Raw genomic sequence first — 57,671 nt, 5'->3', positions numbered from 1 at the left:
CATCGGCGACCGTGGCGCCGCGTCCTGCTGCGCCATCTGCCACATCGTCAGCCGCACAGGCTGCTGCCACCGCGCCCGCTGACGGATCATCGGCATCCACGCCTGAACATCAGCCCGCGCCGCGCGTGCCGGCTGCCGCAACGACATCCGGCGCCGCCGTGTCCGAAGGCGGCAAGGGCGCGGCGATGGCACCGGCCGCCAGTGTGCAGGCATCTGCGGCCTCCGCGCCGGCATCCCCGCCATCCGCTGCATCCCGCCCTTTGTCGCCAGCGATGGCGGCCCTGGCTGCTGCGCGCCAGGGCCGGGAAGGGGCAGGGGGGCGTGACGCCTCGCGTGACAGTAGCCGGTCCCGCCCGCCTGCGGCTGCGCCCGCACCGGCCTCTGCGCCTGCGTCATATTCGGCAACACTTGCTCCCGTGCCGGTCGCGGCCGAGGCATCGACCACGGTGCTTGCGGTACGTGAGAAGGCGCCCGCACCGCATCGGGAGCGAGCTGCCGCGCCGTGGGAGGACGAGCCGGACATGCCGCCCGCACCACCGGACGATCTGCCCTGGCTGGCCCTGGGTGAGACCGAATCCACCCTGCTCGGCGCGGAAAAGAGCGAGGCCGCACCGGGAGCAGTGCCTGCCACTAATCGTCATGACCATCCTGCGCCCGCCGCACCAGCAGAACCCGACGCAGCCATGCCTGGCATAGCCACGCAGCACGCCGCGATCCCTGTTGTGTCCGCCGAACCCGGTAGCGGTATGGCAGCAGCATCCGCCTCGACAGCGGCATCGGCGCCCGCGGCGCCGCTACCGACCATCGCCGCAACGGCTGCGGCAGGCTTGCCCGGCGGCAGCTGGATCGCATTCGCGCGTCAGTTGCCTGCCAAGGGTCTGGCGCAGCAGCTGGCGCACCAGAGCGAGCTGGTGAGCATGGAGGCGGGTGTCTGGACCTTGCGCGTCGCGTTGGCGCACCTGGCGGAAGGTCCGGCGGTGGAGCGCTTCCAGGCCTTGCTGGGTGAACATCTGGAGCAACCGGTACGGCTCGCGTTCGAGATCGGCCCAGTATCGCAGACCGTGGCGATCGCCGATGCAGAAGCGCGTGCTGCCGCCCAGGAGGCCGCAGAAGCTTCCATTCACGGCGATCCGTTTGTCCAGGCGTTGCTGAGGGATTTCGACGCCCGCATCGTGCCGGAATCGATCCAGCCGCGCACTGCGTGAGTGGCTGAACGCCGACAGGTGGATGACAGGCCTGTGTGCCAAAAAACAAGGGCTGCCATGCATGCGTCCCAGCGCATTCGATCCGGCGGCCAGAGCATGAACCGGGGTGTGGCAAAGGCCCGCCCGGATGATTTCAAGAACCAGACAGGAGTACTTCCAATGATGAAAGGCCAGCTGGCAGGGCTGATGAAACAGGCCCAGCAGATGCAGGAAAACATGAAGAAGATGCAGGAGCAGCTTGCCCAGATCGAGGTCGAGGGCCAGTCCGGCGCCGGCCTCGTGAAGGTGGTCATGACCTGCAAGTTCGCCGTTAAGCGCATCACCATCGATCCAAGCCTCGTGGCGGATGGCGAGGACAAGGAGCTGTTGGAGGACCTGGTGGCCGCTGCATTCAACGATGCCGTGCGTCAGGCCGAAGCCACCTCAGCGGAAAAGATGGGCGGTCTGGGGGCTGGCATGGGCCTGCCGCCGGGTTTCAAGCTGCCGTTCTAAAGCATGAAGAATTCTGCGCCGGGAGCGCTGCAGCAACTGATCGACGCCTTGCGTGTGTTGCCGGGCGTTGGCCCCAAATCGGCCCAGCGCATTGCTTACCACCTGCTGCAGCATGACCGGCCGGGGGCGCAACGTTTGGGCGACGCGCTGCTCGGGTCGATCGCCACCGTGCAGCATTGCGAGCGTTGCAACAACTTCACCGAGCAACCGGTGTGCGAGACCTGCCTGGATCCCGAGCGCGATGCTTCGCTGCTGTGCGTGGTCGAGACGCCGGCGGATCAGGTGATGGTCGAGCAAACCATGACCTATCACGGCCAGTATTTCGTGCTGATGGGCAAGCTCTCGCCGCTGGATGGCGTAGGGCCACGCGAAATCCATCTCGACCGGCTGCTGCGCCGGGTGGTCGACCCTGCCTTCGGCGGTGTGAGCGAGGTGATTCTCGCCACCAATTTCACCAACGAAGGCGAGGCGACAGCCCACTACATCGGTGAAATGCTCAAGGCGCGTGGCGTGAAGGTCTCGCGTCTTGCACGCGGCGTGCCGGCGGGCGGCGAACTTGAGTACGTCGATGCCGGCACGATTGCCCGTGCCGTGCTCGATCGCCGTGCGGTGTGACATGAATCTCGCGCGTGTCGATCTGGTCACGCTCGCATTGTTCGTGGCCGTTGCGCGCCATGGGAGTATCTCTGCCGGCGCGCGGCAATCGCATCTCGCCGTGGCCGCCGCCAGCAAGCGCATCTCCGATCTGGAGGCCGCGGTGGGTACGCCGCTGTTGTATCGCCAGGCCACTGGTGTAGAGCTGACGGAAGCGGGGCGAACCTGCTTCAGTCATGCGGTGGGAATTCTCGAAGATGTCGAGCGCATGGCTGGCGTGCTTTCCGATTACGCCTCGGGCACGCGCGGGCAGGTGCGCATCTGGGCCAACACCTCGGCCATCACGCAGTTCCTCGCGGATGATCTGGCCGCTTTCCTGCAGCAGCATCCGACCATTCGTGTCGAGATCGAAGAGCAGAACAGCAACGACATCGTCTCGGCCCTGATGGAAAACCGTGCGGACATCGGCATCTTCGCCGACCGTACGCCATCGTCCATGCTCACCACTTTGCCGTATCGCGAGGATGAACTGGTGGTGGTGGCGCCATCCGAGCACCCGCTGACGGCATTCGATGCGGTGGATTTCGTTGATACGCTCGCCTATGACTTTGTCGGGTTGTCGCGCAATACCTCGCTGGCGGCGCGTTTGCTGGAGGAGAGCAGCCGGATCGAGAAGCCGTTTCCGCTCCGCATCCAGGTGCGCAGCTTCGATGCCATGTGCCGGATGGTGCGGGCAGGGCTGGCGGTGGGCATCTTGCCGCGTATCGCTGCCGAACCCCATGCGCAGGCCATGCAGTTGCGGATTATTCCGTTGCGGGATGCCTGGGCGCGGCGCATGCTGCAAGTAGGCGTGCGCGATGCGAATGCGCTGACCGTATCGTCGCGCATGTTGGTCACGCACTTGTGCGGTCCGCATTCGCCGTTTGCTTAAAATGCAATTAACCGCCATGTTTGGAGTGCACACCGGAAAGTTGCCTGCTGGCAGAGGGCGGGGGCATCCGGATGAAAAGAAAGTGCCGATAAGTGCGTGGAGTGTCTAAGGTACCGGCAAACCATCGCAACCTCGCTCCGCTGGAGACTGTGCAGAGGCTTCGTCCGGAGGGGCGAAGGCGTGCCGCGGAGCGGGTCTGGCAATCGCGTTGTGCTGCCAGGCTGATCGCAGATTCATGCGCCATGCGCGCAAGATTGGAGAGTTGTCGAAATGTTCGATAAGACGTTCTGGAAGCAGTTTCTGATTGCCTCGGTGTTATTCCTGGCTGGATGGCTCACGTTCAACACCGATCTGCTGGGCTGGTAGTCGTCACGACTGGCACGACCGCAATCATGCGGACTTGCCTGTCGTGCAGTCGTGGCTCCCAAGCTGGAGAGAGCGGTCAGGGCACGATCACAAGCTTGCCACTGACCTTGCGGGCCTCCATGTCCTTGAGCGCCTGCGCGGTTTCGTCCAGTCGGTAGCGTGCAGAGACGTGCGGGCGTAGTTTGCCGGCCCGGATCCAAGCATGCATGGCGGCGAAATTGGTGCGATTGGTGTCCGGATGGCGACGCGCGAACTCTCCCCGGAACACGCCGACCAGGGATGCACCTTTGAGTAGTGGAAGATTTAAAGGCAGGCGCGGGATCTCACCATTCGCAAAACCCACGACCAGATAGCGGCCGCCCCAAGCGATCGAGCGGAAAGCGGGTTCAGCATAGTCGCCGCCGACGGGATCGTAAATGACATCGGGGCCGTTTCCGCCCGTCAGCGCCTTGAGTCGTTCTCGCAGATCCTCGTTGCTGTAATTAATGGTTTCGTCAGCGCCGTGTTCGCGGCAGACAGCAAGCTTGGCCTCGGTCGAGGCGGCGGCGATCACGCGTGCACCGAGCGCCTTGCCGATTTCGATGGCGGCGATCCCCACGCCGCCTGCTGCACCGAGGACCAGCAGCGTTTCACTGGCACGTAACTGTCCCCGGTCGACCAAGGCGTGATAGGACGTGCCGTAGGTGAGGGTAAATGCTGCCGCCGTTTCGAAATCGAGTCCCTCGGGTATGGGCATGACAAGCGCACCGGCTGTGCGTACCTGCGTTGCGAATGCGCCCACGCCGACGTAGGCCATGACTGCGTCCCCGGGGGCCACGTGAGTGACGCCAGCGCCAACGGCGCGCACGATGCCCGACACTTCCGCGCCAGGCGTAAACGGCAGCTGGGGTTTGTTCTGGTACTTGTTCTGGATGATCAGGACGTCAGGAAAATTCACGCCGGCGGCCTTCACGTCGATGACGACCTCTCCCGCGTCCGGCGTCAGGTCCGGCAGATCCTCGACGACCAGGGATTCGGGCGGTCCCCATGCTTTGCACACTACGGCTTTCACGGCAACTCCGTCATATCGTTAGATGGAGCAAAAAGTGTAACGTATAAAAAGAACGGTCGTTCTACTCCTTTGCCGCTGTGCCGGCTTTTTTCCCGGTAGCGGTGCGATTCGCCATGGACGGTCGGTTACAATCTCGCCATGCATATCCTCATCGCCAACGACGACGGTTATCTGGCTCCCGGCCTGGCCGCGTTGCATGCCGCGCTTGCGCCGCTGGGGCGCGTGACCGTGATCGCGCCCGAGCAGAATCACAGCGGCGCTTCCAACTCCCTGACCCTGCAACGCCCGCTGTCGATCTTCGAAGCCAGTGGTGGTATCCAGGATGGTTTCCGGTTCGTCAACGGGACACCCACCGATTCGGTGCACATCGCATTGACGGGGCTGCTCGAGACACGTCCCGACCTGGTGGTGTCCGGCATCAACCAGGGGCAGAACATGGGCGAGGACGTGCTCTATTCCGGAACCGTGGCGGCAGCCATCGAAGGTTTCCTGTTCGGGATCCCGTCGTTTGCCTTCTCGCAGGTCGACAAGGGGTGGGCGCATCTCGATACGGCGGCACGTGTGGCACGCGAGATCGTCGAGCGCTACATCGCCGAGCCGCTCGAGGCGCCGTGCCTGATCAACGTCAATATTCCGAGCGTACCGTACGCCGAGCTGCAAGGCTGGCGTGCCACGCGGCTTGGCAAGCGCCATCCGTCACAGCCGGTAATTCGCCAGGCTAACCCCCGTGGTGAGCCGATCTACTGGATCGGTCCGGCAGGGGATGCGCGCGATGCGTCCGAAGGGACAGATTTTCATGCGACGGCGAATGGTTTCGTATCGATGACGCCATTGCAGCTCGATTTGACACACACCCAGCAAATGGCCGATGTCGCCAGGTGGACCCGGTGACGTGCTTCGCGATGACGGCCGCATGGCTTGACACCGTGGCGGGAGCCACACAGTGACAGCGACCAAGCGCAAATTCCCGCTGCCGCTGGATGCGGTGGTCACGCCACGGCCCAAGACCGTCGAGAAGCCGCGTGTCTCGGCCGGCGTGCATGCGGCAGGCAGCCGCCCGGCGGCAGCAACCGCCACGCCGGCACGCCCGGCCAGTCCGGCACGTACGCCGGTCGCCCGTGCGCCCGCACCGGTACGTCCGCCGGCGCCCGAGAGCGCGGTGAACCAGCAGACACGCAACGCGAGCGTGGCGGGCGGCGGCATGGCTTCCGATCGCGCGCGCCAGGCGCTCGTTGGCCGGCTGCGCAAGAGTCAGATCCGGGATGAACTGGTGCTGGCAGCCGTGGGTACGGTCCCGCGCCACCTGTTCATCGATGGCGGCCTGGCCTCCCAGGCGTATGAAGACGCGGCATTGCCGATTGGCCATCAGCAGACCATTTCCAAGCCTTCGGTGGTCGCGCGCATGATCGAGTTGCTGCGCCAGGGACGCACGTCTGGCAGCCGTCTTGGCAAGGTTCTGGAGATCGGGACGGGCTGCGGCTACCAGGCTGCGGTGCTGAGCCTTGTTGCTGACGAGGTGTATTCGATCGAGCGGATTCGACCATTGCACGAGAAAGCAAAATCGAACCTTCGGCCGCTACGGCTGCCCAACGTTCGATTGCACTATGGCGACGGCATGGTCGGATTGCCGCAGGCTGCGCCGTTCGACGCAATTATCCTGGCTGCGGCGGGCATGGAGATTCCCCAGGCGCTGCTGGACCAGCTATCGGTCGGTGGCCGGTTGATTGCGCCGGTCGTGGCGGCGGGCGGCGGTGATAGTGGCCGGGATGGCGGGGTGCGGCAGCAACTGCTGCTGATCGAGCGCCGGAGCCGTTACCAGTTTCACCGGACCGCGCTTGAAGCGGTATTTTTTGTTCCGTTAAAATCGGGAATAGTTTAGGAATGCCCCCAGCCGGCAGATCCTGAGTGCAGTACCGTGTCCGGTCATGGATGGCAGTCGATACAGCGTCGTGGCGGCTCCACCGGACAACCGTGTCACCAGATTCACCTGCATACAAGAAGATATGACGACATCGATCCGTTCCTCCCGAGGTGGGCTGCTTGCCCTGACTGCACTGCTCAGTGCTCTTCTCGCCGCTTGCGCATCGTCCCCCATGCCGGCTCCGGTGGTCGACCGTACAGGGCGCGGCACCACCATCACCGGTGCGCCGCTCGCACCGGTCCAGCCTGGGTTCTATCGCGTCAAGCGTGGCGATACGCTGTATCGCATTGCGCTCGAGCATGGACAGTCCTATCGGGATGTCGCCGCCTGGAACAACATCACCAATCCCGCGCAGATCGAGGTGGATCAGGTATTGCGCGTCGCCCCGCCGGGCGCCAGTGTCGCCAGCAGCGGTGTCTCGTCAATGCCGGTGACGCCAGGCACCGTCGAGGCCCGGCCAATCGACGCGCCGCCGGCGGCTTCCGTGGAGCCTGCAGCCGGTAGCGCAGCAGCCAGTACGGGCCTCTCGCTGTCGTGGCCGGTCAAGGGGCCGATGCTCGCGCGTTTTGACGACAAGGCGAATAAAGGTATCGATATCGGTGGCACGCGCGGTACGCCCATCCTGGCCGCCGCGGATGGCCGTGTCATTCATGTCGGCCCCTTGCGCGGTTACGGTAATCTTGTCATCATCAAACATGACGACACCTATCTGACGGCATACGGCAACAACGATCAGGTTCTGGTTACCGAGCAAGCCACCGTCAGAAAGGGACAGAAAATCGCCGAAATGGGCAGCAGCGATTCCGATCGCGTCAAGCTCCATTTCGAGGTCCGACAAAACGGGAAACCTATCGACCCGATGCGGTTCCTGCCACCACAGTGAGCGGCTATGCCCCGTCAGAAAGCCAATCGCCCTTCCAGCCCCGGTTCCGAGGGTGTCGCGGCCGAACCGGCGCTGACGCGTGCCCGCAGCAAGACGCGCACCAACAAGCGCGCGGACACGCAGGACGAGGTCCTGGTGGCTGTCGGGGAGCACGAAGACGGCGTGGTGACGGCGGATGGGCTTGTGGAGGGTGCTGATCTGCACGAGCATGTCCTGGAAGATCACGCCGAAGACCATGGCGAGGATCACGACGATGGCGATGACGCCGAAGACGCGCGTGCCGACGACGAGGAAGAAGAGAGCGGCGATGCCGATACGCCGGCCCGTGCCGAGGATGACTTCCGCTCGACGCTGCATACCGAACTCGCTGCCGATACGGTGCAGCATTACCTGAATCGCATCAGCATCAAGCCGCTGCTGTCGGCACCCGAGGAACTCCACTTCTCCACGCTCGCGCGCCAGGGTGATTTCCATGCGCGCCAGACGATGATCGAGCGCAACCTGCGTCTCGTCGTCAGCATTGCCAAGGGCTACCTGAACCGCGGCGTGCCGCTGCTCGACCTGATCGAGGAGGGCAACCTCGGCCTGATGCACGCCATCGAAAAATTCGACCCGGAGCGCGGCTTCCGTTTTTCCACTTACGCGACGTGGTGGATCCGCCAGAGCATCGAGCGCGCCATCATGAATCAGGCGCGGACGGTGCGCCTGCCCGTACACGTCATTCGCGAACTGAACCAGGTCTTGCGTGCCAAGCGCCATCTTGAGAAAAGTGGTGGCGATGGCCGCGATGCCAGTCATGAGGATATCGCGCACCTGCTCGGCAAGACTGCCGACGAAGTGCAGGACATCCTCGGGCTCAACGAACACACGACTTCGCTCGATACACCGTTCGATCTCGATCCCGGCTCCAGCCTGCTTGATTTCCTGTCCGACGAGCATGGCGCCGCCCCTGACCAGGAAGTCGCACATCGCGAACTCGAGCACCTGATGAAGGCGTGGCTCGGTAAGCTGACCGACAAGCACCGCTATGTCATCGAGCGGCGCTTCGGACTCAACCATATTGAACCTGCAACGCTTGAAGAACTGGCCGACGAGATGGGTCTGACCCGCGAACGCGTGCGGCAGATCCAGCAGGAAGCGCTGGTCAAGCTCAAGCGCCATTTTGCATCCCAGGGCGTGCGCAAGGACGCCGTACTATGACCCCTGTTCTGGTTTTTGACATCGAGACAATTCCCGATGTAGCTGGCTTGCGCCGCTTGCACGGCCATGCGGCGACACTCAGCGACGCGGAGATCGCGGATCTGGCCTTTGCGGCGCGCCGTGAAAAGACCGGTAGTGATTTCATGCCGCATTACCTGCAGCGAATCGCTGCCATTTCCTGTGTCATGCGTCGCAACCAGCGCGATGGCACACCCGTCTTCCATGTGGGCTCGCTAGGCCGTCCCGAAGACGACGAAGCCACGCTGATCCAGAAATTCTTCGAGCTGATCGAGAAATACACGCCGCAACTGGTTTCCTGGAATGGCGGCGGTTTCGACCTGCCGGTCCTGCATTATCGCGCCATGGTGCATGGCGTGACCGCGCCGCGTTACTGGGAGATGGGCGACGGCGGCGATGTCGACAGCCGTGATTTCAAGTGGAACAACTACATCAGCCGGTACCACATGCGGCACCTGGATTTGATGGACTTGCTGGCCATGTACCAGCCGCGCGCGAGCGCACCGCTGGATGAGCTCGCACGCCTGTGCGGCTTTCCGGGAAAACTCGGTATGGACGGCAGCAAGGTCTGGGAAGCCTACCAGCAAGGCGAGCTGCCGGCGATTCGGGCATACTGCGAGACCGACGTTGTCAACACGTACCTGGTCTACTGCCGTTTCCAGCTGATGCGCGGCGGCTTCACGCAGGCCGAGTTTCTCAAGGAGGTTGCCTTCGTGCAGGAGACGCTGGCAGCCGAAGCCGGCGAACATTGGGGCGAGTACCTCGACGGTTTCGATCCCACCTTGCAGGCCCAGCTCGAGCAGCTTCTCGAAAGCGAATCGTAAGCTCTCCGGCTGCTTCGTCGTGCATGTTGGACCAGAAGGCGCTTCGCTGCGCCTTCCCACGCTCTCATCGAGGCGCATCGCCATGTGACATCGTTGTCGCGGCGTCACAACCCATATTCTGATAGTGCTGTATGTTCAAATTTATTGATTCACCCGAGGCGGCCGACCCCGTAGCTGCCTTGCCAGTGGCACCTTCCCCTGATTTGCCCGATGGACAGATGGATATCGAGTCGTGCGATATCGAGGGACGTGGCGTCGGGCGGCTGGCCAATCCGGACGGCACGCCGGGCAAGGTCGTATTCGTCGAGGGCGCGCTGCCGGGCGAGCGGGTGCGCTACCGTACCTACCGCAGCAAAAGGCGCTTTGAATTGGCCGAACTGGAGGAGGTCGTCCGCCCGACGACCATCCGCGTTACGCCCAAATGCGAATTCTTCGGTACCTGCGGCGGTTGTTCGATGCAACACGCGGATGCCGTGGCGCAGGTTGCCTTCAAGCAGCGGGTGCTCGAAGACAATCTCGTGCATCTGTCACGCCTGCGCCCGGACCGCATCATGCGGCCGATCGCAGGCCCGAGCTGGGGCTACCGCTACCGCGCCCGGCTGTCGGTACGCTACGTGCCCGGCAAGGGCGGCGTGCTGATCGGCTTCCACCAGAAAAAGAGTAGCTACATCGTCAACATGACGCAGTGCGAGATCCTGCCGCCGCATGTCTCCGCGCTGCTGATGCCGCTGCGCAAGCTGATTGAAAACCTGTCGGTACGCGAGCGGATGCCACAAATCGAACTGGCGGTCGGGGAAGAAGTGACTGCGCTGGTGCTGCGCATCCTGCAGCCACTCACATCAACGGACGAGGACGTGCTGCGCGCGTTTGCCGATACGCACGGCATCCAGTTCTGGTTGCAGCCCGACGGGCCGGCGAGCGCGCGTCCGTTCCACCCGCTGGGGCCGGCGCTCACGTACACACTGCCGGAATTCGGTATCGTCATGCCGTTCCGTCCTACCGACTTCACGCAGGTCAACCACCAGATCAATCGTGTACTGGTGAGCAAGGCGCTGCGCCTGCTGCAGATCGAATCCTCGGACCGGCTGCTAGACCTGTTTTGCGGCATCGGCAATTTCACGTTGCCGATGGCGCGGCGTGGGGCTTTCGTCATGGGGATCGAGGGCAGCGAGGCCCTGACCACGCGGGCCATGGACAACGCGCGTCACAACGGACTGGCGGAGAAGACGCAATTTGCTTCGCGGAATCTGTTCGACATCACCCCGGAGACGGTCGAGGCACTGGGTGCGTTCGATAAGTGGCTGATCGATCCGCCGCGGGAGGGGGCGGTAGAGGTCGTCACAGCCTTGGCGGCCCTGCATCAGCGCGGCAGCAACGTGTTGCCGGAGCGGATCGTCTATGTGTCCTGTAATCCGGCCACGCTGGCACGCGATGCGTCGCTGTTGGTGCACGAGGCGGGGTATGCGTTGCAGCAGACCGGCGTGGTCAACATGTTCCCGCACACCTCGCATGTCGAATCCATTGCTGTCTTCGAGCGTATCCGGGAAGGGAGCGGTAGCAAGCCGGCTGGGGCATGAGCAGGGCGGAGCCGCCTGCACGAAGCTGGAGAGACTGATTGCCTCAAAGCGGTTTTCCGTTCCAGCACCCAAACAAAAAGCCGGCTTCAGCCGGCTTTTTGTTGATCTGCTGCAGGAGGGTTATTCGCGGTTGCCGCCGAATACGCCCAGCAAGGCCAGCAGGTTGGTGAAGATATTGTACACGTTCAGGTAGATGGCGAGCGTGGCCGTGATGTAGTTGGTTTCGCCGCCATTCACGATGCGCTGCACGTCATACAGGATGAATGCCGAGAAAATGCCGATCGCCAGCACCGAGATCGTCAGCATCAGCGCCGGCAGCTGCAGCCAGATGTTGGCGACGGCCGCCACGATGATCAGCAGCACACCCATCATCAGCCATTTGCCCAGGCCCGAGAAATCACGCTTGGTTGTGGTGGCAATCGATGCCATGACGGTGAGGATTGCCGCGGTGCCGCCAAATGCCGTCATGATCAGCGTACCGCCGTTCGTGAAACTGCCCAGCGTGTAGCCGATCAGGCGCGACAGCATCAGGCCCATGAAGAACGTAAAGCCCAACAGGAGCACCACGCCCATGCTGCTATTCTTGAATTTCTCGATGGCGAAGAAGAACCCGAAGGCGACCGCCATGAAGACAATGAAGCCAATGAACGGGCTACCCGTGAAGAACGAGAACCCCATCTGTACGCCTAGCCAGGCGCCCAGCACGGTCGGCACCATGGAAATGGCGAGCAGCCAGTAGGTGTTGCGCAACACGCGGTTGCGGACTTCCCCAACGCTGGTGCTCGTGGAACCAGCATGGCCGAAACCATAGGGATTCACTTTGTTGTCCATCAGTCGACTCCTGTTGTGCACCGCCGGGCGGCGCGATTACCCCGAATGTGGCGCCGGATTGGTGATGTTGCAAGACCTGTACCGGTTTTTTTGAGACGTATCCGCCTCATTCCAACGCCGTGCGCGTCATGATGCCATAAACGCATGGCTGCAGATTAGAACGGAATGACATGTCGCAGTTCAGTTTTTTTCAGTGCGGTTCGGCATGCCGCAAAAGTGCGGGCAAAACCGGCCCAAAGCGCGGTCTGACGCTGATTTGTTGCGGCGTTCATGCTAGAATCACGAGCTTGATTTAAACCTAACCCATTCATTTTTTGGAGTTTTTTATGGCTATCGAACGTACCCTGTCGATCATTAAGCCGGACGCAGTGGCAAAGAACGTGATCGGCCAGATCTACAGCCGTTTCGAAAGCGCCGGTCTGAAGGTGATCGCCGCCAAGATGGTTCACCTGTCGCGCGGCGAAGCCGAACAGTTCTATGCTGTGCACAAGGAGCGTCCGTTCTTCAAGGATCTGGTCGACTTCATGGTTTCCGGCCCGGTGATGATCCAGGCGCTGGAAGGCGAGAACGCCATCGCCAAGAACCGCGAACTGATGGGCGCCACCGATCCGAAGAAGGCCGAGAAAGGCACGATCCGCGCTGATTTCGCCGACAGCATCGACGCCAACGCCGTGCACGGCTCGGACGCCGCTGAAACCGCTGCCGTGGAAGTTGCTTTCTTCTTCCCCGGAATGAACGTTTACAGCCGCTGATCGTCCATTTCCTAACGGAAAAACGCTCACTGAAGTGCCCACGGACATGTCTTCTCTCGTCAACCTGCTCGACTTCGATGCGGACGGTCTGGCTGCGTATTGCGGCCAGCTCGGGGAGAAGCCGTTCCGGGCGCGTCAGCTGCAGCGCTGGATCCACCAGTCCGGTGCCGATAACTTCGATGGCATGACCGATCTGGCCCGCTCGCTGCGCGAGAAGCTGGCGACGCGTGCCGAAATCCGGACGCCGCAGGCGATCACCGACCATATCTCATCCGACGGCACACGCAAGTGGCTGATCGATGTCGGCGGTGGCAATGCGGTCGAGACGGTCTATATTCCCGAGGAAACGCGCGGCACGCTGTGCGTGTCCTCGCAAGCCGGCTGCGCGGTGAATTGCCGCTTCTGCTCCACGGGCAAGCAGGGCTTCAGCCGTAACCTGACGGCCGGCGAGATCATCGGCCAGCTGTGGATGGCCGAGTTTGCCATGCGTGCCCGGCTCGGGCGCGGGCCGAAGGATCCGCGCGTGATCACCAATGTGGTCATGATGGGCATGGGCGAGCCGCTGCTCAATTACGAGCCGGTCGTCACGGCCATGCGGCTGATGCTTGACGACAATGCCTATGGGCTGTCGCGGCGCCGCGTGACGTTGTCCACTTCCGGCGTGGTGCCAATGATCGACCGCCTGGCGCGCGACCTGCCGGTAGCGCTCGCGGTCTCGCTGCACGCCTCGAACGATGCACTACGCGACGTGCTGGTGCCGCTCAACAAGAAGTATCCGCTGGCCGAGCTGATGGCCGCCTGCCGGCGCTATCTTGCCTTTGCGCCGCGCGATTTCATCACTTTCGAATACTGCATGCTCGATGGCGTGAACGACTCCATCGCACATGCGCGCGAGCTGGTGGCACTCGTGGCCGATGTGCCATGCAAGTTCAACCTGATTCCGTTCAATCCGTTCCCCGAGTCCGGGCTGAAGCGCTCGAACAATGAGCAGATCCGCCGCTTCGGGCAGGTGCTGATCGATGCCGGCATCGTGACCACCATCCGCAAGACACGCGGGGACGATATCGACGCGGCCTGCGGTCAGTTGGCTGGCGACGTCAAGGATCGCACGCGCCTCGCGGAGCGCGGCAAGTTCGGTCCGATCACGCCGATCGTGCCTGTGGCCGCAGCTGTGGCAGACACGGACGGACAACCATCACACGAGGTGCGGCCCGCATGAATCGTGCAGGGGTAATGGCTTTCCTGGCAGCAGCGCTGCTGTCCGCATGTGGTGCCACCGGGCCGCAAACCACGGCACAAGGTCAGGATTCCCTGTCACCGCAAACCGATGTCGCGCGCCGCGCCGCCATCCGCCTGCAGCTGGCGGCGACGTATCTCGAGGCGAGCCAGTTCTCGGTGGCGCTCGACGAAGTCAACAAGGCGTTGGCGCTCGATTCCTCGTTGCCCGACGCATACCACATCCGCGCGCTGGCCTACATGAACCTGCGCGAGCCGCAGCTGGCCGAGGACAATTTCCGGCGCGCCCTGTCCGCCAAGCCCACTGATGGCGACCTGCTGAGTAACTACGGCTGGTTCCTGTGCGGGACCAACCGCTACCAGGAAGCGGTGGCGATGCTGGACAAGGCGATCGGTTCGCCGTCGGCTGGCGGGGTCACCAAGCCGATGATCAATCTGGGCTTGTGCCATCTGCGCAATGGCGATGTCGCCAATGCCGAGCGCGCCTTGCTGCGTGCACATTATCTGGATGAACGCAATCCGGTCGCCAATACCAATCTGGCGGCCCTGTATTACAAGCGAGGCGATGCCGGTACGGCTCGCCCATTCATCATGCGGGTCAATCAGGATCCTCGTTTTGCGAATGCCGAATCGCTCTGGCTGGGCGCGCGCATCGCACATCGCCTGGACGATCGACGCCTGCAGGATGCTTTGACGGAACAATTGCGCCGCAGCTTCCCGGATTCGCGGGAGCTGGCGGCTTTCGAGCGAGGGGCATGGGATGAGTGAACAGGGGCCGGACAAGGCAGGACTGACAGGCGAAACAGCCGGCACAGTATCCTCCGCGTCTGCGCAGGCCGGATCGGCGGCGGATATCGCTAAGACCATCGGTGCGATGTTGCAGGAAGCGCGCCTCGCGCAGCAACTGCCGCTGGACGAGATCAGTGTGCGCCTCAAGGTTCCCGTGGCACGACTGGCCCTGGTGGAAAAAGGCGATCTCGATGGCCTGCTTGACGTAACGTTCGCGCAAGGCCTCATGCGCGCCTATGGGCGCGTCCTCGATGTCGATCTGGGCGATTTGCCGGCACGGCTGAAAAGCCCGACTGCGCAGGCCACACTCGGACTGCGTCCGGAAACAGGACTTGGCCAGAAATTCAGCGGCCGCAGTTCCATGGATCGTCCGGCATTCCGGCTGCGCTGGCTGTGGATTGCCCTGGCGTTGATCGCTGTGTGCGCCGTGCTGCTGTTCAGTCTCGATCGCATGCGCGGCTGGCTTGCCGGACAGAGCGATGTGCTCGATACCGTCGCCGTGACGGCCACGCCAGTGCCTGAAGCTGCACCCCCTGGAGCGAATGGAGCGAATGAGCAGGGCACCGTCGCGACGCTGCTTCCTGCGGCGGCTCTGCAGCAGGGCGCATCCGCACCGGTCGCGGCATCCGCATCCGATGCCAGCGCGGTGCCGGTCGCCGCGGCAACGCCGACGACAGCTGTGACAGCGGCCGGTGATATTGTCATGCAGTTTTCCGAACCCGTATGGTACGAAGTGCGTGACCATGGCGGCAAGGTCATTGCCTCCGGTACCGCGCGTGCCGGCGAAGAACAGGTATTGTCCGGTACAGCGCCGTACAGCTTCGTATTCGGCAATGCACGTGGCGTGGCAGCCTTGAAGGTGGGAGGCCAGTCTGTCGACATCAGCCAGTTTGCCCGCAACAACGTCGCGCGCATGAAATTGCCGCAGTAAGCATTGCAGAGTTGTACCGCACGCACCACCAGATAACGATCGAGTCGATGATGAAGCAGGACACCTCCCGCCCGAACCAGTGCCAGCCGACCTTGCCAGGTCCGCTGCCACGCCGCCGTTCGCGCATGGCCGAGGTGCGTTGGGGAGAGCGGCTGGTCACGATCGGCGGCGATGCACCGGTGCGTGTGCAGTCGATGACCAACACCGATACGGTTGACGTGATTGGCACGGCGATCCAGGTGAAGGACCTGGCGCGTGCCGGCTCCGAACTCGTGCGCCTGACCGTGAATACGCCCGAGGCAGCGGCGGCGGTGCCCGCAATCCGTGAGCAGCTTGACCGCATGGGCATCGACGTACCGCTGGTCGGCGATTTTCACTACAACGGTCATACGTTGCTGAAGGATTTTCCGGCCTGTGCACAGGCGCTGTCCAAATACCGCATCAATCCGGGCAACGTGGGCAAGGGCGCCAAGCGTGATCTGCAATTCAGCCAGATGATCGAGATCGCCTGCCGCTACGACAAGCCGGTGCGTATTGGTGTCAATTGGGGTAGCCTCGACCAGGACCTGCTGGCGCGTGTGATGGACGAGAATGCCGCGCGTGCCACGCCGTGGCCGGCACAAAGCGTGATGATCGAGGCATTGATCACTTCGGCCATCGAGTCGGCGCGCCGCGCTGAAGACATAGGCTTGCCGGGCGGACAGATCATCCTGTCATGCAAGGTTTCGTCCGTGCAAGACCTGATCGCGGTCTACCGTGAACTGGCCCAGCGCTGCGACTATGCGCTCCATCTCGGCCTGACCGAAGCCGGCATGGGCAGCAAAGGCATCGTGGCGTCGACCGCTGCGCTCTCCGTGCTGCTGCAGGAAGGCATCGGCGATACCATCCGGATCTCGCTGACGCCGGAACCCGGGGCGCCGCGCGAAAACGAGGTGATTGTCGGGCAGGAGATCCTGCAGACCATGGGCCTGCGCAACTTCACGCCCATGGTCATTGCCTGTCCCGGCTGCGGACGGACCACCAGCACGGTGTTCCAGGAGCTGGCGGCGAGTATCCAGAGTTATCTGCGCCAGCAGATGCCGCAATGGAAAACACTGTATCCCGGTGTCGAGGAAATGGATGTGGCCGTGATGGGCTGCATTGTCAACGGCCCCGGTGAAAGCAAGCACGCGAATATCGGCATCTCGCTGCCGGGTTCGGGCGAGTCGCCGGCCGCTCCCGTGTTTGTCGATGGCGTCAAGGTCAAGACCTTGCGCGGTGAACGTATCGCCGAGGAATTCCAGGCGATCGTCGATGACTATGTGAAACGCCGCTACGGGCAGCATGATGCAGCCGGCAGCGATGCTGCGGCGTAGCCGGCCCGCGTAGACGTTTCGCTCAACTGAATAATCAATAGAACCTGCAAATCATGACAGAGCCAGTCCAGGCGCGTGCGCAAAAGCTTTCCGGCGTCAAAGGCATGAACGACATGCTGCCCGCCGATGCACCGCTGTGGGAACACTTCGAAAGCGCCGTGCGTAGCATGCTGCGGGCGTACGGTTACCAGCAGATCCGCACCCCGATCGTCGAGCATACCCAGCTGTTCGTGCGAGGCATCGGCGAAGTGACCGACATCGTTGAAAAAGAGATGTATTCCTTTACCGATGCGCTCAATGGCGAACACCTGACGCTGCGCCCTGAAGGAACCGCAGCGGCAGTCCGTGCCACTATCGAACACAACTTGCTGTACGACGGCCCCAAGCGGCTGTGGTATACCGGCCCGATGTTCCGGCACGAGCGCCCGCAGCGCGGCCGCTACCGCCAGTTCCATCAGGTTGGCGCCGAAGCGCTCGGATTCGCGGGTCCGGACATCGATGCCGAAATCATCATGATGTGCCAGCGCCTCTGGGACGACCTGGGCCTCGTCGGCGTGCAGCTCCAGCTCAACTCGCTGGGCCAGTCGGAAGAACGTGCTGCGCACCGGCGTGACCTGATCGCCTATCTGGAAAAATTCCAGGACATTCTCGATGAGGATGGCAAGCGCCGCCTGTATTCGAATCCGCTGCGTGTGCTCGATACCAAGAATCCGGCCTTGCAGGAGATGGCGGCTGGCGCGCCGAAGTTGATCGACTATCTCGGCTCGGAATCGCTGCGCCATTTCGAGCGCGTGCAGGAATTGCTCAAGGCCAACAATATTCCGTTCACCATCAATCCCCGCCTGGTGCGCGGCCTCGATTACTACAACCTTACGGTGTTCGAGTGGGTGACCGACAAACTTGGCGCACAGGGCACCATTGCCGGTGGCGGCCGCTATGATCCGCTGGTCGAGATGATTGGCGGCAAGCCGGCGCCGGCCTGTGGCTGGGCCATGGGCGTGGAGCGCATCATCGAACTGATGCGCGAAGAAAACCTGGTGCCGGATGCGCCCGGGTGCGATGTCTACGTCGTGCACCAGGGCGAAGAAGCGCAGCGCGAGGCCATGCTGGCCGGCGAGCGGCTGCGTGACGCCGGCCTCGACGTCATCCTGCATTGCACTGCAGATGGCACGAGCGGCAGTTTCAAGTCACAGATGAAGCGCGCCGATGCCAGTGGCGCGGCCTATGCGGTTATCATTGGCGGCGATGAAATCGCGGCTGGCGTCGTCCAGGTGAAGGACCTGCGGGCTGCCACGCAAGCGACGGTGCCGATGCCTGCCTTGGTCGACCATATCATCGACGCAATGGTCGGCGCCGACGAATAAATTCCGCAGCGTGGGGGGCTGGCCGGCGACGAAGCCGGCGGCATACGGAAGTCTGATTGATCAAACTAGCACGGTAATATGGCCTACGATCTCGAAGAACAGGAAAAGCTGGATAGCGTCAAGGCATGGTGGCAGAAGAACGGTGGCTGGATCACCTCCGTGCTGCTCGTGGTCATGCTGGCACTGGCCGGCTGGAATGGCTGGAACTGGTGGCAGCGCAAGCAGGCCACCGACGCTGCACTGCTGTATGAGCAGGTGCAGAAAGCAGTCGAGGCACGCGATGCCGAGCGCATCAAGCGATCCGCCGCCGACATGCAGGAAAAGTATGGCAAGACCGCCTATGGCGAAATGACCGCCTTGCTGGCGGCCCGCGCGCTGTATGACGCCGGTGACCTGGCGACGGCAAAAAGCCATCTGAAGTGGGCCGCGGAACATGCCAAGCGTGAGGAGTACCGAGTGCTGGCGCGCGTGCGCCTGGCCGGTGTGCTGCTCGATGAGAAAGCCTATGACGAAGGGCTGGCCCTGCTGCAAGACAAACCTCCGGCGGCCTTTGCCGGCGTGGTGGCCGACCGCCGCGGCGATCTGTACGCGGCGCAGGGCAAGGCCGCGGAGGCCCGTACCGCCTACCGTGAGGCCCTCGAAGCCGCCGGCAAGGACCAGGGAACGGCCCGCCAGCTGATCCAGTTCAAGCTGGATGCCCTGGGCGACGCCTGATAGTGTGGCGATGCCTGACGTACAGTTCAATCCTGATAGGGAACGATTCATGAAGCGAGCTTTTGCGGTGCCGGCAATGCGTGTGACCCTTTCCGCCGTGATGGTGGCGGCGGCTGTTTCAGGGTGTTCGCTGTGGAGCAAGAACGACAAGCGCCAGCCGGCCGAGTTGAAGCCGATCGACGCGACGCTGGCGGTTCGCCAGGTGTGGAGCGCGAGTGTGGGCAAGATGGGTCGCTTCACGCTCCAGCCCGCCGTCGTGGGTAACGCGGTGTACGCATCGTCCGCCAGCGGCAACGTGGCCGCATTCGATGCGGCGAGCGGCAAGGCGATCTGGCAGGCCAAGACGGACGTGGACCTGACCTCGGGTCCTGGTAGCGACGGCAAGGTCACAGCCGTGGCTGGTGAGAAGGGCCTCGTTTTCGCGTTCGATGCGTCCGGTAAGCAGATCTGGAAGGCCTCAGTGAATGGCGAGGTGCTGTCGTCCCCGCTGGTGGGGCACGGCCTCGTGGTCGTGCGCACGACCGATACCCGCATCATCGGGCTCGATGCCGCCAGCGGCGAGCGCCGCTGGATCAACCAGCGCACCCAGTCGGCCCTGAACCTGCGTTCTCCGATGGGTATGGTGTTCGCCGGTGAGGGGATCGTCACCGGCTTCCCGGGTGGCAAGCTGGGCTACCTCGGCCTGAACAACGGCTCGCTGCGCTGGGAAACGACGGTATCGTATCCGAAGGGCGTGTCGGAGATCGAGCGCTTGAACGATGTGACCGGCATGCCGGTGGTGAGCGGCCAGGAAGTCTGTGCCGTGGCCTTTCAGGGGCGGGTCGGCTGTTTTGACCTGGCGACCGGCGCACCGCGCTGGACCCGTGATTTCTCGTCCCCGACAGGGGTGAGCGCGGAAGCTGGCATGCTGTTCGCAAGCACCGAGCAGTCCGTCATGACTGGTATGAGCCAGGCCGATGGCAAGGAAGCATGGAAGAACGATGCGCTGCTGTGGCGTCGCCTGGGAGCGCCGCTGGCCATTGGTAATGTGGTCATCGCCGGCGACTACCAGGGACAGGTGCATTTCTTTGCCCGCCAGGATGGCAAATTCGTGGCGCGGATGAAGACCGATGGCAGTGCCATCGCCTCGGCCCCCGTGGTGAGCGGCCAGTCCGTGGTGGTCCAGACCAAGGACGGCAACCTGTACGCGTTCGTACCCAACTGACATTCCGCCATATGTCCGCCGTCTGCCTGGCCGAGGCCGGGTAAGATGGCGACATCAACGATTTATAAGGAACAATGGGGGCGGTGACCAAGCCGCCCCCATTGCCGTTTTTGCATGAAACCAGTTATCGCACTCGTCGGTCGGCCGAACGTTGGCAAATCGACCCTGTTCAATCGCTTGACCCGCTCGCGGGACGCGCTCGTGGCCGACCTGCCCGGGCTGACCCGCGATCGCCATTATGGCGAGGGCCGGATCGGTGAGCGTCCGTTCATTGTGATCGACACCGGCGGTTTCGAGCCGGTCGCCAAGGACGGCATCATGGCCGAGATGGCCAAGCAGACGCGCCAGGCCGTGGTGGAAGCCGATACGGTGGTGTTCATCGTGGACGGGCGGCTCGGGCTCGCCCCGCAGGACCGCGTGATCGCCGACTACCTGCGCAAGACGGGGCGGCAGGTCATGCTGGTCGTGAACAAGGCCGAGGGCATGAAATATTCCTCGGTCACGGCGGATTTCTACGAACTCGGCCTGGGCGATCCACTCGTGATTTCCGCTGCACATGGCGATGGTGTTGCCGAACTTGTCGACGAAGCCATCGATCTGGCCATCCAGCAGAAACCCGAACTGGCGGAAGAGCCGGACGACGGCACGCAGGGTATCAAGATCGCCATCGTGGGCCGCCCCAACGTTGGCAAGTCGACCCTTGTCAATGCACTCATCGGCGAAGACCGCGTGATTGCCTTCGACATGCCCGGTACCACGCGTGACGCCATCTACGTGCCATTCGAGCGCGGCGGCAAGCCGTATACGCTGATCGATACGGCCGGCCTGCGCAAGCGCGGCAAGGTATTCGAGGCCATCGAGAAGTTTTCCGTGGTCAAGACGCTGCAGTCGATTGCCGACGCCAATGTCGTCGTCCTGCTGCTCGATGCCCGCCAGGATGTCTCGGAGCAGGATGCGCACATTGCAGGCTTCATTGTCGAATCCGGACGGGCACTGGTGGTCGGCGTCAACAAGTGGGATGGCCTGGATGGCCATACCCGTGACCGGATCAAGGCCGACATGGAGCGCAAGCTCAAATTTTTGAGCTTTGCCAATTTTCATTTCATTTCCGCCGTCGAGCGGACCGGCATCGGCCCCCTGATGAAGTCGATTGATGCGGCTTACGCGGCCGCCATGGTCAAGCTGTCCACGCCGCGCCTCACGCGCGTCATGATGGAGGCCGTGGAGTTCCAACAGCCGCGCCGCGCCGGGGTCAGCCGCCCCAAGCTGCGCTATGCGCACCAGGGCGGCTCCAATCCACCCATCATCATCATTCACGGCAACGCGCTGTCGGCGATCCCCGATACCTACAAGCGCTACCTGGAAGGACGGTTCCGTGCGGCCTTCCAACTCAAGGGCACGCCGTTGAGAATTGAATTTCGTACGAACAAAAACCCGTATTCCGACTCGAAGGACTAGGACTGCAGCACAGCGTGGTTTCGTCAGGCGAAAACAGCGGTACAGCCGAGGTTTTTGTTTGCGTTCGCCTGCGACTGAGGCTAAATTGCCACAACGGGGCAATTTTTGGCGAGCGGCTGTGTGTCCCGTCGGCGTGGCAATTTTTTCGGGCGTATTTGCGCTGCCACGCTTGAGAAGGGGGTATCAGCCCCCACAAAGGGAGTGCGAGCTCCCACAAGAGGGCGGAAGTCCTCGACCATCAACATTACATATAGAAAATGGAGTATGCCATGAGCAACAAAGGGCAATTGCTACAAGACCCGTTCCTGAACGCGCTGCGCAAGGAGCACGTTCCGGTGTCCATCTATCTCGTGAATGGCATCAAGCTGCAGGGCAATATCGAATCGTTCGACCAGTATGTTGTGCTGCTGCGCAATACGGTCACCCAGATGGTCTACAAGCACGCCATTTCTACCGTGGTTCCCGCCCGTGCGGTGAGCTTCCGTGTGGATGAGGCAGACAGCTGATCATCCAGTCCGGTGTGCCCCGCTGACGCGGGCACACCGCCGCCATTTCCGACCCTTCCGGACCCCATTCCCGATTGCAATCCCAATCCACCTCCCAGACGGAGCCTATCCGCGCCATTCTTGTCGGCGTCGATTTCGGCAAGCACGATTTCCAGGAAAGCCTGAATGAGCTTGCATTGCTGGCGACCACGGCGGGTTCGCTGCCCGTGTATACGCTGACCGGCAAGCGCCAGCGGCCCGATCCCGCGCTGTATATCGGCAGCGGCAAGGCTGAGGAGCTGCGTACCGCAGCGGATGCCTACGACGCCGAGATCATTATTTTCAATCATGCGTTGAGTCCTGCCCAGCAGCGGAATCTGGAGCGCTTCACCGGCCGCTACGTGCTCGACCGTACCGGGCTGATTCTCGATATTTTCGGCCAGCGCGCCCAGAGCCATGTGGGCAAGGTGCAGGTCGAGCTCGCCCAGGTGCAGTACCGTGCTTCGCGTCTGGTACGCGCCTGGAGCCACCTGGAGCGGCAGAAGGGCGGTATCGGCATGCGCGGCGGCCCTGGCGAGCGGCAGATCGAACTGGATCGCCGGATGCTCGACGAGCGCGCCAAGCGCCTGAAATCCGACCTGACCCGCCTGCAACGCCAGCACGATACGCAGCGCCGTGCGCGTACCCGCAATGAGGCTTTCAATGTCTCCCTGGTGGGCTATACCAACGCCGGCAAGTCGACGCTGTTCAACAGCCTGACCAAGGCGCGCGCCTATGCCGCTGACCAGCTGTTCGCGACACTCGATACGACGTCCCGCCGCCTGTATCTGGAGGGGCTGGGCAATGTCGTGCTGTCGGATACGGTCGGCTTTATCCGCGATCTGCCCACCCAGCTCGTCGCCGCGTTCCGTGCCACCCTGGAGGAAACGGTACATGCCGATCTCCTGCTGCACGTCGTCGATGGATCGAGTCCCGTGCGGCACGAGCAGATCCAGCAGGTCAACCGCGTACTGGAGGAAATCGATGCGCTCGGCATCCCCCAGATCGTGGTGATCAACAAGATTGATGCAGCGCCCGAGTTGCTGGTCCAGGGGCCGCATCTTGAGCGCGATGAAACCGGTTTTCCCGCGCGCGTGTTCGTCAGCGCGCGCGAGGGGCTGGGGCTGGAACTGTTGCGCGATGCCATTGTCAAGGCTGCTACGCGCTTGAGGGAGGAGGCTGCGGCCGGCCGGCCGCCAGCTGAGCCCGATCCGCGATTTATGCAGCAATCTCCGCTTTCCAACCACGCAATCCCCGCTATTCCCGGCGAGGACTGATAGAATCGACCCGTTTCACACTCCGGACACGCGCTTTTCATGCCCCAGTTTCTACGGAACATCCCCAGTTTGTCTGCCCGGCGCCCTCGTGCACCCCGCACCAATCGCTTGTGGACCGGACTGCGCGCGATCCTGTCGCTGAACGATCCCCGCTGGGGGCGTGGCGACAATCGCAGTGACAATGACGCGCAAGACGACAACGAACCGCTGCGCCAGAACCAGCGCCCCGGCAACAATGGCGGGCCGCCGGATCTCGACGAGCTCTGGAAGGATTTCAACCGCCGCCTGAATGGCCTGATCGGTCGCAAGGACAATAACGGCGGCGGTAATAATAATGACAGCGGGAACGACCGCGGACCTTCGGGCTTCCGCCCGAGCGGACGCGGGACCGGCCTGGGTGCGGGTGCGCTGCTGATCGGTGCGGGCGCCGTCTGGCTGGCCAGCGGCTTCTTCATGGTGCAGGAAGGGCAGACCGGCGTGGTGCTGGAGTTTGGCCGCTTCAAGTACTCCACGGGTGCCGGTATCAACTGGCGCATGCCGTGGCCGATCCAGAGCCATGAGGTGGTCAACCTGTCGGCCGTGCGGACCATCGAAGTGGGTTCGAGCACGCTGATCAAGGCCACCAACCAGAAAGACTCCTCGATGCTGACGCAGGACGAGAATATCGTCGATGTACGGTTTACCGTGCAGTACAACATCGAGAACGCCACCGATTTCCTGTTCTTCAACAAGACGGACCGGAACGGCGATCAGGAGCTAGTGGCGCAAGCCGCGGAAACGTCGGTGCGCGAGATCGTCGGCAAGAACACGATGAACTCGGTGCTGTACGAGGGACGCGACCAGGTAGGTATCGACCTGGCGCAATCGATCCAGCGGATTCTCGCCAGCTACAAGAGCGGCATTCGCATTCTCAGTGTCAACGTGCAGAGCGTGCAGCCGCCCGAGCAGGTACAGGCAGCCTTTGCCGACGTGACCAAGGCTGGCCAGGATCGCGAGCGTGCCATCAGCGAAGGGCAGGCCTATGCCAACGACATCATCCCGCGTGCACGCGGTACCGCTGCGCGGTTGCTGCAGGAAGCCGAGGGCTACAAGTCGCGCATCGTCTCGCAAGCCGAGGGCGATGCCGCACGCTTCCGCGCCGTGCAGGCCGAATACGCCAAGGCGCCGCAGGTCACGCGCGACCGGATTTATCTGGAAACCATGCAACAGGTCTACAGCAATACCACCAAGGTGCTGGTGGATTCCCGGCAGGGCAACAACCTCCTGTACCTCCCGCTCGACAAGCTGATTGCGCAGTCGCAGGGCGAGGGCCGTGCGGCCACGCCGGCGGCACCGAGCGAACCCGCGGCCGAACCGCCGGCCCAGTCTGATCCACGGTCACGCGAAGCGCTGCGTAACCGCGATCGTGAAACACGTTAAGGAGGGCGCGACATGAATCGTCTGGTGTCTCTTGTCGTCGGCCTCTTCATTGCCCTGGCCGTGTTGTCGTCTGTCGTGTTCGTGGTGGATCAGCGTCAGTACGCCGTGGTGTTCGCCTTTGGTGAGATCAAGCAGGTGGTGCGCGAGCCCGGCCTGCATTTCAAGCTGCCGCCGCCGTTCCAGAACGTGATGTTCATGGATCGCCGCCTGCAGACCATCGATGTCTCGGGTGCCGACCGTTTCATTACGGCGGAAAAGAAGAACCTGCTGGTCGACTGGTTCGTCAAATGGCGCATCGTCGAACCGCAAACCTTCTATGTCAGCTTCAAGGGCGACATGCGGACCAGCCAGGAAAGCATGACGCAGAAAATCAACTCCATTGCTCGCGATGAGTTTGCCAAGCGTACCGTGTCCGATGTGGTGGCCGGCGAGCGCGAGGAAGTCATGAAGAAGATCCGCGATGGCATGCGCGACTACGCCAAGTCCATCGGTGTCGAGATCATCGACGTACGCCTCAAGCGTGTGGACCTGCTGGCGGAAATCAGTGAGTCCGTGTATCGCCGAATGGAGGCGGAGCGCAAGCGCGTCGCCAACGAACTGCGTTCCACTGGCGCAGCTGAAGGTGAAAAGATCCGTGCCGACGCCGACCGCCAGCGTGAGGTCATTCTGGCCGAAGCCTACCGCGATGCGCAGAAACTCAAGGGCGAGGGCGATAGTCGGGCAACTGCCATCTACGGCGAGTCGTTCGGCCGCGATCCGCAGTTCGCGCAGTTCTGGCGCAGCATGGAAGCCTATCGCGGTAGCTTCCGCGACAAGAAAGACTTGATCGTGGTCGATCCGTCCTCGGAGTTCTTCAAGAACATGAGAAGCCCGGGCACCGGCGGCCGCTGATCCTGCCCAGTGAGGGAGCGGCGGCAACGCCGCTTTCTGCTTCCGCTTTCCGTTTTACTCTGCTCCCGCTCGATGGCGGGAGCTTTTGATTTGATCTGGTTTCGACATGCCTACCAATTGGCTCCTTCCCGAAAACATTGCTGACGTCCTGCCGTCGGAGGCGCGCAAGATCGAAGAGTTGCGCCGGCGCATGCTCGACCTTTTTCGCACCTATGGCTACGAGCTGGTCATGCCACCGATGCTTGAGTACCTCGAATCCCTGCTGACGGGGACGGGGCACGACCTCGACCTGCGCACATTCAAGCTGGTCGACCAGTTGTCCGGCCGCACCATGGGCCTGCGTGCCGACATCACGCCGCAGGTTGCGCGCATCGATGCGCATCTGCTCAACCGTGCCGGCGTGACGCGGCTGTGCTATGCCGGCAATGTGCTGCATACCCGTCCGGCCGGCTTTCGTGCGACGCGCGAGCTGATCCAGGTTGGCACCGAGATCTACGGCCATGCCGGGCTCGAAGCGGATCTGGAAATCCAGGAGCTGATGCTGGCCGCGCTGGCCGCAGCAGGCATCGATAATGTGCGCCTGGACCTGTGCCACGCTGGTGTGCTCGAAGCCCTGATGGAGCAGGCCACCAGCCTGCGGGGGGCTGAAGAGGCGGTGTTTGCCGCGCTCGAATCCAAGGATCTGCCCGAGCTGCGCGACTTGACCGCCGCGCTCGATGCGCCGCTGCGCGAGGCATTCCTGGCCTTGCCGACGCTGTATGGCGACGTTTCCGTGATCGCCCGCGCGCGTCAGGCCTTGCCGGCCAACCCCGCGATCCAGCGTGCCCTTGATGACCTGGAAGCGCTGGCGCGCCAGCTTCAGGGCACCGAGATCAATGTCGATCTGGCCGACCTGCGTGGCTATCACTATCACAGCGGTGTGATGTTCGCCGCCTATGTACCGGGCCTGCCCAACGCCGTGGCGCGCGGCGGGCGGTACGACAAGGTGGGCGAGGCCTTTGGCCGCGCACGGCCGGCGACGGGTTTTTCGCTCGACCTGCGTGAAGTGGCCGCCATTTCGCCGGTTGAGGTGCGCGCCCACGCGATCCGCGCACCGTGGGAAACCGATCCAACCCTGCGCGATGCGATCGCCGCCTTGCGGGCCAAGGGGGAAATCGTGATCCAGGCACTGCCTGGTCATCCGGGCGACCAGGATGAGTTCGCTTGCGATCGCCAACTGGTACGGGTCAATGGCGTATGGCAGGTCGAGCCCTGCTCGCAGGGTGCCTGACCCACGCAACACAGTTTTTTTCGTATTTCTTGTATTCGCTAGCGCGCCTAGACGCGTCACTGTCCTGCACCTGTTACCGCGCCTGTCGTTCCTCCGGTCGCCGTGGCTGATACTTGCTTTCGGCCACGTTATCCCTTGGTCTGCAACGGGGTGGCCGGCAACCGGATGCCCCTTGACCGACAATCGGCTGGCGCCGTCCCGGACACGCTCCGGACGGATCCGGTCGAATTTCGCCTGTAACAGGGTAGAATACGTTTTTAACCCAGCCGTGAATTGAACATGTCCGCACAAGCAGTTAGCCAAGGGCGCAACGTCGTCGTGATCGGCACCCAGTGGGGTGACGAAGGAAAAGGTAAGATCGTCGACTGGCTTACCGACCACGCACAGGGCGTCGTGCGTTTCCAGGGCGGTCACAACGCCGGGCATACGCTGATCATTGGTGGCAAGAAGACCATCCTGCGCCTGATTCCCTCGGGCATCATGCGCGCCGGCGTGGCCTGCTACATCGGCAATGGCGTGGTCCTGTCCCCGGAAGCGCTGTTCAAGGAAATCGACGAGCTCGAGGCGGCTGGCGTGGAAGTCTGCAATCGCCTGCGCATCTCTGAAGCTACCACGCTGATCCTGCCGTACCACGTCGCCATCGACAAGGCGCGCGAAGTGCGCCGCGGTGCCGACAAGATCGGTACGACCGGACGCGGCATCGGCCCGGCCTACGAAGACAAGGTGGCGCGCCGCGCGCTGCGCGTGCAGGATCTCTTCTTCCCCGAACAGTTCGCCGAGCGCCTGCGCGAGAACCTTGACCTGCACAACTTCATGCTGACGGGCTATCTCGGTGCGGAACCCATCGATTTCCAGGAAACGCTCGATCACATGCTGTCGTACGCCGAACGCCTGCGTCCGATGGTGACCGATGTCTCGGCCGAACTGTTTGCCATCAACGCCGCCGGCAAGAACCTGATGTTCGAAGGCGCGCAGGGCACGCTGCTGGACATCGACCACGGCACGTATCCGTTCGTCACCTCGAGCAACTGCGTTGCCGGCAATGCGGCTGCGGGTGCGGGCGTGGGGCCGGGCAAGCTGCACTACATCCTCGGCATCACCAAGGCATACTGCACGCGCGTGGGTTCCGGTCCGTTCCCGAGCGAGCTGTACGACCACGACAACCCCAAGCGCCAGGATCCCATCGGTGTGCAGCTGGCCAATGTCGGCAAGGAATTCGGCTCAGTCACCGGCCGTCCGCGCCGTACCGGCTGGCTCGATGCGGCAGCGCTCAAGCGCTCGATCCAGATCAATGGCGTGTCCGGCCTGTGCATGACCAAGCTTGATGTGCTTGATGGCCTCAAGACGCTCAAGTTGTGCGTGGGCTACAAGCTCGATGGCAAGGTGGTGGATGTTCTCCCGCGCGGCTCAGAAGCCGTGGCGCGTTGCGAGCCGATCTACGAGGAATTCCCCGGCTGGAATGCCTCGACCTTCGGCATCAAGTCGTGGGACGCGTTGCCGGAAGCTGCGCGCAATTATCTGAAGCGTGTCGAGGAAGTGGCCGGCATTCCGATCGCCATGATTTCGACCGGTCCGGACCGCGACGAAACCATTCTGCTGCAGCATCCCTACACCTGCTGATATTTCTATCCAGTACGGCTCACGGGAACAGGCATGCCGCATGCGGACGCATCCGCAACGGCATGCCGGCGTTTCTGCCGCAGCTGAATTGCCGACTGCAGACCGCTGCATACCCGGTAAGGAGGACCACGATGGTTGATCCCCGTAACGATGATGCCAACCTGTGGGTGTCCTGGGAGACATATCACCGTTTGATCGAACGGCTCGCATTGGTAGTGTACGAGTCCGGCTGGCAGTTCGATCAGATTCTCTGCCTGGCGCGCGGTGGCTTGCGCGTCGGCGACCAGCTTGCACGCATTTTCGATGTGCCGCTTGCCATTCTCGCAACCAGTAGTTATCGCGCCGCAGCCGGCACGGTGCAGGGTCGGCTCGATATCGGTCAGCACATCACCATGGCCGATGGCCGGCCAGCTGGCCGGATCCTGCTGGTGGACGACCTGGTCGATTCCGGACTGACGCTCGAGCGGGTTGGTCAGCATCTGGCCGAAAGCTGCCCCGAGGTGACCGAGATTCGTACTGCGGTGCTGTGGGCCAAGGCGTGCTCACGCGTCACGCCCGATTTCCATGTCGAATTTCTGCCGACCAACCCGTGGATTCACCAGCCGTTCGAAACCTACGACACTTTGCGTCCGCATCGCCTTGCAGCCTGGTTGCATCGCGGGCAAGCGGATCCGGATGCGACCGAATGAGTCGGGTGCGGAGTCCTCATAGGCATGCGGCCCGGTCAGCGGGTTGGAACGTTGGTTTACCGGCCGGCGGCAAGGTGCGACGGCTGAGTGGCGAGGTGGCGTGAAAGGCGGGCGGGAAGGCGATTTTCTGCGGCGTTACGGTTGCGCGTTGCCCGGCCGTTCGGTAACCTGAGGAGCATATGCCACGCACTTGCTTGCCATTGAATCCACCGCTGGATTTTCCACTGGAGAATCTGCAACCGATTTCACCGCTGCTTCCATCGCCGTGTTTGCGCGGCGGGCTTGCCAGTCACGTGCTGCCGCTTGCCATATGTGGATCATGCAGAGTATCGGCAGCAGTCTGCTTGCGGCATGGCCGACCAGGTCATGTGGGGTGTGTCAGGCAGGGAAGGTGGTCGCGAAGGTTGCCGCCTATGAAGTACAACGTGTGCACGCCGCAAGCGGGCACGCAGCAAGAACCGACAATCCAAAAGAAAAGCGGCGCAACCGTGAAGTTGCGCCGCTTTGATCTTGGTGCCCAGGAGAGGACTCGAACCTCCACAGTGTTGCCACCGCTAGGACCTGAACCTAGTGCGTCTACCAATTCCGCCACCTGGGCTAGGTGTGAAACCTGAAGCCGTGATTATAGCGAATCCGGAATACTTGTCAAACGTTTAGAAGAAAAAAATTGAGTCAAAACACATATCCCATTCCGAGCCGTGAAGAAATCCTCGGAGTCCTCCGTACCTCGGGCACGCCGCTGGCCGCGAACGATATCGCCAAGGCGCTGGCCGTGACCCGCAAGGAGCACGATGGATTTCTCAAGCGCCTCGGCGCGATGGAGCGGGATGGCCAGATCGAGTTGAACCGCAAGGGTCTGTTCGAACTGACGCATCAACCGAATTTCATCGAAGGCCGTGTCCAGGGACACCGGGACGGCTTTGGCTTTGTGATCCGCGAAGACGGCGAGGGCGATATCTTCCTCTCCGAGCGCGAGATGCAGAAAGTCATGCACAACGACCGTGTGCAAGTGCGGGTGACCGGCCTGGACAGGCGCGGTCGTTCCGAGGGCCAGATCGTTGAGGTGGTTGCACGTGCCAACAAGATCGTCATTGGCCGCCTGCTCAACGAGAATGGCGTGCTGGTGGTTGCACCCGAAGACAAGCGCATCAGCCAGGACATCCTTATCCCGCCGAAGTCGCAGGGCAAGGCCAAGGTCGGGCAGATTGTCAGCGTCGAAATCATCGAGTATCCGGACCGCTATGTGCAGCCGGTCGGCCGCGTGGTCGAAGTGCTCGGTGAGATTGACGACCCTGGCATGGAGATCGAAATCGCCGTACGCAAGTACGGGGTGCCGCATCTGTTCAGCCCCGCTGCGTTGGAGGAAGCCGATGCCTTGCCCAACGAGGTACGCGAGGCCGATCTGAAACAGCGCATCGACCTGCGCGACGTGCCGCTGGTCACCATCGACGGCGAGGACTCGCGGGATTTCGACGATGCGGTCTATTGCGAGCCAGTGAAGATCGGCCGCACCAAGGCATATCGCTTGATCGTGGCGATTGCCGATGTCTCGCATTATGTGCAGACCGGGAGCGCGCTCGACCGCGATGCGCTGGACCGGGCCACGTCCGTCTACTTCCCGCGGCGCGTGATTCCAATGCTGCCGGAAAAGCTCTCCAATGGACTGTGCTCGCTCAACCCCGGCGTCGACCGCCTGTGCATGGTGTGCGATGCCGTCGTCACCGCCAAGGGCGAGATCAAGGCCTACCAGTTCTACCCGGCAGTGATGCACTCCGCCGCCCGGCTCACCTATAACGAGGTGTGGGCCGTGCTGTCGAACACCAAGGGGCCGGAAGCCGCGCGGCTGGAAGCACTGGTGCCCCATCTACAGAACCTCTACGAGCTGTTCCAGGTGCTGCTCAAGGCGCGGCATGGACGTGGCGCGATCGACTTCGATACCACCGAAACCTATATCGTCTGCAATGCGCAAGGCAAGATCGAGCAGATCCTGCCACGCACGCGCAACGATGCGCATCGGCTGATCGAAGAGTGCATGCTGACCGCCAACGTATGCGCGGCGGATCTGCTGATGCGCCACAAGCAGCCGGCGCTGTACCGCATCCACGCCGGACCGACCGAGGAAAAGCTCGAGAACCTGCGCGCCTTCCTCAAGACTGTCGGCCTCACGCTGGGTGGCGGCAACACGCCGCAGGCTGCCGACTACGCCGAACTGATGAACCGCATCAAGCCGCGGCCAGATGCCGAACTGCTGCAGACCATGATGCTGCGCTCGATGCAGCAGGCGGTCTACAGCCCGGACAATATCGGTCACTTCGGTTTGTCCTACGAGGCCTACGCGCACTTCACCAGCCCGATCCGCCGCTATCCCGACCTGCTGATCCACCGTGCCATCAAGGCGGCGCTGCACGGCAAAAAGTATGTGCCGGTATTCAATGCCGATGTCACGCTCAACACGGCCATTTCGCCAAAGGCGCGCAAGCTGCATGCCGCCAACGAGGCGGCAGCACGGTCCGCCGGCCGCATGCCCGCCAAGAAGCAGGAAGGCATCTGGGAAGAACTCGGTCTGCATTGCTCGGCCAACGAGCGCCGCGCCGACGAGGCTTCGCGTGATGTCGAGTCTTGGCTCAAGTGCTACTTCATGCGCGACAAGCTCGGCAACGAATACGCCGGCACGGTCAGCGCGGTGACCTCGTTTGGCATCTTTGTGCAGCTCGATGAACTGTATGTCGAAGGACTGGTGCACGTGACCGAGCTGGGCACCGATTATTTCCAGTACGACGAAGCGCGCAACGAACTGCGCGGCGAACGTACCGGTATCCGCTTCCGCTTGACCGACCGGGTGCGCGTACAACTGCTGCGCGTCGATCTCGATGCGCGCAAGATGGATTTCCGCCTGGTGCCCGAAGTCTCGCTGCGCCCCACCGGCAAGGGCAGCGGAGCGGCTGCCCCCGCGGCCGCCAAGCCGGTGCGTGAAACGCAGGAAGCTACCGCCGCTCCCGCGTCCGCCTCGCGCAAGAAGCCACGCCAGTTGGCGGCGCTGTTGGGCGGTCGGCCGCAGCATGATGCCGAACCGGAGGCCGCATCCGGTATGCCGGCAAAGGGTGCGCACTATGCAGATAGCCGACCGGCGAAGGGCGGCGCCAAAGGGAGTGCCAAGAGCAGCGCCAAACAGGCTACCGCAAAGGGCGCGAAGAGCGCGGGATCGGCGGGTGCGACGAAAGCCAAGTCGGCGACAAAGCCTCGCAGTCCCGGCAAGGCGGCACGTGGTAACGCCGGACGTGGGGCACGCAAGGGACGTTGAGCGTGATATACCGCCTGCTACCGATGGGCAGGCGATCCGGGTCCGCGGGCCATAGCCAGGCAGATGCATTGGCGCACCGGTATACGTCCTGTGCGGACTCCGGGGCCAACGTTTCCGGCACACAATTGCGAGCAAGGCCGCCAGGCCCGCGAGGTACAATACGGCATGTCGAAATCCAAACTTCTCGTCGGCTTTCATGCCGTGACCGCGAGGCTGCGTCAGGACGCCGCCTCGATTTCCGAAATCTATGTCGAAGCCAGCCGCAAGGACCGGCGCATGCAGGACTTCATCAAGGCGGTGGAAGCCGCCGGCGTGCGTCTGATTCCGGCCGATGTGGCGCGCCTCAACGGCCTGTGCGGCACTGACCGCCATCAGGGCGTGGTCGCCAAGGCCGAACATGTATCGCTGGCCCGTACGCTCGATGAACTGCTGGACGCCATTGAGGGCCCGCCGCTGCTGCTGGTGCTCGATGGTGTCACCGACCCGCATAACCTTGGCGCCTGCCTGCGCGTGGCCGATGGCGCTGGCGCGCATGCCGTGATCGCGCCCAAGGACCGCAGTGTCGGCATCAATGCCACGGTTGCCAAGGTCGCCAGCGGCGCGGCGGAAACCGTTCCCTACATTACCGTCACCAACCTGGCGCGCACGCTGCGCGAGTTACAGGAGCGCGGCGTCTGGGTGATCGGCACAGCTGATGAAGCAGACAAGTCGATCTACCAGGCCGACCTGAAAGGCCCGATGGCGCTCGTCATGGGCGCGGAAGGCGAGGGCATGCGCCGCCTCACGCGCGATACCTGCGATGCGCTGGTGCGCATTCCCATGGCCGGTGGCGTCGAAAGCCTGAATGTCTCGGTGGCCAGCGGCGTCTGCCTCTACGAGGCGGTGCGCCAGCGCAGCGCCTGAGTTTTCGGGCGTCCCGCCGGTCGTGCCGGTCGGTGAGGCGTGGATGATTACTGATTCCCGGCCATAAACGACCGGCCACGACGCCTACCTCGCGCGTTTTCCGTTCCACTGGCGTCGTGCTGTTTTGCTGTTCCTTTCCACCTCCCCATCCTGCCGATCCTGATGGATGCCTCCACCGAATCACTCGCCCGCCAATGGCTCCGTGCCGCGCGGCATACCCTCATTCTCACGGGGGCGGGCGTCTCGGCAGAGTCAGGGGTGCCAACCTTTCGCGACGCCTTGACCGGCCTGTGGGCCCGCTTCGATCCTGAAGACCTGGCCACCGAGGCCGCATATCGCGAGCATCCGGGGCTCGTATGGGACTGGTATGAAATGCGGCGCGGCATGGTGCGCGCCGTGGCCCCCAATCCCGCTCACCTGGCCATCGCACGATGGGCGGCGGCTCATCCTGGCACGGTGACACTGGTCACGCAAAACGTCGATGGCCTGCATCAACAGGCGGGCAGCGAGCATGTGATTGAACTGCATGGCAACCTGTTCCGCAACAGTTGGCTCCACGGTTGCGGCCGATGCGATGCGCACCGTACGGATACCACGCATCCTCCGTCGTGCACGGCCTGCGGCGCTCTGCTGCGGCCGGCGGTGGTGTGGTTCGGAGAAGACCTGCCGCGCGTGGCGCTGTATCGCGCCCAACATGCGGCCGAGATCGCAGACGTGTGCCTCGTGGTCGGCACATCAGGGCTAGTCTATCCCGCGGCTGGTTTGCCGGGGCAGGCCAAGGCTGCGGGCGCCAAGGTCATCGTCGTGAATCCGCAACCAAGCGCGCTCGATGCGACGGCTGATGCCGTCCTGCAGATGTCGGCCGGGGACTGCCTGCCGCGCTTGCTGGCGATGTAATCCCGCTGTGCCTCGGTGCGGGCAGCGTCTCGTGACCGCGACGGTCACCGCCGGGATGGTGCGTGGAGCCTGGGTTTAGATCCGCTGCTGGCGCTTGCTGCGGGAGAGCGTGGTGGTCCACGGTCGCGGAGTGCCCGATGACCCTGTCGGGCTCTCCGCGACGCTGCTTCCTCCTGCTTTGGTCAGGCAGTGCGCAGCGTTCCAATCAGTGTTTCCAGCTTGATCGCATCAGCGGCGAACAGGCGGATACCTTCAGCCAGTTTCTCGGTTGCCATCGCATCTTCGTTCAGTTGCCAGCGGAAAGCCGGTTCGTTGGTGTCGAGCCGCACGACATTGGCCGCATCGCCCGTGGCTTGCGACAGCTTGCGCTCCAGCGGGGCGTCGCTGGCATGCAGCGCCTGCAGTAGTTCCGGACTGATGGTCAGCAGGTCGCAGCCGGCCAGCTCGCAGATCTGCGAGGTATTGCGGAAGCTTGCGCCCATCACCTCGGTGTTGTAGCCGAACTTCTTGTAGTAGGTGTAGATCGTGCGCACCGACTGCACGCCCGGATCGTTGGCGCCGCCGTTCTTGGCCTCATCCCACGCGCTGCCGGCGTGCTTCTTGTACCAGTCGTAGATGCGGCCGACGAACGGCGAGATCAGCTGCACGCCGGCTTCGGCGCAGGCCACGGCCTGCACCAGCGAGAACAGCAGCGTCATATTGCAGCGGATGCCATCTTTCTGCAGTACCTCGGCGGCGCGGATGCCTTCCCACGTGGAGGCGATCTTGATCAGGATACGTTCGCGCGGTACGCCGCAGCGTTCGTACAGGTCGATCAGGTGGCGGGCCTTGGCGATCGTCGCGTCGGTATCGAAGGACAGGCGGGCATCGACTTCGGTCGAGACGCGCCCAGGCACGATTTTGAGAATTTCCTGGCCAAAAGCGATCAGCAGCGCATCGACCACGGCATCGACTGAGCCGTCGCGCTGATCGCGCACGGCCTGTTCCAGCAGTGGACGGTACTCGTCCTTCTGCACGGCCTTGAAGATCAGCGAGGGATTGGTGGTGGCGTCGCGCGGCGTGTATTGCCGCATGGTCTGGAAGTCGCCTGTATCGGCGACTACGGTGGTGAATTGCTTCAGTTGCTCGAGCTGGTTCATGGCATTCCAGAGAGGTAGGCACGAAGGGATAGGTCCCATTGTACTCAAGGCGGAGCGCGGGAATGCAGGCTGATCCGGTACACTATGATGTTTTCGACCAGCAGGGCGCAAGACCATGACACAGGATGAACTGAAAGCGCTGGTGGCACGAGCCGCCGCGGACTACGTGCTCGAGCATGTCCAGCCAGGCGCGGTGCTTGGCGTGGGAACGGGCTCGACCGCCAATCTGTTCATCGATGCTATTGCTGCCGAACGCAGCCGTTTCGCCGGTGCGGTCTCCAGTTCCGAGGCGTCGACGCGGCGTCTGCAATCGCACGGCTTCGAGGTGCTCGATCTCAACGACGTCGACGTAATCCCCGTCTATGTCGACGGCGCCGACGAGATCAATGCCAAAGGTCACATGATCAAGGGTGGCGGCGGTGCGCTGACGCGCGAGAAGATCGTGGCGTCGGTGGCGACGACCTTCGTGTGCATTGCCGACGGCAGCAAGCTTGTGCCGGTGCTTGGCGCATTCCCGCTGCCGGTGGAAGTGATTCCGATGGGGCGCGCCGCGGTGGCGCGTGCACTGGCTGCGCTGGGCGGCCAGCCGCGCCTGCGCATGAACAAGGAAGGCGGGATTGCATTGACCGACAACGGCAATGTGATTCTCGACGTTGCCGGGCTGCAGCTGCAGGATCCGGTGGCATTCGAGCAGGCCGTCAACCAGATTCCCGGCGTCGTGACAGTCGGCCTGTTCGCCGGGCGCGGTGCGGATGTGCTGTTGCTCGGCACGGAAAACGGCGTCGAGCAGACGCGCTTCTGATCTGCTGGATCTGCCCAGTGCCGACCTCTTTTGCCGGCATCGCGGATTTTGTGCAAGCCGGCCAGCCGCTCAGGGGGTTGGCCGGAAGATCGAATCGTCGCGAGCGTGTTTCTCAGTCGAGCAGCGCGGCGTAGGTCATGTTGCGTGTCAGCGCCCAGTAGGCGTAGCGCTGGTTGGGCGCCTGCATCATCCACAGGCCGATCAGCCGTCGGGCAGGGTCGCACCATGCATAGGTGCCCGCCAGCCCGCACCAGTAGTAATCCCCTGCGCTGCCGCAGACAGCCGCGCCGCCATCCGCCAGCCGTACGGCAAATCCCAGGCCGAAACCATAGCCGTCGCCGGGCAGGTAATGCGGGCCGTGCGCGATAGTGCCGAGGTGGTCGGCAGTCATCCAGCGTACCGTGTGCGGCGACAGCAGGCGTACGTCACCGAGTGCGCCGCCGTTGGCCAGCATCTGCATGAAGCGCAGATAGTCGTGCGCCGTCGAGACCAGGCCACTGCCGCCGGCTTCGAACGTAGGCGGCGTGCGTGCGTCGGCGATCTTGATGGGTTCCCCAGTGTCCGGATCGTTGGCAAACGGTTCGGCGATGCGATGGCATTGAGCGGCCGGCACATGAAAACCCGTGTCGACCATGCCCAGCGGGGTAAAAATCTCTTCTTGCAGGAACGTGCCCAGCGTGCGCCCGGTCACCTGTTCGATCAGCGCGCCGAGCACGTCGGTGGCACGGCTGTATTCCCATGTTTCTCCAGGCTGGCAGGCCAGCGGCACCTTGGCGAGCCGTTCCAGCAATTGCTGGTTGGTCTGGCGGCGGCTGTCCACCCCAGCGGCGAGATAGGCGGCCTTGACCAGTGATGTCTCGAAGATGCCGTAGGTTAGCCCAGCCGTATGGCGCAACAGGTCGTGCAGCGTCATGTCGCGCCGTGCCGGTTCCAGCATCAGCCGACGACCATCGGGAGCGCCAGGGTCCGGAACTTCCACGCCGACCTGCAGGCCGGCAAAGGCTGGCACATAGGCATGCACCGACTCATCGAGCGACCAGACGCCGCGCTCCACGAGCATCATGGTCGCCACCGAGGTGATGGGCTTGCTCATCGAATACAGCCGGAACACACTGTCGCTCGACATGGGCGTGCCGTCGGCGGGATTCCGATAGCCCCAGGCGCGCTCGAAAGCGATTTCACCATCGCGTGCCAGGAGCATGACCGCGCCCGGAATGTGCCGGGCCTCGACGGCGTGGCCGACTCGTTCCGCGAGCCATGCCAGCCGGGTGGGGCAGAAGCCGAGGTCGAGGGGCGAGCGCATCACGCCGGGTCAGGGAAGAAGAGTGGGGCGGTACTCAGGCGTCTTTCGATTCGGCCGGGGGCACGTAGCCGGCAGCACTGTCCGCGCCTTCGCCGAAGAAGTACTTCTCGGTCTGCTTGACCAGGTACTGGCGTGCGCGCGTATCCGCCATGTTCAGACGGTTTTCATTGATCAGCATGGTCTGGTGCTTGAGCCAGCCTTGCCAGGCTTCCTTGGATACCGATTGCCAGATTTTCTTGCCGAGTTCGCCGGGCAGGGGCGGAAAATCGAGGCCCTCGGCTTCCTTGTTCAGTTTGACGCAGTGGATCATGCGAGCCATGGTGTATTTCCTTCTGGACATGCCGCCCGGGGAGACGCTCCGGCAGGCGGCAGGTTGGGCATGTGGGGTGAATGCGTATTGTACGCAGAGTCGCATGGCGGACGGGGATAACCCCGCATGCCATGCGGCATGGCCGCACTCAGAGCTTCTTCATGAGCACCATCGAGCGGCGCTGCCAGTTATAGAGCTTGCGCTTGTCTTGCGGCAGGTCATCGACCGTGGCGTGCACGAAGCCGCGCTTCAGGAACCAGTGCTCGGTGCGTGTCGTCAGCACGAACAGGCGCTCCAGCCCGGCTGCGCGGGCGCGCCGTTCGATGCGCTTGAGGATACGGTCGCCGTCGCCCGAGCCCTGGGCTTCCGGGCTCACGCTGAGGCAGGCCATTTCGCCTAGGCCTTCGCGTGGGTAAGGGTACAGGGCAGCGCAGCCGAAGATCACGCCGTCGTGCTCGATCACCGAAAAATTGTCGATGTCGCGCTCCAGCAGGTGGCGGCTGCGCGGCACGAGGGTGCCGTCCTGCTCGAGCGGCTCGATCAGCTGCAGGATGCCGCCGATATCGTCGAGCGTCGCCTCGCGCAAGCTTTCCAGATCGGTGTCGGACACCATGGTGCCCACGCCATCATGCAGGAACAGTTCGAGCAGGATGCTGCCGTCCAGCGCGAACGGAATCAGGTGTGCCCGTGGCACGCCGGCCTTGCTGGCGCGGATCATGTATTCCAGATAGAACGCCATCTCCGGCTTGATATTCGGGTCCTGCAGGCGCTCCGCTGCCGTGCGCAGCGACAGATCCTGCATGACCGCGCCGCTGGCATCCGTGATGCCGGACAGTTCCGAAATGAAGATCAGCTTGTCCGCCTTCAACGCTGTGGCCACGGAGGTAGCGACATCTTCCATCGCCAGGTTGAAAGCCTGCCCGGTCGGCGAAAAGCCGAGCGGGGAGACCAGCACGATCTTGTTGTTCGAGAGCGAGTGGCGGATCGAATCGGCATCGATCTTGCGCACCAGACCGGTCTGCTGGAGGTCGACGCCATCGACGATACCGACTGGCCGCGCTGTTACGAAATTGCCGGAGACCACCGAGACGTGCGCGCCGGCCATGGGCGTATTGGGCAAGCCCTGGCTGAACGCCGCTTCGATATCGAGGCGCAGCTCGCCCGAGGCTTCCTTGGCGCATTCGAGCGCGGCGTTGTCCGTGATGCGCATGCCTTCATGGAACTGCGATTGCACATTGCGCAGCGCCAGCTGCTCCTCCACCTGCGGCCGCGAGCCATGCACCAGCACCAGGTTCATTCCCATGGCCTGCAGCAGCGCGACGTCGGTGACCAGCGCATTGAGCATGCCGGCCTTGACCAGTTCGCCACCGAAGCCGATCACGAAGGTCTTGCCTCGGAAGGCATGGATATACGGCGCGACGGTGCGCAGCCAGTCGACGAACAGTTGCGGGCTGACACCTTCAGGCGTGGAGACCGTGGCGGGCATCGTCGCAGTAGCGATCGTCGAGGCTGACGGAGACGTGGGGGCAGGGGCGGGCGCGTCGGGTGGCGCTTGGTCGGGTGCGTTCATTCGCAGATTATAATCGCGGGCGATGTCAGAACAACGTTCTTCCGGGCGCAGACCCGCACCTTCTTCCACCGCGCCGGCCCCTGCCGCGACGCGTTCTCCGGGGCCATCCGCCAAGCCGCGCCCGCCGTCCGGTCGCAGGGACCGCCCGCGTGCCGCGGCAGCCCTGCGACGTCCGGCCAATCCGGTGCCGCCGCTGACCTTTCCGGAAGCCTTGCCGGTGTCGTCGCGGCGCGACGATATCGCCGCCGCGATCCGGGATCACCAGGTCGTTATCGTGGCCGGCGAAACTGGCTCCGGCAAGACCACGCAACTGCCCAAGATCTGCCTGTCGCTTGGGCGCGGCCTGGGCGCGGGCGGGAGCGGGCTGATCGGCCATACCCAGCCACGCCGCATCGCCGCCACCTCGACCGCCAAGCGGATCGCCCAGGAGATCGGCTCACCGGTAGGCGAGCATGTGGGCTACCAGGTCCGTTTCCACGATGCACTGTCGGCCGGCGCCTCGGTCAAGCTGATGACCGACGGCATTCTGCTGGCGGAAACGCAGAGCGATCCGCTGTTGCGGGCATACGACACAATCATCATCGACGAGGCGCATGAGCGCAGCCTCAATATCGATTTTCTGCTCGGCTATCTCAAGCAGTTGCTGCCGAAGCGGCCGGATTTGAAGGTCATCATTACCTCGGCCACGATCGACGCCGAGCGGTTTGCCAGCCATTTCGCCTCGGCCAGCGGTCCCGCGCCGGTGATCGAGGTCAGCGGGCGGCTGTATCCGGTGGAAATCCGCTACCGGCCGGTGCAGGCCGATGCTGCCGACAAGGACAAGGATCGCGATCTGTACGATGCCATCGTCGAAGCCGTCGAGGAACTGAGCCGCGCTGGCGACGGCGACGTGCTGGTGTTCCTGCCAGGTGAGCGCGAAATTCGCGAAACCGCCGAGGCGCTGCGCAAGCATGCGTTTGGCGACGCTCGGGTGCATCCGGAAATCCTGCCGCTGTTCGCGCGCCTGTCGGTGCAGGAGCAGGAGCGCGTGTTCAAGCCGTCCAACGCGCGCCGTGTCGTGCTGGCAACCAACGTCGCCGAAACCTCGCTGACCGTGCCGGGTATCCGCTACGTGGTCGATACCGGGCTCGCGCGCGTCAAGCGCTACTCCTACCGCAACAAGGTCGAGCAGCTGCAGATCGAGGCCATCGCCCAGTCGGCCGCCAACCAGCGCGCCGGACGTTGCGGCCGGGTGACCAACGGCATTTGTATCCGGCTGTACGAGGAAAGCGACTTCCAGGCGCGGCCGCGCTTTGCCGATCCCGAGATTCTGAGGTCCTCTCTGGGGTCGGTGATCCTGCGCATGAAGGCGCTGCGGCTTGGCGATGTCGAGCACTTCCCGTTCCTCGAACCGCCGCCGGGCCGGGCGATTGCCGACGGCTACCACCTGTTGCAGGAACTCGGCGCAGTGGACGACGCCAACCAGCTCACGCCGATCGGGCGCCAGCTTGCCCGGCTGCCACTCGATCCGCGTATCGGCCGGATGATTCTGGCAGCGCGCGATCATCACTGCCTGCGTGAGGTGCTGGTAGTAGCCAGTGCGCTGTCGGTGCAGGATCCCCGCGAGCGCCCGCTGGAAGCGCAGGCCGCCGCCGATCAGGCGCATCGCCAGTTCGTTGACGAGAAATCCGAATTCCTCGGCTGGCTCAAGCTGTGGAAATGGTTCGAGGATGCCGTCGCGCACAAGAAATCCAACCGGCAACTGCTCGACACCTGCAAGGCGGCCTTTGTCTCGCAGGTGCGCATGCGCGAATGGCGCGATGTGCACTCGCAGTTGCTGACGACCGTGACGGAGCAGGGCTGGAAACTGAACGACAGCGCGCCCACCTACGAGCAGCTGCATCTGGCGCTATTGACCGGCTTGCTCGGCAATATCGGTTGCAAGAGCGAGGACCCGGCCAGCCGCGAATACGTCGGGGCGCGGGGCATCAAATTCCATCTGTGGCCGGGCTCGGCCATCGCCCGCAAGATGGGACGCTGGACCATGGCGGCGGAACTCGTGGAAACCAGTCGTCTGTTCGGCCGCACCCTGGCGCGCATCGAGCCGGAATGGGTCGAGAAGGTTGGCGGCCACCTGCTGCGCCGCAGCTGGAGTGATCCGCACTGGGAAAAGAAGGCCGGGCAGGTCATGGCCTTCGAGCGCGGTGCGCTGTACGGGCTGATGGTGTACCAGCGGCGGCGCATCCACTATGGCCCGATGAATCCCGTCGAGGCGCGCGAGATCTTCATTCGCCAGGCGCTGGTCGAAGGCGAGTTCGACACGCGCCTGCCATTTTTCGCGCACAACCAGCGCTTGCGCCGCGAGATCGAGAACCTTGAGCACAAGTCGCGGCGTCAGGACGTGCTGGTGGACGACGAGCTGATCTTCGCCTTCTACGACCAGCATGTGCCCAGGGACGTGCACCAGCAGGCGACGTTCGAACAGTGGGTGAAGACCGCCTCGCGTGAACAGCCGAAATTGCTGTACCTGGATCGCGACGATCTGATGCGGCACGAAGCTGCCGGCATCACCACCGACTTGTTCCCCAAGCTGTTGAGGGTGGGGGCGACAGAGATGGCGCTGTCCTATCACTTCGAGCCAGGCAGCCCGCGCGATGGCGTGACGCTGACCGTGCCCCTGTATGCGCTCAACCAGGTGAACCCACAGCGGGCCGACTGGCTCGTGCCCGGCATGCTCAAGGAAAAGGTGCACCTGCTGCTCAAATCGCTGCCGCAGAAACTACGGCGGCATTGCGTGCCGCTGCCGGATTATGCCGCCGGCTTCGTCGAGCGCGCGCCGTTCGGGCAGGGCGACCTGCTCGATCTACTGATCGCCGACGTGCGCGCACAGACCGGCGTGATGACCAAGCGTGGCGATTTCAAGCCCGAGACGCTGCCGGCGCATCATTTCATGAACTTCAAGGTGATCGACGAGCACGGTCGCCAGCTCGACATGGGCCGTAATCTGGCGCAACTGCGCGCCGAATTGGGCGGTCAGGCGCAGCAGACGTTCCAGAACATTGCCGCCCGGGATGCCAAGGTGGTCGATGCCGCGTTGTACGAGGGACTGACCACCTGGAGTTTCGGCGAACTGCCCGAACTGCTGGAGATCCGCAAGGGCAACCAGACGCTCTACGGCTATCCCGCGCTCGTCGACCGCGGCACGCATGCCGACGTCGAGGTTTACGACGATCCGCAGGAAGCCGCCCGCGTGCATCGGCTCGGGCTGACACGGCTGTTCGCGGTGCAACTGAAAGAGCAGCTCAAGTACCTGGAAAAGAACATCCCCGGCATGCAGCAGATGGCGATGCAGTTCATGCCACTGGGCACGCTTGAAGAACTGCGCGAGCAGATCATCACGGCGGCGCTCGACCGGGCTTGCCTGCAAGAGCCACTGCCGCACGACCAGGCCAGCTTCACGGTCCGCAAGGATGAGGGCCGCAGCCGCCTGAACCTACTCGCCCAGGAAATCGCCCGCGTCGTTGGCGCAGTGCTGACCGAATACGCCGGCCTGACCCGCAAGCTGCAGCAGGCCAAGCCGTTCGCCACCGCCCATGTCGACCTGGAGGCACAACTGCGCCAGTTGGTCGGCAAGCGTTTCGTGGCCGACACACCCTATGCCCAGCTCGTGCACGTGCCGCGTTACCTCAAGGGCATGGCCATGCGCATCGACAAGCTGAAGGCCGATGCGGCGCGCGATACCCAGCGGTATCAGGAATTCCTGCCATTGCTGCAGCAATGGCAGCGGGCCGACCGCCAGCAGCGGGCGGGAGGAGGCGGCACGGATCCGCGCCTTGATGAGTTCCGCTGGCTGCTCGAGGAACTGCGCATCGCGCTGTTTGCGCAGGAGCTGAGGACGCCGGCACCGGTCTCCGTCAAGCGCCTGCAGAAGGTCTGGGAAGCCCTGCAACGTTGAGGTTTTGCGGCCGACCGTAGGGCCGCCGCCACACGTCATCCAAATTCGTCGGCGAAACGTTTATAGTGAGCGGCGCCAATCCCACGGCGCCTGATCTCGAACGGTGGTTTTTCCATGATTTTCAAGCTTTTCGCCCGGCGCCTCTGGATGGCCCTCGGTTTGGCTGCCTGTGCCGTCGCCACGCCGGTGCTGGCGGCCCCGCCGACGCCCCCGGCTGCCGAGGTGGTGGTCGTGCTCAATTCGGGCGATGCCTCCGTCACTTTGATCGACAAGGCGACGCAACTGCCCATCGGCAGTTACCCGGTGGGCAAGGAACCGCATCACCTGATGGCGACGCCCGACGCGCGCTCGCTGATTGTGGCGAATGCGGTCGGCAACGATCTGGTGCTGATCGATCCCCTGACGGGTAAGATGCAGCAGCGCATGCCGCAGATCGACGATCCGTACCAGATCGGCTTTTCGCCGGACCAGAAGTGGTTCGTCTCGAACGCGCTGCGCCTGGACCGCGTGGATATCTACCGTGCGACCTTCGACGACAAGACACGCAGCCTCAAGCTGACCGCCCAGGTCCCCCTGCCCAAAACACCCAGCCACATGGCCTTCAGCGCCGATAGCCGGTTGGTCTTCATCACCCTGCAGGATTCCAACGAAATCGCGGCCATCGACCTTGCAACCCACGCCGTGCTGTGGAGGATGCCGGTCGGCAATGCGCCCGCCGGTATCTGGATGACACCGGATGACAAATACCTGCTGGTCGGCATGACGGGCGACGACTACGTCGAGGTGATCGACTGGCGTCAGCGTAAATCGGTCAAGCGCATTCCGAGCGGGAAGGGCACGCACAATTTCCGTCCGCTTGGTGATCGACGCCATGTGTTCGTGACGAACCGCGTTTCCTCGACCATCTCGATCATCGACCAGGTCAAGCTGGAAAAGGTCGGGGAGATCGCCGGCCTGCCACCCGGTCCAGACTGCATGGAACTGACGGCCGACGGTAAGCAGCTGTGGGTCACGTTCCGCTGGGCGCGCAAGGTCGGCATCATCGATGTGGCCAGCCGCAAGCTGATCAAGACAATTCCGGTGGGGCGCTCGCCGCATGGCATCTATTTCCATACGCGCGCGCCGCTCATCTGACTGGCGTGTTGAACGAACGCATTCATGGATGTGCAAGGGGGGGGCGTGCTTTTGTCCCTCGTTGGCGGGCAGCCTCTGCCATACTGCCGGCATACGGGTGTGCCGTGGTGAGATGTATCCGTGATGCGTGCCTGACTTTGCCCTGATGAAACGCTGCAGATCGTTGCCCACTTTCTTATGCTCCCGATTCGCCCGATTCGCCCATTACGCCTGAAAAGGCTGTTCGCGGTCTGCCTGACCGGCTGGCTGGCGGCAGGCATGCTGCTGGCCGGCAGTGCCAGCGCGGCCGACGCCTGCCGCGGCACGCTGTACTTGACGTTCGATACGGGCAGCATGAGTCAGGCACAGCTGATCGCGGACACGCTGCGGCGGCACCATATCCGCGCCACGTTCTTTGTCGCCAGCGAGCCGACCGTGCATGGCGACCGCTCGCTGGACGACGGCTGGAAAACGTACTGGAAGTCGCTGGCGGCAGACGGGCACGCGTTCGGCACGCATACCTTCGATCACGTTTACCTGGTCGGCGACGATGGCGCCGACGGGATCCGCGTGCGGCCGCAGTTTGGGCCAGCAGCCGGGCAGGTGCAGCGCTGGGACCAGTCCGCGTTCTGCGCTGAACTGAAACGTACCGCCACGCGCTTTGCCGCGTTGACCGGCCGGCCGCTTGATCACCTGTGGCGTGCGCCCGGCGGCCGCACTTCGCCGCGCACGCTGGCCTGGGCCGAGCAGTGCGGCTTCCGCCATGTCGGCTGGGATCCGGCCGGGTTTCTGGGCGACGAACTGTCTTCCGAACGCTACCCGAATGCACGCCTGCTGACGCAGGCGCTGGAGCGCCTGAAGGATGGCGACATCGCCATGGCGCATCTGGGCATCTGGTCGCGGCGCGATCCGTGGGCGCCGGCGGTGCTCGAACCCTTGCTGACCGGCCTGCAGGCGCGCGGCTTCTGTTTTGCCACGATTCCGGAGCATCCGCGCTACCGTCAGGCGTCCGCGAACCGGAGTCCGCGATGATCGATACGCTCATCGACCTGTTCGCCACGGCTCAGGGATGGCTGTTCCAGAACGCGATCCTCCCGGTGGTCTATGCGCTGGGTTTTGGCGGCTATGCGGAAGAGGCCTTCCTGGGGACGGAATGGCTGATGCTCGGGCTGCTGCAGATCGCCATCATGGCCTGCCTCATCCAGCCGCTGGAGCGGTGCTTTCCCGTGGAGCCGCTGACCGATCGCGCCGCCGTGCGTACCGATATGTTCTATACCATGATCCATCGGCTCGGCCTGTTCCGCCTGGCGATGTTTTTCGTGCTGGTACCGGTGTTCGATCTCATTGAAGGGCACCTGCGCCTCGCCGGCTGGCAGCGTACCAATCTGGAGGACTGGCTGCCGGACGGCATGGTGTCGCCCGTGCTGGCATTCTGCGTCTACCTGATCCTGTTCGATCTGCTCGACTATGCCTATCACCGGTTTTCGCACCGCATCCGCTGGTGGTGGGCCCTGCATGCCGTGCATCACAGCCAGCAGCAGATGACAGTGTGGAGCGACAACCGCAATCACTTGCTGGACGATATGCTGCGCGATGCGGTGTTCGCCACCGTGGCCCTGGCGGTGGGCGTGGAGCCGGCGCAGTTCATCCTGCTGGTCGCCATCTCGCAGTTGCTGCAGAGCTTCCAGCACGCCAACCTGCGGCTCGGCTTTGGCGGCGTGGGCGAGCGCCTGCTGGTGTCGCCACGATTCCATCGTCTGCATCACGCGGTCGGCGTCGGCCACGAGAGCGGTGGCAGGCTGGGCGGCTGCAATTTTGGCGTGCTGTTCCCGTGGTGGGACATGCTGTTTGGCACGGCCAATTTCGAAGCCATCTACCTGCCCACCGGCATCCGCGACCAGGTGACCGTGCAGCGCGACTACGGGCGTACCTTTCTCGCCCAGCAGCGTCTCGGGGTAAGGCGCTTGTTCGGGCGGCGCTGAACCCGGGATACGTCGTGCCGGCCCTCATGCCGGCCATCGCCTTGTGTTAGTCTTTTTCATCTCTTCATCACCGTGCCGCGGCCCGGCGTACCCCTTTGGGTTTTTCCATGTGGGGCGCTCCTGCCACGCACCCATTTACCCATGACCGACCTGTTTCCTTCCCTTGGCCGTGCCGTCCTGAGCCAGTTGCATCCGCGCATGCTGTGGATGACGGTCTTGCCGTTTCTGCTGGCGTCAGTGGTGTGGGGCGGGATCCTGTATTTCAGCTGGGATGCCGTCATGGCGGGCGCGCGCGGGTTCCTCGAAACTTCGATGCTGACGTCGTGGATCTACCGCGCGCTCGACGCCCTGGGCATGGCCTCGCTGCGGGCGCTGGTGGCGCCACTGATCGTGGTGGCGCTGACGGTGCCGTTGGTGGTGATTTCGCTGCTGGTGTTCATCGGCGTGTTCTCCGTGCCGAGTGTCATCAGCTTTCTCGATCGTTCGTATCCACATCTGGAGCAAAAGCGCGGCGCGTCATTCACGGCCAGCGCCCTGAACTCCATCGGATGTACGCTCGCCGTGCTGTTCGTCGGCCTGATCACCATTCCGCTCTGGCTGATTCCACCGTTCTTCGCGTTGATTCCGCCACTGCTGTGGGGCTGGCTGACCTACCGGGTGATGAGCTACGATGCGCTCGCCCTGCATGCCTCGGCCGAGGAGCGCAAGCTGCTGATGCGCCGCCATCGCCTGCCGATGATCATCATGGGCATCGCCATGGGCGTGCTGGGATCGGCGCCGACGCTGCTGTGGGTATCGTCGGTTGCGGTCATTTTCCTGTTTCCGTTCGTGCTGCTGGCATCGGTGTGGATGTACGTGCTGATTTTCATATTCTCGGCCCTGTGGTTCGGGCATTATTGCCTGCGCGCGCTCACGCGGTTGCGCGCCGAGCAGGGCGGACCGGCGCAGGATGAGGCGATGGTGATCGAGATGGAGCGCCCGCCAGCCTTGCCGCCGCAGGGCTAAACAACACGCCGGCTGGCGGGTACCGGCCGTATCGACAAGCAAACTAGGAAGACGTAGTAAACATGGGATTCGGATTAATCATCATCGGCGACGAGATCCTCTCCGGGCGCCGCGAGGACAAGCATCTGCGCAAGGCCATCGAACTGCTGTCCGTGCGCGGGCTGGCCCTGGACTGGTGCGAGTATGTCGGGGACTCCCGCCCGCGCATCACCGCCACGCTGGAGCGGACGCTGGCCTCGGGCGACGTGGTGTTTTCTACTGGCGGGATCGGTGCGACCCCGGACGATCACACACGCCAGTGCGTGGCGGCCGCGCTGGGCGTGCCGCTGGTGCTGCATCCGGAGGCACGGGAGCTGATCAAGCAGCGTATTCTTGAAACTGCGGGCGATGATCCGGTCAAGGCGGACCTCACCACGGCGGACAACCGTCACCGCTTCCATATGGGCGAATTCCCGGAGGGTGCGCGCATCATTCCCAATTCGTACAACCGCATCCCGGGCTTTTCGGTGCGCGACCACCATTTCATGCCAGGCTTTCCGGTCATGGCGTGGCCCATGATGGAGTGGGTGCTGGACCACTACTACAGTGACATGTTTCATCAGAACGCACAGATGGAGCGTTCCTTCCTCGTATTCGAGGCGCCAGAGTCCGCCCTGACACCGCTGATGGAAGCGGTCGAAGCCCGTTTTGCCGGGGTGCGCGTGTTCAGCCTGCCGTCGGTCGGAGACAGCCAGCGTGGCGATTTGTATGCGCGCCGCCATATCGACCTGGGCGTCAAGGGCGACCCCGAGCAGGTCGATGCCGCATTCGCAATGCTGCGCGATGGTGTAAGCCAGCTCGGATATTTGCCTGTCGACCCGCCCGCGGCATGATGCACTATTTGAGTGCAATTCATTAGAATACGATCTTTTCTTGTGCGTGAGCCCTAAAATGGTGCGTTTTCGGTGCGGCAGCAAGGCGAGCGCCCTGCCATTGGCCGGGAAGCACACGCGCGAAAACCGGACGGGCGGCCGTCCATGCCCATAAAAATGTCTGAAAGATCAAGGAGGCAGCACGCCTGCACGCTTTACGGGAATGTTGCACGATTCCAGGCGGGCGCTGGCATGGAACCTGCTAAATAACCTCGTACAGATTCAAGCGGGACGTTGGAAACGTTCTGCCACACCCCTCAATTACTGATTGAACGCCGATTTACCCAGGAGAAAGGCATGGCCAAGAGCATTGCAGACGTGATGAAGCTGGTGTCGGAAAACGACGTCAAGTTCGTCGATTTCCGCTTTACCGACACCAAAGGCAAAGAGCAGCACGTCTCGGTTCCCGTCTCGCAGTTCGATGAAGACAAGATGGAATCCGGTCAGGCTTTCGACGGTTCGTCGATCGCCGGCTGGAAGGGCATCGAAGCGTCTGACATGCTGCTGATGCCGGATGCCGATACCGCCTACATCGACCCGTTCTATGAAGAGCCGACCCTGGTCCTGACCTGCGACGTGATCGAGCCGTCGGACGGCAAGGGTTACGACCGTGACCCGCGTTCCATTGCCCGTCGCGCCGAAGCCTATCTGAAGAGCACCGGCCTGGGCGATACCGCCTACTTCGGTCCGGAACCCGAATTCTTCATCTTCGACGGCGTGACCTGGAACGTGGACATGTCCGGCTGCTTCGTCAAGATCGATTCCGAAGAAGCGCCGTGGTCGTCGGGCACCAAGTTCGAACACGGCAACAGCGGCCATCGCCCGGGTACCAAGGGCGGTTATTTCCCGGTTGCCCCGGTTGATACCTTCCAGGATATGCGTTCGGAGATGTGCCTGATCCTCGAGTCGCTCGGCATCCCCGTGGAAGTGCACCACCACGAAGTGGCCGGCCAGGGTCAGAACGAGATCGGTACCAAGTTCAGCACGCTGGTGCAGCGCGCCGACTGGACGCAGATGCTCAAGTACGTGGTCCACAACGTGGCCCACACCTACGGCAAGACCGCGACCTTCATGCCGAAGCCCATCGTTGGCGATAACGGTTCGGGCATGCACATCCACCAGTCGGTGTGGAAAGACGGCCAGAACATGTTCGCGGGCAACGGTTACGCCGGCCTGTCGGACTTCGCGCTGTATTACATTGGCGGTATTATCAAGCACGCCAAGGCGCTGAACGCCATCGTCAACCCGACGACCAACTCGTACAAGCGTCTCGTCCCGCACTTCGAAGCACCGGTCAAGCTGGCCTACTCGGCACGCAACCGTTCTGCCTCGATCCGCATCCCGTACGTTGCCAATCCCAAGGGCCGCCGTATCGAAGCGCGTTTCCCGGACCCGATGGCCAACCCGTACCTGGCCTTCTCGGCCATGCTGATGGCCGGTCTGGATGGCGTGCAGAACAAGATCCATCCGGGCGAAGCCGCGGACAAGAACCTGTACGATCTGCCGCCCGAAGAAGACGCAAAGATCCCGACCGTGTGCCACAGCCTCGACCAGGCGCTGGAAGCGCTCGACAACGATCGCGAATTCCTCACGCGCGGTGGCGTATTCTCGAACGCCATGCTCGATGCCTACATCGCGCTGAAGATGGAAGAAGTCACGCGTTTCCGCATGACGACTCATCCGATCGAGTTCGACATGTATTACTCGCTGTAATCTGGCCGGCCATGCCGGTGCGCCACGGGATCGCGGCGCACCGGACAAAACAAGCAAGGGCGGCTTCGGTCGCCCTTGCTTGTTTTGTCGCTAGAATAAGGGTCCAACCTCACTGTCGGGACCGCTCTATGCTGGCTTTTCGTCTGACTCCCGCCGCCGTTGCCGCGGCCATTGCCACCACTGTCGCCACCGTGGTTGCCGGGGTAGGCCTCGTGCTGCCGGCCACGGCCCAGGCGCAGTCGGAAGTGTTCCTGTGTCCGGGCGCGAACGGCGTGCCGGAATACAAAAACAATGGCAATACCAAGGGCTGCCGGAAGCTGACGCTGCAGGAGTCCGTGACCATTCCCGCGCCGCGACAGCCGGCGGCGCGCAGCGGTTCGGCTCCGGTCAGCCCCGGGGCTGCGGGCGGCGGCGCTTTCCCGCGCATCGACAGCGCGACCCAGCGCACGCGTGACAGCGAGCGGCGGGGCGTTCTGGAACGTGAGCTGAGCGACGAGGAAGGCAAGCTGGCGGCTCTCAAGCGCGAATACAACAACGGTGAACCCGAGCGTCTCGGCAACGAGCGCAACTACCAGAAATACCTGGACCGGGTTGCTGGACTCAAGGAAGACATTGCCCGCAGCGAGGCGAACATCTCCGCCATCCGCCGCGAGCTGTCGGCATTGAAGGAATAGCGGCCACGCGGATGCACCGCTCGGCCGCCGTGCCATCGGGCACACGATGACGAACGCGACGAGAGGCTACATGCATAAGGTTGTTCCCGGCGTCCATGCCGGGCTCGATGTGATTTCCAATCCGGTGTTTCTCGTGCGTCTGCCGGACTGGAAGATCGAATACGCGAACCCGGCAGCCGAAGCGCTGACAGCTACGTCGCGCAAGGTGCTGGTGCAGCAGGCGCTGACTGATGTGTTTCCGTCGATCGACAGCCTGCGCGACCTGACGGCCGGTGTCCTGCTCGGCGAAGTCGATGCACGTCGCCAGGATATTCTCCTTGAGCGCCCCGGGCAGGAATCGCTACACGTGCACGCCGTGATCGCCGCGCTGGAAGGTAGCGACGATACCGTCCTGCTCGAACTGCTGCCCAACGACCAGAAGATCCGCAGCGACCGCGAGGAGCGCATCCTCGACCTGACGGCCGCCAACAAAGAACTGATCCGCAATCTCGCGCACGAGATCAAGAACCCGCTCGGCGGCATTCGCGGCGCCGCGCAGTTGCTGGAGTTCGAGTTGCCCGAGCGTGCGCTACGCGAGTACACGCAAGTCATCATCAAGGAGGCAGACCGGCTGCAGACGCTGGTCGACCGCCTGCTTGAGCCGCATCGCCATCCGCATATCGTTTCCAGCGTGAATATCCATGAGGTGCTCGAACGCGTGCGCTCGGTTGTGCTGGCGGAATTTCCGAACGGCCTGCGCGTGATCCGCGATTACGATGCGAGCCTTCCCGAGCTGCTCGGCGATAAGGAGCAACTGATCCAGGCCGTACTGAACATCGTCCACAACGCCGCGCAGGCGCTGGCCGAGCAGATGCGGCAGGGCAGTGCGCAGATCATCCTGCGCACGCGTATCGCGCGCAAGGTGACCATCGCCAAGAAACTGCACAAGCTGGCATTGGACTTGCATGTCATCGACAACGGGCCGGGCATACCGGAAGACATCCGCGAGCGCATCTTCTATCCGCTGGTATCGGGCAGGGATGGTGGCAGCGGACTCGGACTGACGCTTGCGCAGACCTTCGTGCAGCAGCATGAAGGCTTGATCGAATGCGACAGCCGGCCCGGACAGACCGATTTCCGCATCCTGTTGCCGCTGCATTGAGCGGCGGCTGCGGGTGCCAACCATCACACGCAGACGACCACGCATATGAAACCGATCTGGATAGTAGATGACGACCAGTCGATCCGATGGGTCCTCGAAAAGGCCCTCGCCCGTGAAAGCCTGCTGAGCCGCAGCTTTACCAATGTCCGCGACGCGCTGCTCGCGCTTGAGGATGAAACCCCGCAAGTCCTGGTGTCCGATATCCGCATGCCTGGCGGTTCGGGCCTCGATCTACTGCAGGCCATCAAGGCGCGTCACCCCGGTTTGCCGGTGATCGTCATGACCGCCTACTCGGATCTGGACAGCGCCGTCGCCGCGTTCCAGGGCGGGGCGTTTGAGTATCTCGCCAAGCCGTTCGACATTGACCGCGCCGTGGAACTGATCCGCCGCGCGCTCGACGAAAGCCTGCGCGAGGAAGAGTTTGACGACCGCAGCGCCGAAGCGCCGGAGATCCTCGGCCAGGCGCCGGCCATGCAGGATGTGTTCCGCGCCATCGGCCGCCTGTCGCAGTCGAATGTCACCGTCATGATCACTGGCGAATCCGGTACCGGCAAGGAGTTGGTGGCCCGCGCGCTGCACAAGCACAGTCCGCGCGCCAGCAGCCCCTTTATCGCCCTGAATACCGCGGCAATTCCCAAGGACCTGCTTGAATCGGAACTGTTCGGCCATGAGCGTGGCGCTTTCACAGGCGCGCAGACCATGCGGCGCGGCCGCTTTGAGCAGGCCGAAGGCGGCACACTGTTTCTCGACGAGATTGGCGATATGCCCTTCGACCTGCAGACCCGCTTGCTGCGCGTGCTGTCCGACGGTCATTTCTACCGGGTCGGCGGGCACAACCCGCTCAAGGCGAACGTGCGGGTCATTGCGGCCACGCACCAGAACCTTGAAGCGCGCGTGCGCGACGGCCTGTTTCGCGAAGACCTGTTTCACCGCCTGAACGTCATTCGCCTGCGCCTGCCGCCGTTGCGCGAACGTCCCGAGGACATCACGCTGCTGGCGCGTCATTTCCTGCAGAAGAGCGCGCGCGAACTGGGCGTGGAACCCAAGCGGATGACCGATGATGCACTGGCCTACGTGAGCCGCCTGCCGTTTCCAGGCAATGTGCGCCAACTCGAGAACCTGTGCAATTGGCTGACGGTGATGGCGCCGGCACAGACTATCGAGATCAAGGACCTGCCGGCTGACCTGATTCAGCAGGCCGTGCGGATCCCGGCGGCAGACGGCGGCACGACGGATGCCGAGGCGCTTGCTGCCCAGCCGCCGTCGCCAACAGCGGAAGTTGGAGGCATGGTGATTCCGAGCCCGTCGACTGCCGGTGGTTGGGAGCCTCTGCTGGCCGCCGAGGCTCGCAGCATGCTCGAGGCCGGTCAGCCGGAGGTCATGGAGGCTTTGACGCAGCGCTTCGAGCGGGCCGTGCTGGAGGCTGCGCTAGGCGTGACGCGCGGACGCCGGGTGGAAGCTGCCTCGCGCCTGGGCATCGGCCGCAATACCATCACCCGCAAGCTGCAGGAACTGGGCTTCGACTGAGGGGAGGGTGTAAGGGCGGCTCGATGAAAAGGGCCGCCCGCGGCGGTCTGCTCCAGCAAAAGAGCATTGCAGTCGACATCGCGTCCGTCGTGTGCCGGGGGACTGGCCGACCCCTGGCCCGGATACCTGCCTGCCGGTCTGCCATGCCCCGCAAACTGTTGCGCCGCAACATTCTCCGGCGGGGTGTGGCACTTTCAACATATCTCGTTATTGCCGCACAAATGCTGGGTGGGCCGTGCTATGCTTGCGACTTTCGAAGCGCCCTCGAAGACGCCTTCAGGTCCTTCCCCGCACAACTTGTCCAGAAAAGACATGTTTGCAATCCGCTAACCGGTCAAGCCGTGTCGCGGAAGGTTAGATTAACCCGCTGAACTTCGGCAGACCCGAAGAAAGGTGAGCACCCAATGATGCAGCAATACAAGAGCAACTCGTACCTCTTTGGCGGCAACGCGCCGTACGTGGAAGAGCTGTACGAAGCCTATCTGGACAATCCCACTTCCGTACCCGACAACTGGCGCGCATATTTCGACGCGATGCAGAACGTGCCTGCCGTGGATGGCAGCGATGCACGCGACGTGCCGCATGCGCCGATCATTGCCTCGTTCGCCGAGCGCGCCAAGCAGGGTCCGATCCGCACCATCGTTGCTTCCGCCGATGCCGAGATGGGCCGCAAGCGTGTCGCCGTGACGCAGCTGATCGCCGCCTACCGCAATATCGGCCTGCGCTGGGCCGACCTCGATCCGCTCAAGCGCCAGGAACGCCCGGACGTGCCGGATCTCGACCCGGCGTTCTACGGCTTCTCCGATGCCGATCTCGATATCGTCTTCAACACGAACAACACGTATTTCGGCAAGGATTCGATGAGCCTGCGCGAGCTGCTCACCAACCTGCGCGAGACGTATTCGAGCAACATCGGCGCCGAGTTCATGTACATCAGCGACCAGACGCAGAAGCGCTGGTGGCAGGAACGGCTCGAAAGCAGCCGTACCAAGCCGGTGTTCAGCACCGAAAAGAAAAAGCACATCCTGGAGCGCCTGACGGCCGCCGAAGGCCTCGAGCGCTTCCTCCACACCAAGTATGTCGGCCAGAAGCGTTTCTCGCTTGAAGGTGGCGAGAGCTTCATCGCCGCCATGGACGAACTGATCCAGCACGGCGGTGTCAAGGGCGTGCAGGAAATCATCATCGGCATGGCCCACCGTGGCCGTCTGAACGTGCTGGTCAACACGCTGGGCAAGATGCCCGCCGACCTGTTCGCCGAATTCGAAGGCAAGCACGTCGATGACCTGCCGGCCGGTGACGTGAAGTACCACAAGGGCTTCTCAAGCGATGTCTCGACCGCGGGCGGCCCGGTTCACCTGTCGCTGGCCTTTAACCCGTCGCACCTCGAGATCGTCAACCCGGTGGTCGAGGGTTCCGTCAAGGCGCGCCAGGAGCGCCGTGGCGACGTCCAAGGCACGCAGGTACTGCCGGTGCTGGTGCACGGCGACGCTGCTTTTGCCGGCCAGGGTGTGGTCATGGAAACGCTGAACCTGGCCCAGACGCGTGGCTACGGTACCGGTGGTACTGTGCACATCGTCATCAACAACCAGATTGGCTTTACCACCTCGGACCCGCGCGACAGCCGTTCGACGCTGTATTGCTCGGACGTGGTCAAGATGATCGAGGCCCCGGTCCTGCACGTGAACGGCGATGATCCCGAAGCCGTGGTGTTCGCCATGCAGCTGGCCGTGGACTACCGCACCGAGTTCCGCCAGGACGTGGTCGTCGACATCATCTGTTACCGCAAGCTGGGCCACAACGAGCAGGATACCCCGGCCGTCACCCAGCCGCTGATGTACAAGAAAATTGCTGCGCATCCGGGCACGCGCAAGCTGTACGCCGACAAGCTGGCGGCACAGGGCGTGGTTGATGCGGCCTACGGCGACGAACTGGCACAGGCATTCCGCAGCGCGCTGGATGCCGGCAAGCACACGGTCGATCCGGTGTTGTCGAACTACAAGAACAAGTTCTCGGTAGACTGGCTGCCGTTCCTCAACAAGAAGTGGACTGACGCCGCCGACACGTCCGTGCCGGTGACCGAGCTGAAGCGTCTGGCTGAACGTATCACGACCATTCCGGAAGACCTCAAGGTTCATCCGCTGGTCGAGCGCGTGATCAAGGATCGCGCCGCCATGGGCCGTGGAGAATTGCCGCTGGACTGGGGCATGGGCGAGCACCTGGCGTTTGCGTCGCTGGTGGCCTCCGGCTATCCGGTGCGCATCACTGGCCAGGATGCTGGCCGTGGTACCTTCACGCACCGCCATGCCGTCCTGCATGACCAGAAGCGTGAGCGCTGGGATGCCGGTACCTACGTGCCGCTGCAGAACGTGTCGGAAAACCAGGCGCCGTTCACCGTCATCGACTCCGTGCTCTCCGAAGAGGCTGTGCTTGGCTTTGAATATGGCTACTCGACCGCCGAGCCGAATGCGCTGGTGATCTGGGAAGCCCAGTTCGGTGACTTCGTCAACGGTGCACAGGTCGTGATCGACCAGTTCATTTCCTCGGGTGAAGTCAAGTGGGGCCGTGCCTCGGGCCTGACGCTGATGCTGCCGCACGGGTACGAAGGGCAAGGTCCGGAGCATAGCTCGGGCCGTATCGAACGCTTCCTGCAACTGAGCGCTGACAACAACATGCAAGTGGTGCAGCCGACCACGCCGGCACAGATCTTCCACCTGCTGCGCCGCCAGATGATCCGCATGTTCCGCAAGCCGCTGATCATCTTCACGCCGAAGTCGCTGCTGCGTAACAAGGATGCGACCTCGCAGCTGAGCGAACTGGCCAAGGGTCATTTCGAGACCGTGATCGGCGAGCAGGAAGACATCAACGCCGCCAAGGTCAAGCGTGTTATCGCATGCTCGGGCAAGGTGTACTACGACCTCGTGAATGCCCGCCGCGAGCGTGGCGACAACGATGTGGCGATCATCCGCGTGGAGCAGCTGTACCCGTTCCCGCACAAGGCGGCCGCTGCGGAACTGAAGAAGTATCCGAATGCCACCGAGATCGTCTGGTGCCAGGACGAGCCGCAGAACCAGGGCGCCTGGTTCTTCGTGCAGCACTACCTGATGGAGAACATGACCGAAGGCCAGAAGCTCGGCTATGCCGGCCGTGCAGCCTCCGCGTCGCCGGCCGTCGGCTACTACGCCAAGCATGCCGAACAGCAAAAGCAACTGCTTGATGCGGCCTTCTCCAAACTCAAGGGCTTCGTGCTGACCAAGTGATTGCTGCCGGGGCATGTGCGATGACGCGCATGCCCTGCGCATTTGCCTGGCTACACAGCCGACCCGAATAACCGAATTCACGAAGGAATATCTGAAATGGCAATCGTTGACGTCAAGGTCCCCCAATTGTCCGAATCCGTGGCCGAAGCCACGCTGCTCACCTGGAAGAAGAAGCCCGGCGAAGCCGTGGCGGTGGATGAAATCCTGATTGAAGTCGAGACCGACAAGGTCGTGCTCGAAGTGCCCGCTCCGTCGGCTGGCGTGCTTGCCGAACTGGTGCGCAACGACGGCGATACCGTCGTCGCCGACGAAGTCATCGCGCGCATCAATACCGATGCTTCGACTGCGGTGGCCGCGCCGGCCGCTGCTGCTCCGGCACCGGCTGCCGCCGCACCTGCCGCGCCGGTCGCTGCCGCTGCGCCGGCGAGCGCTTCGGCTTCAGCCACGGCCATGCCTTCGGCTGCCAAGCTGATGGCCGAGAACAACCTGTCGGCTGGCCAGGTGGCCGGCAGCGGCAAGGATGGCCGCATCACCAAGGGTGACGTGCTGGGTGCTGTCGCTTCGGGCGCCAAGGCGCCGGCCGCCGCACCGGCTGCCCCGGCAGCACGTCCGGCCCTGCAACAGGTTTCCGCACCGGTTGATTTTGCCGTGCTCGGCGAGCGCCCGGAAGAGCGCGTGCCGATGAGCCGACTGCGCGCACGGATTGCCGAGCGCCTGCTGCAGTCCCAGTCGACCAACGCCATCCTTACCACCTTCAACGAAGTCGACATGAAGCCGGTGATGGACCTGCGTGCCAAGTACAA

The 57,671-nt window shown here is 63.2% G+C and carries 49 protein-coding genes and 1 tRNA gene (2 of these 50 running past the window's edge); 43 read left to right on the top strand and 7 right to left on the bottom strand.

What is annotated here, in order from left to right; all coding sequences use genetic code 11:
• From dnaX to ACQ3C8_RS08070, 4 genes are all read left to right on the top strand, one after another.
• Positions 1-1,205, top strand: the 3' portion of a protein-coding gene (gene dnaX / locus ACQ3C8_RS08085; protein WP_428851218.1) for a DNA polymerase III subunit gamma/tau. The gene continues 1,180 nt to the left of window position 1, outside the view; the window shows 1,205 of its 2,385 coding nt (coding positions 1,181-2,385); its start codon lies beyond the left edge, outside the window; it ends in the stop codon at positions 1,203-1,205.
• Between the two features lie 159 nt (positions 1,206-1,364).
• Entirely contained in the window at positions 1,365-1,697 is a 333-nt protein-coding gene (locus ACQ3C8_RS08080) for a YbaB/EbfC family nucleoid-associated protein (protein WP_009524125.1), read from the top strand.
• 3 nt (positions 1,698-1,700) lie between these two features.
• On the top strand, positions 1,701-2,312 hold the full coding sequence (recR, locus tag ACQ3C8_RS08075; protein WP_428851217.1) for a recombination mediator RecR: 612 nt from the start codon (positions 1,701-1,703) through the stop codon (positions 2,310-2,312).
• A 1-nt stretch (position 2,313) separates the two neighbouring features.
• Positions 2,314-3,222 (top strand): LysR substrate-binding domain-containing protein, encoded by a 909-nt coding sequence (locus ACQ3C8_RS08070; RefSeq protein WP_428851216.1) that lies wholly within the window; start codon positions 2,314-2,316, stop codon positions 3,220-3,222.
• Positions 3,223-3,664: 442 nt separating this feature from the next.
• Here ACQ3C8_RS08070 and ACQ3C8_RS08065 read toward each other — a convergent pair whose 3' ends face one another.
• Positions 3,665-4,639, bottom strand: a complete 975-nt coding sequence (locus tag ACQ3C8_RS08065; protein ID WP_428851215.1) for an NADPH:quinone oxidoreductase family protein — start codon at positions 4,637-4,639, stop codon at positions 3,665-3,667.
• Between the two features lie 138 nt (positions 4,640-4,777).
• Here ACQ3C8_RS08065 and surE point away from each other — a divergent pair, with 138 nt between their 5' ends.
• The 6 genes from surE (at position 4,778) to rlmD (ending at position 11,062) form a co-directional block, all read left to right on the top strand.
• Positions 4,778-5,530: a 5'/3'-nucleotidase SurE gene (gene surE, locus ACQ3C8_RS08060; protein ID WP_009524130.1), complete on the top strand. Its 753-nt coding sequence runs from the start codon at positions 4,778-4,780 to the stop codon at positions 5,528-5,530.
• 52 nt (positions 5,531-5,582) lie between these two features.
• On the top strand, positions 5,583-6,518 hold the full coding sequence (locus ACQ3C8_RS08055; protein ID WP_428851214.1) for a protein-L-isoaspartate(D-aspartate) O-methyltransferase: 936 nt from the start codon (positions 5,583-5,585) through the stop codon (positions 6,516-6,518).
• A gap of 124 nt (positions 6,519-6,642) precedes the next feature.
• Positions 6,643-7,443, top strand: a complete 801-nt coding sequence (locus ACQ3C8_RS08050) for a peptidoglycan DD-metalloendopeptidase family protein (RefSeq protein WP_428851213.1) — start codon at positions 6,643-6,645, stop codon at positions 7,441-7,443.
• Between the two features lie 6 nt (positions 7,444-7,449).
• Positions 7,450-8,643: an RNA polymerase sigma factor RpoS gene (gene rpoS, locus ACQ3C8_RS08045; RefSeq protein ID WP_428851212.1), complete on the top strand. Its 1,194-nt coding sequence runs from the start codon at positions 7,450-7,452 to the stop codon at positions 8,641-8,643.
• A complete protein-coding gene (locus tag ACQ3C8_RS08040) occupies positions 8,640-9,485 on the top strand; it encodes a 3'-5' exonuclease (protein ID WP_428851211.1) in 846 nt (281 codons plus the stop codon). Before rpoS ends, ACQ3C8_RS08040 begins: the two co-directional genes overlap by 4 nt.
• Before the next feature lie 179 nt (positions 9,486-9,664).
• The gene (gene rlmD, locus ACQ3C8_RS08035; protein WP_428853050.1) at positions 9,665-11,062 is read left to right on the top strand and encodes a 23S rRNA (uracil(1939)-C(5))-methyltransferase RlmD; all 1,398 of its coding nucleotides are present in this window, start codon (positions 9,665-9,667) and stop codon (positions 11,060-11,062) included.
• Positions 11,063-11,182: 120 nt separating this feature from the next.
• Here rlmD and ACQ3C8_RS08030 read toward each other — a convergent pair whose 3' ends face one another.
• Positions 11,183-11,893 (bottom strand): Bax inhibitor-1/YccA family protein, encoded by a 711-nt coding sequence (locus ACQ3C8_RS08030; protein WP_009524136.1) that lies wholly within the window; start codon positions 11,891-11,893, stop codon positions 11,183-11,185.
• A 326-nt stretch (positions 11,894-12,219) separates the two neighbouring features.
• Between ACQ3C8_RS08030 and ndk the strand changes: the two genes are divergently transcribed.
• From ndk to ACQ3C8_RS07945, 17 genes are all read left to right on the top strand, one after another.
• Positions 12,220-12,645, top strand: a complete 426-nt coding sequence (gene ndk / locus ACQ3C8_RS08025; RefSeq protein ID WP_009524137.1) for a nucleoside-diphosphate kinase — start codon at positions 12,220-12,222, stop codon at positions 12,643-12,645.
• Positions 12,646-12,691: 46 nt separating this feature from the next.
• Positions 12,692-13,864, top strand: a complete 1,173-nt coding sequence (gene rlmN, locus ACQ3C8_RS08020; protein WP_009524138.1) for a 23S rRNA (adenine(2503)-C(2))-methyltransferase RlmN — start codon at positions 12,692-12,694, stop codon at positions 13,862-13,864.
• Entirely contained in the window at positions 13,861-14,649 is a 789-nt protein-coding gene (pilW, locus tag ACQ3C8_RS08015; RefSeq protein WP_009524139.1) for a type IV pilus biogenesis/stability protein PilW, read from the top strand. Before rlmN ends, pilW begins: the two co-directional genes overlap by 4 nt.
• Positions 14,642-15,601, top strand: a complete 960-nt coding sequence (locus tag ACQ3C8_RS08010; RefSeq protein ID WP_428851210.1) for a helix-turn-helix domain-containing protein — start codon at positions 14,642-14,644, stop codon at positions 15,599-15,601. Before pilW ends, ACQ3C8_RS08010 begins: the two co-directional genes overlap by 8 nt.
• 50 nt (positions 15,602-15,651) lie before the next feature.
• Positions 15,652-16,956, top strand: a complete 1,305-nt coding sequence (gene ispG, locus ACQ3C8_RS08005; protein ID WP_428853049.1) for a flavodoxin-dependent (E)-4-hydroxy-3-methylbut-2-enyl-diphosphate synthase — start codon at positions 15,652-15,654, stop codon at positions 16,954-16,956.
• 53 nt (positions 16,957-17,009) lie between these two features.
• Complete coding sequence (hisS, locus tag ACQ3C8_RS08000) at positions 17,010-18,320, top strand: histidine--tRNA ligase (RefSeq protein WP_428851209.1); 1,311 nt, start codon at positions 17,010-17,012, stop codon at positions 18,318-18,320.
• A 78-nt stretch (positions 18,321-18,398) separates the two neighbouring features.
• A complete protein-coding gene (locus ACQ3C8_RS07995; protein WP_428851208.1) occupies positions 18,399-19,034 on the top strand; it encodes a YfgM family protein in 636 nt (211 codons plus the stop codon).
• Between the two features lie 49 nt (positions 19,035-19,083).
• Entirely contained in the window at positions 19,084-20,238 is a 1,155-nt protein-coding gene (gene bamB, locus ACQ3C8_RS07990; protein ID WP_009524144.1) for an outer membrane protein assembly factor BamB, read from the top strand.
• A 114-nt stretch (positions 20,239-20,352) separates the two neighbouring features.
• On the top strand, positions 20,353-21,696 hold the full coding sequence (der, locus tag ACQ3C8_RS07985; protein WP_009524145.1) for a ribosome biogenesis GTPase Der: 1,344 nt from the start codon (positions 20,353-20,355) through the stop codon (positions 21,694-21,696).
• 269 nt (positions 21,697-21,965) lie between these two features.
• Positions 21,966-22,202 carry an RNA chaperone Hfq gene (gene hfq, locus ACQ3C8_RS07980; protein ID WP_009524146.1) on the top strand — a complete coding sequence of 79 codons (237 nt, stop codon included), beginning with the start codon at positions 21,966-21,968 and terminating at the stop codon, positions 22,200-22,202.
• A 74-nt stretch (positions 22,203-22,276) separates the two neighbouring features.
• Positions 22,277-23,497: a GTPase HflX gene (gene hflX, locus ACQ3C8_RS07975; RefSeq protein ID WP_037031005.1), complete on the top strand. Its 1,221-nt coding sequence runs from the start codon at positions 22,277-22,279 to the stop codon at positions 23,495-23,497.
• 39 nt (positions 23,498-23,536) lie between these two features.
• Complete coding sequence (gene hflK, locus ACQ3C8_RS07970) at positions 23,537-24,916, top strand: FtsH protease activity modulator HflK (RefSeq protein ID WP_428851207.1); 1,380 nt, start codon at positions 23,537-23,539, stop codon at positions 24,914-24,916.
• A 12-nt stretch (positions 24,917-24,928) separates the two neighbouring features.
• Complete coding sequence (gene hflC / locus ACQ3C8_RS07965; protein WP_009524149.1) at positions 24,929-25,807, top strand: protease modulator HflC; 879 nt, start codon at positions 24,929-24,931, stop codon at positions 25,805-25,807.
• A 106-nt stretch (positions 25,808-25,913) separates the two neighbouring features.
• Positions 25,914-27,077, top strand: coding sequence for an ATP phosphoribosyltransferase regulatory subunit (locus ACQ3C8_RS07960; RefSeq protein ID WP_428851206.1), 1,164 nt, complete (start codon positions 25,914-25,916; stop codon positions 27,075-27,077).
• A 279-nt stretch (positions 27,078-27,356) separates the two neighbouring features.
• Positions 27,357-28,697, top strand: a complete 1,341-nt coding sequence (locus ACQ3C8_RS07955) for an adenylosuccinate synthase (protein WP_009524151.1) — start codon at positions 27,357-27,359, stop codon at positions 28,695-28,697.
• Between the two features lie 131 nt (positions 28,698-28,828).
• Positions 28,829-29,386: a phosphoribosyltransferase gene (locus tag ACQ3C8_RS07950; protein ID WP_009524152.1), complete on the top strand. Its 558-nt coding sequence runs from the start codon at positions 28,829-28,831 to the stop codon at positions 29,384-29,386.
• 190 nt (positions 29,387-29,576) lie between these two features.
• A complete protein-coding gene (locus tag ACQ3C8_RS07945; RefSeq protein ID WP_428851205.1) occupies positions 29,577-29,894 on the top strand; it encodes a hypothetical protein in 318 nt (105 codons plus the stop codon).
• 3 nt (positions 29,895-29,897) lie between these two features.
• Here ACQ3C8_RS07945 and ACQ3C8_RS07940 read toward each other — a convergent pair.
• A tRNA-Leu gene (locus tag ACQ3C8_RS07940) sits at positions 29,898-29,984 on the bottom strand.
• A gap of 69 nt (positions 29,985-30,053) precedes the next feature.
• Here ACQ3C8_RS07940 and rnr point away from each other — a divergent pair.
• The 3 genes from rnr to ACQ3C8_RS07925 all read left to right on the top strand — a co-directional run bounded on the left by rnr (position 30,054) and on the right by ACQ3C8_RS07925 (position 34,487).
• Positions 30,054-32,687, top strand: coding sequence for a ribonuclease R (rnr, locus tag ACQ3C8_RS07935; RefSeq protein ID WP_428851204.1), 2,634 nt, complete (start codon positions 30,054-30,056; stop codon positions 32,685-32,687).
• 165 nt (positions 32,688-32,852) lie between these two features.
• Positions 32,853-33,590 carry a 23S rRNA (guanosine(2251)-2'-O)-methyltransferase RlmB gene (rlmB, locus tag ACQ3C8_RS07930; protein WP_428851203.1) on the top strand — a complete coding sequence of 246 codons (738 nt, stop codon included), beginning with the start codon at positions 32,853-32,855 and terminating at the stop codon, positions 33,588-33,590.
• Positions 33,591-33,752: 162 nt separating this feature from the next.
• Positions 33,753-34,487 carry an SIR2 family NAD-dependent protein deacylase gene (locus tag ACQ3C8_RS07925; protein ID WP_428851202.1) on the top strand — a complete coding sequence of 245 codons (735 nt, stop codon included), beginning with the start codon at positions 33,753-33,755 and terminating at the stop codon, positions 34,485-34,487.
• Positions 34,488-34,669: 182 nt separating this feature from the next.
• Here ACQ3C8_RS07925 and tal read toward each other — a convergent pair whose 3' ends face one another.
• A complete protein-coding gene (gene tal / locus ACQ3C8_RS07920; RefSeq protein ID WP_009524156.1) occupies positions 34,670-35,626 on the bottom strand; it encodes a transaldolase in 957 nt (318 codons plus the stop codon).
• A 115-nt stretch (positions 35,627-35,741) separates the two neighbouring features.
• Here tal and rpiA point away from each other — a divergent pair, with 115 nt between their 5' ends.
• The gene (gene rpiA, locus ACQ3C8_RS07915) at positions 35,742-36,428 is read left to right on the top strand and encodes a ribose-5-phosphate isomerase RpiA (RefSeq protein ID WP_428851201.1); all 687 of its coding nucleotides are present in this window, start codon (positions 35,742-35,744) and stop codon (positions 36,426-36,428) included.
• A gap of 112 nt (positions 36,429-36,540) precedes the next feature.
• Here the strand turns inward: rpiA and ACQ3C8_RS07910 are convergent, their stop codons facing one another.
• The 3 genes from ACQ3C8_RS07910 to argA form a co-directional block, all read right to left on the bottom strand.
• On the bottom strand, positions 36,541-37,731 hold the full coding sequence (locus tag ACQ3C8_RS07910; protein WP_428853048.1) for a serine hydrolase domain-containing protein: 1,191 nt from the start codon (positions 37,729-37,731) through the stop codon (positions 36,541-36,543).
• Positions 37,732-37,765: 34 nt separating this feature from the next.
• The gene (locus ACQ3C8_RS07905) at positions 37,766-38,050 is read right to left on the bottom strand and encodes an oxidative damage protection protein (protein ID WP_009524159.1); all 285 of its coding nucleotides are present in this window, start codon (positions 38,048-38,050) and stop codon (positions 37,766-37,768) included.
• A 139-nt stretch (positions 38,051-38,189) separates the two neighbouring features.
• Positions 38,190-39,611, bottom strand: a complete 1,422-nt coding sequence (argA, locus tag ACQ3C8_RS07900) for an amino-acid N-acetyltransferase (protein ID WP_037031006.1) — start codon at positions 39,609-39,611, stop codon at positions 38,190-38,192.
• A 22-nt stretch (positions 39,612-39,633) separates the two neighbouring features.
• Here argA and hrpA point away from each other — a divergent pair, with 22 nt between their 5' ends.
• The 12 genes from hrpA to odhB form a co-directional block, all read left to right on the top strand.
• On the top strand, positions 39,634-43,545 hold the full coding sequence (gene hrpA, locus ACQ3C8_RS07895) for an ATP-dependent RNA helicase HrpA (protein WP_428851200.1): 3,912 nt from the start codon (positions 39,634-39,636) through the stop codon (positions 43,543-43,545).
• A 147-nt stretch (positions 43,546-43,692) separates the two neighbouring features.
• The gene (locus tag ACQ3C8_RS07890; RefSeq protein ID WP_428853047.1) at positions 43,693-44,679 is read left to right on the top strand and encodes a cytochrome D1 domain-containing protein; all 987 of its coding nucleotides are present in this window, start codon (positions 43,693-43,695) and stop codon (positions 44,677-44,679) included.
• Between the two features lie 177 nt (positions 44,680-44,856).
• On the top strand, positions 44,857-45,690 hold the full coding sequence (locus ACQ3C8_RS07885; protein WP_428851199.1) for a polysaccharide deacetylase family protein: 834 nt from the start codon (positions 44,857-44,859) through the stop codon (positions 45,688-45,690).
• Positions 45,687-46,640 (top strand): sterol desaturase family protein, encoded by a 954-nt coding sequence (locus ACQ3C8_RS07880; RefSeq protein ID WP_009524164.1) that lies wholly within the window; start codon positions 45,687-45,689, stop codon positions 46,638-46,640. The genes ACQ3C8_RS07885 and ACQ3C8_RS07880 overlap by 4 nt, the downstream gene beginning before the upstream one ends.
• Before the next feature lie 141 nt (positions 46,641-46,781).
• Complete coding sequence (locus ACQ3C8_RS07875) at positions 46,782-47,645, top strand: EI24 domain-containing protein (RefSeq protein WP_428851198.1); 864 nt, start codon at positions 46,782-46,784, stop codon at positions 47,643-47,645.
• A 62-nt stretch (positions 47,646-47,707) separates the two neighbouring features.
• Positions 47,708-48,517, top strand: coding sequence for a competence/damage-inducible protein A (locus ACQ3C8_RS07870; protein ID WP_009524166.1), 810 nt, complete (start codon positions 47,708-47,710; stop codon positions 48,515-48,517).
• A 336-nt stretch (positions 48,518-48,853) separates the two neighbouring features.
• The gene (gene glnA, locus ACQ3C8_RS07865) at positions 48,854-50,269 is read left to right on the top strand and encodes a type I glutamate--ammonia ligase (protein ID WP_009524167.1); all 1,416 of its coding nucleotides are present in this window, start codon (positions 48,854-48,856) and stop codon (positions 50,267-50,269) included.
• 128 nt (positions 50,270-50,397) lie between these two features.
• Positions 50,398-50,943 carry a hypothetical protein gene (locus ACQ3C8_RS07860; protein ID WP_009524168.1) on the top strand — a complete coding sequence of 182 codons (546 nt, stop codon included), beginning with the start codon at positions 50,398-50,400 and terminating at the stop codon, positions 50,941-50,943.
• A 46-nt stretch (positions 50,944-50,989) separates the two neighbouring features.
• Complete coding sequence (gene glnL, locus ACQ3C8_RS07855) at positions 50,990-52,084, top strand: nitrogen regulation protein NR(II) (protein ID WP_428851197.1); 1,095 nt, start codon at positions 50,990-50,992, stop codon at positions 52,082-52,084.
• 45 nt (positions 52,085-52,129) lie between these two features.
• Positions 52,130-53,611 carry a nitrogen regulation protein NR(I) gene (ntrC, locus tag ACQ3C8_RS07850; RefSeq protein ID WP_009524170.1) on the top strand — a complete coding sequence of 494 codons (1,482 nt, stop codon included), beginning with the start codon at positions 52,130-52,132 and terminating at the stop codon, positions 53,609-53,611.
• Positions 53,612-54,015: 404 nt separating this feature from the next.
• Positions 54,016-56,868: a 2-oxoglutarate dehydrogenase E1 component gene (locus tag ACQ3C8_RS07845; protein ID WP_009524171.1), complete on the top strand. Its 2,853-nt coding sequence runs from the start codon at positions 54,016-54,018 to the stop codon at positions 56,866-56,868.
• 96 nt (positions 56,869-56,964) lie between these two features.
• Positions 56,965-57,671, top strand: the 5' portion of a protein-coding gene (gene odhB, locus ACQ3C8_RS07840; RefSeq protein ID WP_428851196.1) for a 2-oxoglutarate dehydrogenase complex dihydrolipoyllysine-residue succinyltransferase. It continues 556 nt past the right edge of the window; 707 of the gene's 1,263 nt are visible here — the first part of the coding sequence; it begins with the start codon at positions 56,965-56,967; the stop codon falls past the right edge of the window.

The organism is Imbroritus primus, assembly GCF_964332355.1.
GTDB classification, from domain to species: Bacteria; Pseudomonadota; Gammaproteobacteria; order Burkholderiales; family Burkholderiaceae; genus Imbroritus; species Imbroritus primus.
This window is presented reverse-complemented; position numbering and strand designations above follow the sequence as displayed.

Bases quoted from the DNA above. Each gene is read 5' to 3' on its own strand.
- ACQ3C8_RS07885 (WP_428851199.1), top strand. From the start codon at position 44,857: ATGCTCCCGATTCGCCCGATTCGCCCATTACGCCTGAAAAGGCTGTTC.
- ACQ3C8_RS07870 (WP_009524166.1), top strand. From the start codon at position 47,708: ATGGGATTCGGATTAATCATCATCGGCGACGAGATCCTCTCCGGGCGC.
- ACQ3C8_RS07880 (WP_009524164.1), top strand. From the start codon at position 45,687: ATGATCGATACGCTCATCGACCTGTTCGCCACGGCTCAGGGATGGCTG.
- tal (WP_009524156.1), bottom strand. From the start codon at position 35,626: ATGAACCAGCTCGAGCAACTGAAGCAATTCACCACCGTAGTCGCCGAT.
- ACQ3C8_RS08010 (WP_428851210.1), top strand. From the start codon at position 14,642: ATGAGTGAACAGGGGCCGGACAAGGCAGGACTGACAGGCGAAACAGCC.
- ACQ3C8_RS07860 (WP_009524168.1), top strand. From the start codon at position 50,398: ATGCTGGCTTTTCGTCTGACTCCCGCCGCCGTTGCCGCGGCCATTGCC.
- bamB (WP_009524144.1), top strand. From the start codon at position 19,084: ATGAAGCGAGCTTTTGCGGTGCCGGCAATGCGTGTGACCCTTTCCGCC.
- hrpA (WP_428851200.1), top strand. From the start codon at position 39,634: ATGTCAGAACAACGTTCTTCCGGGCGCAGACCCGCACCTTCTTCCACC.
- ACQ3C8_RS08030 (WP_009524136.1), bottom strand. From the start codon at position 11,893: ATGGACAACAAAGTGAATCCCTATGGTTTCGGCCATGCTGGTTCCACG.
- surE (WP_009524130.1), top strand. From the start codon at position 4,778: ATGCATATCCTCATCGCCAACGACGACGGTTATCTGGCTCCCGGCCTG.
- glnL (WP_428851197.1), top strand. From the start codon at position 50,990: ATGACGAACGCGACGAGAGGCTACATGCATAAGGTTGTTCCCGGCGTC.
- rpoS (WP_428851212.1), top strand. From the start codon at position 7,450: ATGCCCCGTCAGAAAGCCAATCGCCCTTCCAGCCCCGGTTCCGAGGGT.
- hisS (WP_428851209.1), top strand. From the start codon at position 17,010: ATGACAGAGCCAGTCCAGGCGCGTGCGCAAAAGCTTTCCGGCGTCAAA.
- rlmB (WP_428851203.1), top strand. From the start codon at position 32,853: ATGTCGAAATCCAAACTTCTCGTCGGCTTTCATGCCGTGACCGCGAGG.
- ACQ3C8_RS07995 (WP_428851208.1), top strand. From the start codon at position 18,399: ATGGCCTACGATCTCGAAGAACAGGAAAAGCTGGATAGCGTCAAGGCA.
- ACQ3C8_RS08040 (WP_428851211.1), top strand. From the start codon at position 8,640: ATGACCCCTGTTCTGGTTTTTGACATCGAGACAATTCCCGATGTAGCT.
- hflK (WP_428851207.1), top strand. From the start codon at position 23,537: ATGCCCCAGTTTCTACGGAACATCCCCAGTTTGTCTGCCCGGCGCCCT.
- ACQ3C8_RS08070 (WP_428851216.1), top strand. From the start codon at position 2,314: ATGAATCTCGCGCGTGTCGATCTGGTCACGCTCGCATTGTTCGTGGCC.
- rlmN (WP_009524138.1), top strand. From the start codon at position 12,692: ATGTCTTCTCTCGTCAACCTGCTCGACTTCGATGCGGACGGTCTGGCT.
- ntrC (WP_009524170.1), top strand. From the start codon at position 52,130: ATGAAACCGATCTGGATAGTAGATGACGACCAGTCGATCCGATGGGTC.
- ndk (WP_009524137.1), top strand. From the start codon at position 12,220: ATGGCTATCGAACGTACCCTGTCGATCATTAAGCCGGACGCAGTGGCA.
- ACQ3C8_RS07890 (WP_428853047.1), top strand. From the start codon at position 43,693: ATGGCCCTCGGTTTGGCTGCCTGTGCCGTCGCCACGCCGGTGCTGGCG.
- ACQ3C8_RS08050 (WP_428851213.1), top strand. From the start codon at position 6,643: ATGACGACATCGATCCGTTCCTCCCGAGGTGGGCTGCTTGCCCTGACT.
- rpiA (WP_428851201.1), top strand. From the start codon at position 35,742: ATGACACAGGATGAACTGAAAGCGCTGGTGGCACGAGCCGCCGCGGAC.
- ACQ3C8_RS07910 (WP_428853048.1), bottom strand. From the start codon at position 37,731: ATGCGCTCGCCCCTCGACCTCGGCTTCTGCCCCACCCGGCTGGCATGG.
- ACQ3C8_RS07845 (WP_009524171.1), top strand. From the start codon at position 54,016: ATGATGCAGCAATACAAGAGCAACTCGTACCTCTTTGGCGGCAACGCG.
- ACQ3C8_RS07925 (WP_428851202.1), top strand. From the start codon at position 33,753: ATGGATGCCTCCACCGAATCACTCGCCCGCCAATGGCTCCGTGCCGCG.
- glnA (WP_009524167.1), top strand. From the start codon at position 48,854: ATGGCCAAGAGCATTGCAGACGTGATGAAGCTGGTGTCGGAAAACGAC.
- ACQ3C8_RS08080 (WP_009524125.1), top strand. From the start codon at position 1,365: ATGATGAAAGGCCAGCTGGCAGGGCTGATGAAACAGGCCCAGCAGATG.
- ispG (WP_428853049.1), top strand. From the start codon at position 15,652: ATGAAGCAGGACACCTCCCGCCCGAACCAGTGCCAGCCGACCTTGCCA.
- pilW (WP_009524139.1), top strand. From the start codon at position 13,861: ATGAATCGTGCAGGGGTAATGGCTTTCCTGGCAGCAGCGCTGCTGTCC.
- hfq (WP_009524146.1), top strand. From the start codon at position 21,966: ATGAGCAACAAAGGGCAATTGCTACAAGACCCGTTCCTGAACGCGCTG.
- hflC (WP_009524149.1), top strand. From the start codon at position 24,929: ATGAATCGTCTGGTGTCTCTTGTCGTCGGCCTCTTCATTGCCCTGGCC.
- ACQ3C8_RS07950 (WP_009524152.1), top strand. From the start codon at position 28,829: ATGGTTGATCCCCGTAACGATGATGCCAACCTGTGGGTGTCCTGGGAG.
- ACQ3C8_RS07875 (WP_428851198.1), top strand. From the start codon at position 46,782: ATGACCGACCTGTTTCCTTCCCTTGGCCGTGCCGTCCTGAGCCAGTTG.
- ACQ3C8_RS07955 (WP_009524151.1), top strand. From the start codon at position 27,357: ATGTCCGCACAAGCAGTTAGCCAAGGGCGCAACGTCGTCGTGATCGGC.
- recR (WP_428851217.1), top strand. From the start codon at position 1,701: ATGAAGAATTCTGCGCCGGGAGCGCTGCAGCAACTGATCGACGCCTTG.
- ACQ3C8_RS07960 (WP_428851206.1), top strand. From the start codon at position 25,914: ATGCCTACCAATTGGCTCCTTCCCGAAAACATTGCTGACGTCCTGCCG.
- der (WP_009524145.1), top strand. From the start codon at position 20,353: ATGAAACCAGTTATCGCACTCGTCGGTCGGCCGAACGTTGGCAAATCG.
- ACQ3C8_RS07905 (WP_009524159.1), bottom strand. From the start codon at position 38,050: ATGGCTCGCATGATCCACTGCGTCAAACTGAACAAGGAAGCCGAGGGC.
- argA (WP_037031006.1), bottom strand. From the start codon at position 39,611: ATGAACGCACCCGACCAAGCGCCACCCGACGCGCCCGCCCCTGCCCCC.